Genomic DNA, 57,671 nt, shown 5'->3' on the forward strand with positions numbered 1-57,671 from the left:
CAGTGGATGTTAAAGGCATATAAATACAGAATATACCCTAATAATGAGCAGAAAATACAAATTGCAAAAACATTTGGCTGTTGCCGTTTTGTATATAATCAGACACTGGCATACCGGAAAGAAGTATATGAGAAAGAGAAAAAATCGGTTAGTAAAACTGACTGTAACAATTACTGCAACAGACAATTAAAGAAAGAATATGAATGGCTGAAAGAAGTGGATAAATTCGCTTTGACAAATGCGATTTACAACATGGATGCTGCATATCAGAAATTTTTTAAGGAACATGCAGGTTATCCGAAGTTTAGGAGTAAACACGATAATCATAAGTCATATACAACAAATTTTACGAATGGCAATATAGCAGTAGATTTCGAGGGCAATAGAGTAAAACTGCCTAAATTAAAAAATGTAAAAGCAAAACTGCATAGAAATTTTAGCGGGCAGATAAAATCGGCAACGATATCACAAGTCCCGAGTGGAAAGTATTATGTATCCATTTTAGTGGAAACAGAACACGTGGAACTGCCGCATACAAATCAAAATACAGGAATAGATTTGGGCGTTAAGGAGTTATGTATTACTTCTGATGGAAAGAAATACGAAAATCCAAAAATTATCAGAAAATACGAAAAGAAACTGAAAAAACTGCAAAGACAGTTAGCGCACAAAGAAAAAAGAAGCCAAAACTACTACAAAGTAAAGAAAAAGATAGCATTATGTCATGAAAAAATAACAAATACCAGAAAAGATTATCTGCACAAGATGTCCCATGAGATTATCAGCGAAAACCAAGTGATAGTTTCGGAAAATTTGCAGATAAAAAACATGGTAAAAAATCATCATTTGGCAAAGTCCATAAGTGATGTATCATGGTATGAGCTGACAAGACAGTTAGAATATAAGGCAAAGTGGAATGGCAGAAAATATATCAAGATAAATACATTTTATGCCAGCAGTCAGTTGTGTTCAGCCTGTGGATACCAAAATACAGAGACGAAAAATCTATCCGTAAGGGAATGGATATGTCCTGTCTGTGGAACAAATCATGACAGAGATATCAATGCGGCAAAGAATATACTGGAAGAAGGATTAAGAGAAATAGCATAAAAATAATAATATAGGGCAGGGACTGCCCGAATTAACGCCTGTGGAGATAGTAGGGAGCAAAACATCCAGTGGATGTTTGTTCTGCTCCGACCGGAGTGGAACGTAGAAACGAGGTCTGCGAAGCAGGAAGCCCATTGGCTTTAGACAAGTGGGTAGTTCACCCGGAAGAGCTTGCACAGATTACCGCACCGACCCTCGTAATCTGCGGGACAAAAGACATGATCCGGGAAGACCACACGAGAAAAATTGCGGAAAATATCCCGAATGCCCGTTTGGCGATCATCAAGGGGGATCATTTTGTTGCAAATAAGCGCTCAGAGGAATTTAACCGGGAAGTGGACAGGTTTCTGGAAAGCCTTTAAAACCATAGGAGAAAGAATGATTCGAAAAGCGGAAAAGAAAGATCTTTCAAGAATTGCAGAAATCCTCGTATTTGATAAGCGAATGAATTATCGATCGATTTTTAAAAACGACGACTATTCTTTTCATGTGCTTCAAGTACTGGATGTTGCAAAAGAGTATGCGCAGCCGGAAATCCTGGATCATATTTTTGTGTATGACGATGGAATTGTGAAAGGACTGATTCATCTGGAACAGACGGAAATCGCAGAGTTTTATGTGGATCATTTTTTTCAGAATCAAGGAATCGGCGCGGCGCTGATGGAGTACGCCAAGCAGGAGCATCGGGCAGACCATCTGTGGGTGCTTGAGAAAAATGAACGCGCGATCCGGTTTTATGAAGCCCACGGCTTTTCTCTTTCCGGGCAAAGGCGTCTGGAAGCGGGGACGACGGAATACGTCATAAAGATGCTCGCAATAGAATGACAATTTGAGGAGGAAAACAGGATGAACAAACGAAAAGGCGCACTTTTTCTGACGCTGTGTCTGTTATTGGCAGGCTGCGGTCAGGGTGCAGGGGCAGAAACGAACGTAGAAACTGAAATAGCAGAAAGTATTGGGATACAAAACGAAAGCGCCATGCCGGACACAGAGGATGCAGATGCAAAAGACTCTGTGTCAGAAACGGGCGAGACGCAAAATACGAAAACGACTGCTCAGGAGCCGGAAACCGAAGCAACTGTGGAAAACACGACAGAACCGAAATATCTAACCCTGGACATATCCACAATGGGCGAAATACTTGCGGACGGCGATGCGGTGGATCCGATCGGGTTGACCATTCTATCGGAAGAGGAAAACGGAGTCAGCTGGGCAAACGACTGGTATGACAGCGAAAATTTGTCACTTCCGATGATCGGCACGGACTGGAACAGCTTTTATGACGATCATTACCAGTACCAGTGGGTGGACGACGAGCTCTATATTTACGAAACCGGTACGGGAAATTGCATCTATGTACTGGATTATCCGACGGATCAGTGGTATATTAACGGCAACAATGCATATCTGGAGGATGGGATTTTTTACGGAGCCAGCGTGAGAAACGGATACGCGCAATCCAATACCTGTTTTATGTTTGCCTATGATCTGGAAAACGATAAGCTGCTGTGGAGAAGCGCAGACCAGACCTATAATTCCATGAATTTTGTAGTCAAAGGTGATGTTATTCTGTGCGGCTATGGCTTTACGGCGGAACCGGATTATCTGTATCAGATCAATCGCAACACAGGAGAAGTGATCGATCGGCTGTCCTTAAAAAAGGCACCGGATCTGATCGTAGAACAGGATGGGAAGCTTTATGTCCATACCTACAGTTACAATTATGTGATCGGGATGGATGTACCGAACGAATTTTGAGTGGGAGGTACGGATTGGGAAATTCTGACAATAGAAAACGGGGTGTGAATTCCAGGCAAAACGAGAAAAACAGGGAAGCTCTGATTGCTGTGCTTACGGTCTGCCTGATTGGCGTACTGGTAACGGTGGTCATTATCGCAGCTGTCGATCTTTACCGGAAACACACCTATACGGCTGAAATCGATCCATCTGAGTACAAAATTATTAAAATAGAAAAAAGTACGACAACGTCCTATTCTGCGGCAACGGAAACCGTGGATACGGATTCGATTTATGTTGTAACTGTCGAATATCAGGTGGATGGCGTTACCTATACGGACACGCTGGACATGCTGACGGGGACGGAGCTTGCCAAAACCCTGTATGGACGTTATCAGACGGATTCGAACCCGGAAGAGGTGCTGGGGAAGCTTTATTATTCACCGAAGAAGCCATCCCATATCGGCAGATATGGAGATGACAGCATTTTTGTGAAGTGATTTTTTCACAGGGAAAGGAAGGCGCTATGGGCTTTTGGATTTTTATGCTGGTGATGGATCTGCTGATTCCGGTTACGATGGTTTTTATTGGAAAAAGATTTCAGAAAAAGCCTCCGAAGGAGATCAATGCGATGTATGGATACCGGACGGCGATGTCCATGAAAAATAAAGAAACCTGGAAATACGCGCATCGCTGCTGCGGAAAGCTCTGGTATGTCAGCGGGCTTGTAATGCTTCCGGTTACGGTAATTGTTTTGACGTGTGTTTTCGGAAAAGGGAACAACTGCGTAGGGAACGTAGGGGGAATTGTGTGTACACTGCAGTGTGTCGTTATCATTGGAACGATCGTTGTGACAGAGCGGGAACTGAAAAGGAGATTTGACCGGAATGGGGAATGGAAGAGGAGCTGAGATTATTAAAATCATCCACCAGCTCCGGAAAAAACATTCCGGGGCCGGTGGATGATCAGCGATCGGAAAAGGACAGACCTCCGCAGAGCGGCGGCTGTAACTTCCTTTCAAAAAAGAGCCTGAGCAAAAACCAAAGAACGGCTTTTGCTCAGGCTCTTTTTTGCAGGAACATCCCTGCTTCGCAGGTCTGTCCTTTTCCTCGTCGCCATGACAAAAAAGCTACTCTTTACCAGAGTAGCTTTTCAATGTTTCTGATTCAATTAAGCTCTTTCAACCCTGCCGGACTTCAAGCAGCTTGTGCAAACGTGCATTCTCCGTGCACCACCGTTGACTTTACATTTAACGCTTCTGACGTTGGAATTCCAGATACGGTTGGATCTTCTATGGGAATGGCTTACGTTGTTACCGAAATGAGCGCCTTTGCCACAAATATCGCATTTTGCCATGATTGCACCTCCTCAAACTATATTCGTCGTTTGACTGACAACATCAGTATGATAACAGAATTAAATACATTTGGCAAGTAAAAAATCATCAAATTTTTAAAAAATTAAAATGGTTATTCCCTTTTTGCAGGAAAGCGGTTATAATAGCCTTAGATTTTCATGGAAAAAGGAGGTTATCACATGAAGGGTTCTTCTATGACGACCCATATGGGCAATATTACGATTGATAATGAAGTGATTGGTCAATATGCGGGAACAGTGGCGATGGAGTGTTTCGGCATCGTTGGCATGGGCGCTACAGTGAAGGGCGGTCTTGTCAAGCTGTTGAAGAGCGACAGCATTACCAAGGGCATTGCAGTTACACTGAATAATAATAAACTGACACTGGACTTCCACGTTATCGTGGCATACGGGGTGAGCATTCTTGCGGTATCGGACAATCTGATCAGCAATGTAAAATATAAGGTAGAGGAATTTACCGGAATTGAGATAGAGAAAATCAACATCTTTGTAGAAGGTGTGCGAGTGATTGATTAAGGAGGACTTAACTGTGGCTGTAAATACGATCGACGCTAAGATGCTTGCAAAGATGTTCTTAGCAGGTGCTAAGAATCTGGAGAGTAAGAAAGAGTGGATCAATGAATTAAACGTGTTCCCTGTTCCGGATGGTGATACAGGTACGAACATGACACTGACCATTATGTCTGCGGCAAAAGACGTTGCAGCGATGAATGCAAACAATGACCTGGATATGAAATCCCTGGCAAAGGCGATTTCATCCGGTTCCTTAAGAGGCGCCAGAGGCAACTCAGGCGTCATTTTATCGCAGCTGTTCAGAGGCTTCACTAAAGCGATCCGCGATTATGATACGATCGATATTCCGCTGCTTGCAGAAGCTTGTGAGAAAGCGGTAGAGACTGCATACAAAGCAGTTATGAAACCGAAGGAAGGCACGATCCTGACCGTTGCCAAGAGTGCTTCTTTAAAGGCGCGTGAGCTGGCAGATGCAGGGGAAACCGACCTGGAAAAATATATCGGCGATATCATTGAGCGCGCAGATTATGTGCTGAGCCAGACTCCGGAGATGCTGCCTGTTTTAAAACAGGCTGGCGTTGTGGATTCCGGCGGACAGGGTCTGATGCAGGTATTAAAGGGCGCTTATGAAGCGTTTTTAGGCAAAGAGATCGACTGGACGGTAACAGAGACCGCAGCTCCTGCAGGCGCTCCGTTTGCAGGCAGCCAGGAAACCGTTCTGGAAGAGAGCGATATCAAATTCGGTTATTGTACAGAGTTTATCATCATGCTTTCCAAGACCTTTAACATCAAGCAGGAGATGGACTTTAAGGCATATCTGGAATCCATCGGTGATTCGATCGTAGTTGTGGCAGATGACGATGTGGTTAAGGTACACGTGCATACCAATGACCCGGGTCTTGCGATCCAGAAGGCATTGAAGTATGGTGCACTTTCCAATATGAAGATCGACAACATGCGCCTGGAGCACCATGAAAAGGTTGTGAAGATGGCACAGAAGGAGCAGCAGGAGGCTGCAGCTGCAGCACCAGCTGAGAAAAAGGCAGCGGCATTTATCGCGGTTTCTGTAGGCGAAGGGATCAATGCGATCTTAAAAGACCTTGGCGTAGACTATATCATCGAGGGTGGTCAGACGATGAACCCGAGCACTGAGGATGTGCTGAATGCCATTGAAAAAGTAAACGCAGAAACCGTTTACGTTCTCCCTAATAATAAAAATATCATTCTGGCTGCAAACCAGGCAAAATATATGACGGAGGACAAGAAGATCGTTGTCATTCCTACCAAGACAATCGCACAGGGCATTACCGCAGTAATCAACTATGTACCGGATCTGAGTCCGGAAGAAAATGAAGCGGCGATGACAGAAGCGATCGAAACCGTTCGCACCGGTGAAGTAACCTATGCAGTCAGAGATACGGTGATCGACGATCATGAAATCCATCAGGGCGATTACATGGGGATCGGAGATGCAGGGATCCTTGCAGTCGGACAGGCGATCGAAACAGTTACGAAAGACATGATCGATAGCATGATGGATGAGGATATGGAGCTGATCAGCATCTATTATGGTCAGGAGACCAAAGAGGAAGACGCTGCAGCGCTCCGCGACAAGGTGGCGGAGAAATATCCGGCGTGTGATGTAGAGCTGCAGTATGGCGGACAGCCGATTTACTACTATATTGTTTCTGCAGAGTGAGGCATAATGGAAGCCAGTCATTTGATTACAGAGATAAAAGGCGTAGGGGTGAAGACCACTGCGCTTTTTTCGAAACTTCATATTGAAACGATAAAGGATCTGATTTCTTATTTTCCGAGAGGCTATGATCATTATGAGGAGGCGCTTCCGGTTGGAGAGCTGTGCACCGGCAAAGTACAGTCGGTAAGAGCCTGTATCGTCGGTACGCCGTCGATGGTGCGGGCAAAAGGAATGGTCATCACACATGCGCAGGCAGGAGATGCTTCCGGGCGAATGAAGCTGACCTGGTTTCGGATGCCGTATCTGAAAAAAGCGCTTCCGGGCGGCAGCTGGCATGTGTTTCGCGGCATGGTACAGGCAGGCACAGGCGGGATGCTTTTCATGGAACAGCCGCGTGTGTTTTCGCAGGGCGATTATGAAACCCTTGCCGGGACATGGCAGCCCAAATATGCGCTGACGAGCGGACTGACCAACCATATGATCTCCAAATGTGTGCGGCAGGCGCTGGAGGAGCTGGAGTTGCCGGATTATCTTCCGGAAGAAATACGGAGCAGATACCGTCTGATCGGATTCCGCGAAGCAATGGAAAAAATCCATTTTCCAGGAAGTCAGGAGGATGTTGTGATGGCCAGAAGACGTCTGGTCTTCGATGAATTTTTAGCCTTTCTGATTCAGATCAAGCGTCAGAAAAAAGAGAATGCAGGGCTGTTAATCGATCGGCCGCTGCAGCCGACAGAGGATACGGACCGCCTGATTGCAGCGCTTCCGTATCGGCTGACCGGAGCTCAGCAGAGGGTTTGGAAGCAGATCGAAGCAGACCTGACAGGACATATGGCGATGAACCGATTGGTTCAGGGGGACGTGGGAAGCGGTAAAACGATCCTTGCTTTTCTGGCGCTTTTGGTGTGCAGTGCAAACAGCAGGCAGGGGTGCCTGATGGCACCGACAGAAGTGCTGGCGGTACAGCACTTTGAAGCACTGACAGAGATGACGGAGAAGTACGGACTGTGTACAAAACCGATCCTGCTGACCGGTTCCATGACGTCGAAACAGAAAAAAGAGGCGTATGCAAGGATCAAATCCGGGGATGCGGACGTGATTATCGGGACACATGCGTTGATTCAGGACAAAGTGGAGTATCGCGATCTTGCACTGGTAGTGACAGATGAACAGCACCGGTTTGGCGTAAGGCAGAGAGAATGCCTGGCAAATAAGGGGGAGGGCGTACATGTGCTCGTCATGAGCGCGACACCGATTCCGCGGACGCTGGCGATCGTATTATATGGCGATCTGGAAGTGTCTGTGCTGGACGAGATGCCAAAAAACCGTCTGCCGATTAAAAACTGCGTCGTAGATCCGTCCTTCCGCAAAAAAGCCTATGCCTTTCTCGAAGCGCAGGTGGAGGCAGGGCATCAGGTCTATGTAATCTGTCCGATGGTAGAAGCCGGAGAGGATTCCGCAGACGGACTGGAAAATGTCACGGATTATACGGAAAAATTAAAAGCTGCCCTGAATAGCTCGATTCGGGTGGCTGCTTTGCATGGAAAAATGAAGGCAGCACAGAAGCAGGAAATTATGGACGCATTCGGAGCCGGGCAGATCGATGTCCTTGTATCGACGACGGTTATCGAGGTTGGGATTAATGTTCCCAATGCAACAGTAATGCTTGTGGAAAATGCAGAGCGCTTCGGACTCGCACAGCTGCATCAGCTGCGGGGACGTGTCGGAAGAGGTCATGCGCAGAGCTTCTGCATTTTTATGACCGAGGATGGAAGCGGTGCAAAAAATAAACGTCTCGATGTATTAAATCACTCCAACGACGGATTTTTTATTGCTAATGAGGATTTAAAGCTGCGGGGGCCGGGGGATCTTTTCGGCATCCGCCAAAGCGGTGACCTGGATTTTGGATTAGGCGATATTTATCAGGATTCTGATGTGCTGATGCTTGCAGGAGAGCTGGCAGATCAGGTGCTTTCCGGGGACGTGGTGCTTCCGGAAAAGGAATTCGGATTATTTGAAAAATCGATCGACTATCGGACGATCTGACCGTACGGCGTGCAAAGTCGGCGCAGGCTTTGCAGCTGTGCGGTTTCATATCTGAGAAAAGGGAGAATGAAATGCAGGAAATCAAAAGCCGGGGGCTGACCCGCGACGCGATCAAGATGATCGCGATGCTGACGATGTTTTTCAATCATTTCAGCCATGTTTTTCTGACAGCGGGGACATATCCGGCGGAATTTTTGAAAGGAATCGGCTATTTTACTGCGCCGGTGATGTGTTATTTTCTGGTGGAGGGGTTTTATAAAACCTCGTCCAGACGTGCGTATGCAAAACGGCTGTTTGTATTTGCGCTGGTGTCCCAGGTGCCCTATTTTCTGGCATTTAACAGAGAGGCGGCAGGCTTGAATATGATGTTTTCCCTGTTGTTTAGCTTTCTGATCCTGTGCGTGTTCCATGGAGAAGCGTTCCGGCGGGGAAAAGGGCAGCTGCAGATCGCAGGGCTGTTTTTTTTATCGGTATTTTCAGACTGGTCTGCGCTCGCCCCGGCGTTTACGCTGTTGTTTGACCGGGCGGGGCAGGAACGGAAAAAACTGCAGAAAGCCTTTCTGTTCGTGACGGCGGTTGTCGGAATCAACGAAGCAGCGTCTGTGGCGCAGACGGAGGGCGTTTTGGGTTTTCCGGAAGGCGCAGTGCGCGTTTTGTTCTCAATGACAGGTCCGGCGCTGGCGGGACTGTGCATTTTATATGGATACAATGGGGAGCGGGCGAAAAAAGGACGGCAGGTTTTGAAATGGTTCTTCTACGGATTTTATCCGTTGCATCTGCTTTTGTTGTGGCTGGCGGTCCGGGCAATGAGAACGATGTAGCAGCTGTTTGGAAACGCGCAGCGCTTATTCATGACAATAGAATGCTCGCAGAGCGTGCATTCTATTGTTTCAACGCTGCATCAGAACGCACGGTGTGAACCGGACGGATGCGGAAACGTGGCGCAAAAATCGCAGCGGGACTTCCCAAAATCGAACATATGTGTTATACTCTCGAAAGTAATTCGACTTTTACAGTTCGCGGGCGATCCGTGAACTGAGTTTTTCATCGTATAGGAAACTTCGTTTCCATACGATAAAAACGCTCCGCGAGGATGCGCACTCGGCGCAAGGGTAGATGGTTGCCGAAGCAACCGCGCCTCGGCGCGGGAATGTGCCAAGGCACATTCTTTTTATGACGGAAAATTGGGCAGTTTGGAATCGGAAAGAAAGGATCAGATAGATGGCACAAAATACAACCTATGACGCTTCCAGCATTACGGTGCTGGAGGGACTGGAGGCAGTGCGGAAACGACCGGGCATGTATATCGGCAGCGTTTCCACGAAGGGCTTGAACCACCTGATTTATGAAATCGTGGATAACGCTGTGGACGAGCATCTGGCTGGCTACTGCAGCAAAATCACCGTAATTCTGGAAAAAGACGGTTCAGCGACCGTTTCGGACAACGGTCGCGGTATCCCGGTCGGGATGCATGAAAAAGGAATCAGTGCGGAGCGTCTGGTTTTCACGACCCTGCATGCAGGCGGTAAGTTTGACAATAACGCTTATAAGACCAGCGGCGGTCTGCACGGCGTCGGCTCCTCCGTCGTCAATGCGCTTTCGAAGCATCTGACAGTGCGTGTAAAGGACGGAAAAAATGTCTATGAGGACACTTATGAGTACGGCAATCCAACGACCGAACTGGTCAATGGACTGCTGCCGGTCGTTGGACGTACAAGAGAGACTGGAACGACGATTTCGTTCCTGCCGGACGATACGATTTTTGATAAAACCAGATTTAAAGAGGACGATATCAAAAGCCGCCTGCACGAGACGGCGTACTTAAACCCTGCGTTGACAATTCACTTCGAGGATTGCAGAGGGACAGAGCCGGAGATTTTGGACTATCACGAGCCGGAGGGTATTGTCGGATTTATTAAGGATATGAACAAGTCCTGCGAGGCGGTGACGGACGTCATCTCATTTCAGGGCGAAAGCGACGGAATCTCTGTCGAGGGTGCATTTCAGTATATCAACGAGTTCCATGAAAATGTGCTGGGATTCTGCAATAACATCTACAATGCGGAGGGCGGCACGCATCTGACCGGCTTCAAGACGCAGTTTACGACGATTATCAACAGCTACGCGCGGGAACTCAATATTTTAAAGGAAAAAGACCAGAACTTCACCGGTCCGGACGTGCGAAACGGCATGACGGCGGTCATTTCGATCAAGCATCCCGATCCGCGGTTTGAAGGACAAACAAAGACTAAGCTGGACAATCAGGATGCGGCGAAGGTTGTGGCAAAGGTCGTGGGCGAAGAGCTGACCAGATTTTTTGACAGAAACTTAGAGACGTTAAAAGCTGTCATCGGCTGCGCGGAAAAGGCGGCCAAAATCCGCAAAACAGAGGAGCGCGCCAAGACGAATATGCTGACGAAGCAGAAGTTTTCGTTTGATTCCAACGGAAAGCTGGCAAACTGCGAGTCGAAGGACGCATCGAAATGTGAAATTTTTATCGTAGAGGGAGATTCTGCGGGCGGCTCCGCCAAGATGGCGAGAAACCGGATGTATCAGGCGATTCTGCCGATCCGTGGTAAGATTCTGAATGTAGAAAAGGCAAGCATCGACAAGGTGCTGGCAAACGCTGAGATCAAGACGATGATCAATGCGTTCGGATGCGGTTTTTCGGAAGGCTACGGCAACGATTTCGATATCACGAAGCTGCGTTATGACAAGATCATCATCATGGCGGATGCCGATGTGGACGGCGCGCACATTTCCACGCTGCTTCTGACGCTGTTTTACCGGTTCATGCCGGAGCTGATTTTCGAAGGACACGTTTATATCGCAATGCCGCCGCTGTATAAGGCGATGCCGTCCAGGGGTGCAGAGGAATATCTTTACGATGACAAGGCACTGGAGCGCTACCGCAAACGTCACAAGGGACCGTTCCATCTGCAGCGCTACAAAGGTCTGGGCGAAATGGATGCCCAGCAGCTGTGGGAGACGACGCTGGATCCGGAGACGAGAATGTTGAAACTTGTGGAGATCGAGGACGCCAGAATGGCGTCTGAAGTGACGGAAATGCTGATGGGAACCGAGGTTCCGCCGCGCCGCGCGTTTATTTACCGCAATGCGACAGATGCAGAACTGGATATCTGACCGGGCAGATAGCTGATATAAGGAAGAAAGATTGAAAAATGAATTTTTTCAATCGCGAGATTTGTGTCTGCGCGCACTTGACACAAACTCAACATGCGCAAAAGGCGTGCGCAGAAATGAGCAGAAAAAATGGAAGATAACAACAGAATTATAAAAACGGAATATTCCGAGCTGATGCAGAAATCTTATATCGATTATGCGATGAGCGTTATCGTGGCGCGTGCCCTGCCGGACGTGCGGGACGGCTTAAAGCCGGTACAGCGCCGCGTGCTTTACGATATGTACGAGCTTGGAATCCGCTATGACAGACCGTACCGAAAGAGCGCGCGTATCGTCGGTGATACGATGGGTAAATATCATCCGCACGGCGACAGCTCGATTTACGAAGCACTGGTCGTTATGGCGCAGGAATTTAAAAAGGGACAGCCGTTAATTGATGGACACGGCAATTTCGGCAATATCGAGGGTGACGGTGCGGCTGCGATGCGATATACGGAGGCGCGCCTGGAAAAGCTGACGCAGGACGCCTTTTTGGAAGATCTGGATAAGGATGTCGTGGACTTTATCCCGAACTTCGATGAGACGGAAAAGGAGCCGTCCGTTCTGCCCTGCCGCATCCCGAACCTTTTGGTCAACGGCTCTGAGGGTATCGCCGTTGGCATGGCGACGAGCATTCCGCCGCACAACCTCAGCGAGGTCATCGATGCGGTAAAGGCATATATGCTGGATGAAAACATCACGACCGCAGAGCTGATGCGCTACATGCAGGGACCGGACTTCCCGACCGGCGGTATCGTGACGAACAAAGACGAGCTGCTTTCCATCTATGAAACCGGCGCAGGCAAAATCAAGCTGCGCGGCAAGGTGGAGACGGAAAAAGGCAAAAACGGCAGGACAAACGTTGTCATCACGGAGATTCCCTATACGATGATCGGTGCGAACATCGGTAAGTTCCTGTCGGATGTCGCAGCGCTTGCGGAGAGCAAAAAGACGACGGATATCGTGGATATTTCAAACCAGTCGTCCAAAGAGGGCATCCGGATTGTGATCGAACTCAAAAAAGATGCGGACGTCGATCATTTTATCAGTATGCTGTATAAAAAGACACGTCTGGAAGACACCTTTGGCGTGAACATGCTCGCGATTTCCGACGGACGTCCCGAAACGCTCGGTTTAAAACAGATCATCAAGGCAAATACCGATTTCCAGTTTGAAATCAACCGCCGCAAATATGAGAGACTGCTGGCAAAAGAGCAGGAAAAACGCGAGATTCAGGAAGGCCTGATCAAAGCCTGCAACGTGATCGATTTAATTATCGAGATTTTGCGCGGTTCACGCGACCGGACGATGGCAAAGGCGTGCCTGGTGGACGGCGTGACGGAGGGAATCAAATTTAAAACAAAACAGGCTTCCGTGATGGCGGCGCAGCTTTGCTTTACGGAAAATCAGGCGAATGCGATTCTGGATATGCGTCTGTATAAGCTGATCGGTCTGGAAATTGAGGCTTTGATCAAAGAGCACGAAGAGACAATTGCAAATATTTACCGGTATGAGGATATTTTGGAACGGAAAAGCGCAATGGCGCAGGTCATCATCAATGAGCTGGATGCGCTCAAGAAAGAATATTCGCAGAAGCGCCGCACGGTGATCGATAACTGTGAGGAAGTTGTTTTTGAAGAGAAAAAAATCGAGGAAGCGCCGGCTTACTGCCTGATTGACCGGTTCGGTTATACCAGATGCGTAGACGTTGCGACGTTCGAACGCAATCAGGAAGCGGCGTTTGCGGAAAACCGTTTTGTATTTCTGGTAAAGAATACCGGCAGGATCTGTCTGTTTACCAATACCGGACAGCTTTATACGGTCAAGGTGTCCGATCTGCCCTTTGGCAAGTTCCGCGATAAGGCAATTCCGCTCGACAACGTGAGCAATTTCGATTCGACCAGGGAACAGCTCCTGTTGGCGGTCGGTCAGAGTGACTTGAATCTCTACCGTCTGCTGTTTGTGACAAAACAGGGTATGACAAAGATGGTAGACGGCGGCGAGTTCGACGTGATGAAGCGTACCGTGGCGGCGACAAAGCTGCAGGAGGGCGACGAGGTAGCGAATGTCTGTGTTTATCAGGATCAGAAATACATTATTTTGCAGTCAAAGGACGGATTTTTCCTGCGCTTCGAGGTGGAAGAAATCCCGGAGAAAAAGAAAAACGCGGTTGGCGTGCGTGGGATGAAGCTGTCGGATGGCGATGAGATTGAAGCGGTATTTTATACGAGGCCGGGCGATGAGACGAGTGTGGAATATAAAAGCAGAACGCTTGTTCTGAATCAGCTGAAGCTTGCGCACAGGGATTCCAAAGGAACGAAGGTCAGAGCTTGACGAAACGGATAGAATGCAGTATGCTGAAATCCAGATATTTTTTTGTTACAGTTCACTTGTACCCTTCTGAGTTCAGATTCCGTGCTTGCACGAAAATCTGAACTCAAAGGGTACGAAGGGAGCGCCATTTTATGAGTAAAAAGAGCTGCGAAGCAGCGGAAAGCATCGAAGATGCGTTTTTGCGAATGGCGCGTGTGAACAGTAACAATTTTTGACCTGATTTTGGAGGAATTGGAAATTTATGAGAGTAATTGCGGGAGAAGCCAGAAGTCTTCCTTTGAAAACCCCTCAGGGTTTAGATACGCGGCCGACGACGGATCGGATCAAGGAAACTCTGTTTAATATGCTCCAGCCTTATCTGCCCTGCAGCGTATTTATCGATCTGTGCAGCGGCAGCGGCGGCATCGGAATCGAAGCGATCAGCAGGGGTGCAAGGCATGCCTATTTTGTGGAAAACGGCAGGGAGCCTGCCAAATGTATCGCGGAAAATCTTCATTTTACAAAGTTCGAAGACCGTGCGACCCTGTTAAAACAGGACGTTGTCAGTGCACTGTCCTCGATTCACGAAAAGGAAGCGGACGTGATTTTCATGGATCCGCCGTATCAATCCGGGTTAGAAGAGCCCTTGCTGGCGGCACTTTCCAGAATGCCGTATGTGACGGATGAGACATTGATCGTGATCGAAGCGACACTTGACCGCGACTTTTCGTTCGCCGAAGAATACGGATTTTCAATCAAAAAAGAAAAATGCTATAAGACAAATAAGCATGTATTTCTGGCAAAGGAAGAAAAAAAATGAAAGCAGCAATTTATCCGGGCAGCTTTGACCCCGTAACCTATGGACATTTAGATATTATCCGCCGCGCCGCGTCCGTTTTTGACGAATTGACGGTCAGCGTGCTGAATAATAAAGTAAAGACTCCATTGTTTTCTGTTGAGGAACGTGTTAAAATATTAAAAGAAGCGACAAAAGATCTGCCGAACGTCAAGGTGGAATCTTTCAGCGGTCTGCTGGTTGACTATGCCGCCAGTAAGGACGTGACGGTTGTTGTGCGCGGTCTGCGCGCGATTACGGATTTCGAGTATGAATTGCAGAATGCTCAGACCAACCGGAAGCTTTCAGGAGACAAGCTGGATACGATGTTTCTTACGACCAGTCTGGAATACGCTTATCTCAGCTCTTCCAGCGTCAAGGAAATTGCCAGCTTCAACGGAGATATTTCACAGTGCGTGCCGCCTTTTGTCGCACGGCTTGTCTATGAGAAGTTCGGACATGCCAGAGAAAACTGAGCATATGCGGAAATGAGGAAAAGATGAGCAGCAGAATCGAACAGCTGATTGATGAAATTGAAGAGTATATTGATAATTGTAAGTACCAGCCGCTTTCCAATTCGAAGATCATCGTAAACAAGGACGAGATCGACGATCTTTTACGCGAGCTGCGCCAGAAGACGCCGGAAGAGATTAAGCGGTATCAGAAAATTATCAGCAATAAGGAAGCGATCTTAAACGATGCGCGCGAAAAGGCGCAGGCGCTGATCAACGAGGCGACCGAGCATACGACCGAGCTGATCAATGAGCATGAGATCATGCAGCAGGCTTATGCGCAGGCAAATGAGGTTGTACAGCTTGCAACTCGCCAGGCACAGGAGATCGTGGACAATGCAACGCTGGAAGCCAATGCGATCAAGGATTCTATCATGCAGTATACCGACCAGAAGCTCGCCGAGGTGGAGGATATCATTGCGCATGCGGTAGAAGTCTCCCAGACCCATTACAGCAACCTGGTCAGCGACTTAAACCGGATCAATGACGTGGTACAGACAAACCGTGCAGAGTTCCATGCGCAGAATGAAGAGCTCGGCACAGAAGAGATGGATGCAGCAGGAAACGTGGGCGATGACCTGAATGTCATGTAATCCAATCCCATCAAATATCATATGGAAACAACAGAATGCGCGCTGCGTAAAAATTCTGTTATCAAGAGAACTGGAAAAAAGACTTCGGCGTGCGCCGGAGTCTTTTCTTATTATTGTATAGGAAACTTCGTTTCCATACGATAATAAACGCTCCGCGCGGATCCGTGAGTCCTGTGCTGTATCGGCTGGCGTGCCTCATTCATCGGAGCAGTCTGTGACACACCTGTCACGTGCACCGTCTACACTGGAAGCACCAGATACCACGCTGCTGTCAATAACGTCAGGATCAGTTTATGAAAGATGTACGGTTTCAGCGACAGCCCGGTTTTGTGAATGCAGCTTGCAGTCTGCGCGATGCAGCACAGCCCGCCAAACGGCAGCACGATATACGCCCAGAGCCGCTCCGATGGCAGAAGCATAGACAGCCCGTTGGTGATCTCGAGCAGTGGGGACAGCGTGCGTATAAATGCCGGATAAGCTGCCAAAAAGACTGTCGGGAACAGATTTAAGAGGTTGAAAAAGACCATATATCCGCCAAGTTGGGCGATGCCGTTCATTGCGGACAGAATTGATTCATGCAGGGCGGACAGCAGGCGGGCGGATGAAAGGAACGTACCTGTAGGGCTAGCTGGAGTGTTTGCCTGGCAGCGGACAGAAGCCGGGACAAAGACGCGACTGACACTTTGCGTCGGCAGATCGCGGTAGAGCGTGTACCGCAGCACCATTCCGTACAGAAACGGCAGCAGATACATACCAAGCCAGACCGTCAGCGGAGTACGCACCGGAAACAGCGTCAGGACATAGCCGGAAAAATAGACCGGTCCGATATTGTTTATAAAGGCGAGCAGCCAGGAAGCTTCCCGGAGGGAAATTTTCTTTTGCTGAAGGCTTTGTGCACAGACTCGCGCACCCATCGGAAATCCGCAGAAAAATCCGGTCAAGATGCAGAACAGGCAAGCGTCAGTTGTCTGGAAAACGGGCTGCAAAACGGGCGCTGCCAGGCGTGCGAGCAGGTTGGAAAAGCCGGTGGAAAGAAAGAGACCGGACAGAATCATGAACGGAAACAGAGCAGGAATCATTTTGGAGAACCAGAGTGTCAGACCGTTGGCGGCGAGCGCTCCGGCCTGCGCAGGAAAGCGCAGCAGAAACAGACACAGGATAGAAAGGGTTCCGAAAAAGAAAAAGAGAAACAGCTTTCTGCGCATTGATTCTACCAAAGACTTTCAGAGTATAGTATACTTAACAGTATGTGGACAACAGAAAAATTAGACCGGGAGGAACATTTTGATCAGACTGGACAAATATTTATGTGAAATGGAAGCCGGAACCCGAAGCGAGGTGAAGGCATTTATCAAAAAAGGACGGGTAACCGTAAACGGGGAAACCGCAAAATCACCGGAACAGAAGGTGGACGAAACAAAGGATACGGTTACGCTGGATGGACACAGCTTTTCCTATCAGAAATATTTTTATTATATGCTGCATAAGCCGGCAGGCGTTGTGACCGCGGTGCGGGATCATCACGATCAGACGGTGCTTGACCTGCTTGTGGACGCTCCGGGAAAAGATCTTTCCCCGGTTGGACGGCTGGACAAGGACACCGAGGGGCTTTTGCTGATTACAAACGACGGGGCGCTTGCGCATAGGCTGCTTTCCCCTGTAAAGCATGTGCCAAAGACCTATCTCGTGCATACGAAGAAGCCGGTGACGAGCCAGATGTGCGAAAAGCTGGAAGCAGGCGTTGAGATCGGGGACGAAACGCCGACTGCGCCCGCAAAGACAAAACTGCTTTCGGATACCGACTGTGGACTGCTTTTGACGATCACAGAAGGACGGTTCCATCAGGTCAAGCGGATGCTGCAGGCAGTTGGCAACGAAGTCGTGTATTTAAAACGTCTGTCGATGGGTGCCCTCGTCCTGGATGAGACGCTTTCAAAAGGAAGCTGGCGCGCGCTGACGGAAGAAGAAAAAGCGCAGCTGGGCGTGTAAACAGACGGAAAAGAGACAAATTCGATATGTGCAAAAAAACGTGCGCAGAAATGAGGGAAACTATGAATATTGTGGTGATTACAGGTGCTTCCAGCGGAATGGGACGGGAATTTGCCATGCAGCTGGATCGGGGACTGCATTCCGTGGACGAGTTCTGGCTGATCGCAAGACGCGGAAGCCGGTTAAAGGAAATCGCTTCCGGCATGCAGCATACCGTAAAGATTTTGCCGCTTGATTTGACAAACGAAGCGGATATGACAGTGCTGACAGAGAGCCTTGCGGAAGAAAAGCCGGTTGTGCGCATGCTCATCAACTGCGCCGGATACGGCATGATGGGAGATTTTACGGCGGTTCCGATCAAAGAACAGACCGGCGAAGTAGATTTAAACTGTCGGGCGCTTCTGGAAGTAACCTATGGGTGTCTGCCCTATATGCGGGCCAAGAGCCGGATCATTCAGCTGGCGAGCAGTGCGGCATTTTTGCCCCAGCCGGGATTTTCCGTCTACGCGGCGACAAAATCGTTCGTTTTGAGCTTTTCCAAGGCGCTTCGGGCAGAGCTGAAGGAACGTCAGATTTATGTGACGGCGGTTTGCCCTGGACCGGTTAAAACAGAATTTTTCGAAGTGGCGGAGCACTATGCATCCACGCTTGCGATGAAACAGTATACGATGGTAGAGGCAGATCGGGTGGTCAAGGATGCGCTGCGCGCCAGCAGCAAAAACCGTCCGATGTCCGTCTGCAGTCTGCCGATTCAGGCGTTCTGGGCGATGACACGGCTGCTGCCGCAGGATCCGGTCATCTGTCTGGTACAGAAAATGAGAGAGAAAGGAACCGAAGTCATTGAAGAAGAAAAAGAATCAGAATAAAGGGCAGAAGGGATACCTTGCCTGGAACAAAAAAATGTCCATCTGCAAAACGCTTGTGCTGTTTGCCATTTCTTTTGCAGTATACGCAATGGGCATCTGGTCGACCGGTTCCAACCAGAACCTTTTGACGATCGTTGCGGTGCTTGGCTGTCTTCCGGCGTGCCGGAGCGCGGCAAACCTGATCGCCCTGCTTCGCTGTCATGAAATTTCCGAATCGGATTACCGCAAAATCTCTGCAAAAATCAGGACAGCGGAAAGCCTTACCGATCTGGAATTTACCAGCTACGAACGTACTTATCAGGTACAGCATATGGCATTATCCGGGGTGGAGCTGATCGGCTATATGGCGGATCCGTTCGCAGACATAAAGGGCTGTGAGAAGCATCTGGAGGGTATGTTTATGCGTAATCAGCTTTCGGAGGTACATATCCGGATTTTTAAAGAGCTGCCGAAGTATTTAAACCGGCTGGACGAGCTGGAAAAGGCAGCCGCTGCGGGCGATAACACGGAAGAAGAAACGGAGCGGACAGCGCGGATCAAGGCACTTTTATTTGCGATCAGTCTATAAGGAGAAAAGCGGATGCGTGCAGTAACGATCGGGCAAAATGAAGCCGGACAACGGCTGGACAAATTTTTAAATAAATATATGAAGGAAGCCGGAGTCAGCTTTTTTTACAAGATGATGCGCAAAAAAAATATTGTTCTGAACGGGAAAAAATGTACCGGAAAGGAAATTCTTTTAATCGGTGATGAGGTAAAGCTGTTTCTGGCAGAGGAAACGCTGGAAAAGTTCGGGGCACCTCCTGCAGACTACAGCGCGCAAAAAAAGGCGGCAGGGGCGGAAACAAAAGAATATCTTCTGGCATTTGAGAAACTGAAAAATATTCGCATTTTATATGAGGACGAAGATATTCTGGCGTTGGATAAACCGGCTGGCGTGCTTTCCCAGAAGGCGTCTGTGACGGATTTTTCTGCAAACGAATGGTTGATCGGATATTTGTTGTCTCAAAAAAAATTGACCGCCGAAGCGTTGGCGACCTTCCATCCGTCGGTGTGCAACCGTCTGGATCGAAACACGAGCGGACTGCTGTTATGCGGCAAAAGCCTTTTGGGAACGCAGAAACTCACAGGGCTGATCCGGAACCGGCAGATTCATAAGTATTATCGCCTCTTTTTGCTCGGAGAAGTAAAGGAAAAACAGATTTTGACCGGTTATCTTTTGAAGGATACGAAAAAAAATCAGGTTAAAATTTTAACAAAGCCTGCGGAGGGTGCGGACGAAATCAAAACAGGGATCGAACCCCTCGCTTGCCTGGAGCTTCCCGGCATCGGGACGGTTACTTATGCCCAGGCAGAGTTGTTTACCGGCAAGACGCACCAGATCCGCGCGCATTTTGCATGGACAGGGCATCCTTTGCTGGGCGACCCGAAATACGGAAACGAAGCAGTCAATCGAACCCTGAAGCAAACCTACGGAATCGGCAGACAGCTGTTGCATGCATGGCAGATCCGCCAGAAGGACGCTGCCTCTGGCATTTTACCGACAGGCGGCATCACTTGTCCGCTGCCGGAGGATTTTCAGAAGCTGCTTTTGGCGGCAGGAATACAGCCCTAAACCACATAAAAAAGAATGTGCCTTGGCACATTCTCGCGCCGAGGCGCGGTTGCTTCGGCAACCATCTACCCCTGCGCCGAGTGCGCATCCTCGCGGAGCATTTTTATCGTATGGAAACGAAGTTTCCTATACGAGAACAAAAAGCCTGGCGGCAGCCGTAGACTGTACGCAGCCGTATTGCAGGCTTTTTATACTATAACGAAAGATGGAACAATCACATGGCAACCTGGAACTCAAGAGGACTGCGGGGATCAACACTGGAGGATCTGATCAACCGCACGAATGAAAAATATCTGGAAAGTAATCTGGCATTGATCCAGAAGATCCCGACCCCGATTACGCCGATCAAAATCGACAAGGAGCACAGGCATATCACGCTGGCATATTTTGACCAGAAAAGTACGGTAGACTATATCGGAGTTGTACAGGGCATTCCGGTCTGCTTCGATGCAAAGGAATGTGCCCAGGATACCTTTGCCCTGCAAAACATTCACAGGCATCAGGTAGCCTTTATGGATCGGTTTGAAAAGCAGAAGGGCATTGCTTTTTTTCTGATCTACTATTCGCATCGGGAACAGTTTTATTATCTCCCCTACGCACATTTGCGCTATTTCTGGGATCGGGCGCAGGAGGGCGGGCGCAAAAGCTTCCGGTTGGACGAGTTAAACCCGGAGTATTTCCTGCCGAAAAAAAACGGTGTTCTTGTTCCGTATCTTGATCTTTTACAAAAGGACTTGGAGGATCGGCCGGAGAGCTGGGAGGAATGATATGAACAGAGAAGAAAGAAATTCCCTGATCGGGACAATGACGACGCTGTGTTATCTGGAAAAAGACGACAGCTATCTGATGCTGCATCGTGTCAAAAAAAAGAATGACGTCAATCAGGACAAATGGATCGGTGTCGGTGGACATGCACTCGCCTATGAAAGTCCGGAGGACTGCCTGCTTCGGGAAGTAAAGGAAGAAACCGGTCTGACACTGACCTCCTATCGGTTTCGAGGAATCGTAACGTTTGCGTTAAAGGATGTGGAAACACAGTACATGTGCCTGTATACAGCAGATGGCTGGGAGGGAACCCTGGATTATAACTGCTCGGAGGGTGATTTGGAATGGGTTTTGATAAAAGAGCTGGAAAGCTTAAATCTGTGGGAAGGTGACCGCGTATTTTTTCAGCTTTTGCAGGAAAACCGTCCGTTTTTTTCCCTGAAACTGGAATATGACAGCGACGAGCTGATAAAATGTGTGCTGGACGGCAAAGAACTTGAGTTGACAGCATTTTGAAAATCTGATATTCTATACAGGATTTCATATGCTAATACGGTAGCACGATAAAGTGCAAAGGAGATCCAACGATGAATAAATCCTTGCTTCATACACCGGAGGGTGTAAGGGATGTTTACGGAGAAGAATATGCGCGTAAGCTTTTTGTGGAGAAAAAGCTGCATGATACGATCCATTTGTACGGGTATCAGGATATTCAGACCCCGACGTTTGAATTTTTTGATGTTTACAGTAAGGAGATCGGCACGACGCCGTCTTCCCAGCTGTATAAATTTTTCGATAAGGAAGGCAATACCCTGGCGCTTCGTCCGGACTTTACGCCGTCCTGTGCCAGATGCGCCGCAAAATATTTTATGGATGAGACCGCACCGCTTCGTTTTACCTACAGCGGAAGCACGTTTACGAATACGTCGAACCTGCAGGGCAAATTAAAAGAAGTAACCCAGATGGGCGCGGAGCTGATGCTGGAACCATCTGTGGAGGCAGATGCCGAGATGATCAGCCTTGTCGTCGAAGCATTGAAAAACTGCGGTCTGACCGACCTGCAGATCACAGTGGGCGAGGTGGAATATTTTAAGGGGATCTGCGCACAGGCAGGCTTAAACGAAGAAGTGGAATTAAAGCTGCGCGACTTTATTTCCGCCAAGAACTATTTCGGTGCCCAGGAGCTTTTAGAGGAACAAAGAGTGCGCAAGGATTATGCACAGGTGCTTTTGGGGCTTGCGGATCTTGTCAAAGGGACGCAGGATCTGGAAAGTGCGAAAATGCAGGTGGATAATGAACGTTCCCTGCAGGCGATTGAACGCCTGGAGGCACTTTATGAGGTGCTCAAAAAATACGGAACAGAAAAATATGTCTCCTTTGATCTCGGGCTGTTAAATCAGTACAATTATTATACCGGTGTGATCTTTAAGGGATATACCTATGGTGTCGGAGATGCCATCGTGACAGGCGGACGCTATGATAAGCTGCTTTCCTATTTTGGGAAAAATGCACCTGCGATCGGATTTGTCGTCGTTGTGGATGATGTTCTGGAAGCCCTTTCGAGACAAAATAAGAAGCCGCATACCGGTCTGGATGGCTGTCTTTTGTTTTATACGCCGGACAGCTATGATGCAGCACTGAAAAAGGCAAATCAGCTGCGGCTTTCAGGTGTTTCTGCAGAGCTGATCCCTGTTTCCTGTAAGCAGGACTGCAGGCGGGCAGATTTGAGAGGAAGACTTCGCAGAGAGGCGATGCTCATTCATGCAGACGGAAGCTGCGAGCAGTTGAAATCATAGAGTGCACGATGTTAGAACACCAAATAGGGGACATGAAAATGGCAGAAGATAGATACCTGACCTTCGCCCTGACAAAAGGGCGTCTGGCAGACAAAACGCTGTCTCTTTTGGAGCAGGTTGGAATTACCTGTGAAGAGATGAAGGATAAAAACAGCAGGAAGCTTGTTTTTGTCAATGAAGAATTAAAACTGAAATTTTTCCTGGCAAAGGGACCGGATGTGCCAACCTATGTGGAATACGGAGCCGCAGATATCGGTGTGACCGGTAAGGATATTTTGCTGGAAGAGGGAAGACGGGTTTATGAAGTGCTGGATCTTGGCTTTGGCAAATGCCGGATGTGCGTTTGCGGTCCGGAATCGGCGCGGGAGCTTTTGCAGCATCATGAGAGAATCCGTGTAGCAAGCAAATATCCGGTGATCGCAAAGGACTATTTTTACAATAAAAAGCATCAGACGGTTGACATCATCAAATTAAACGGTTCTGTTGAATTGGGTCCCATTGTGGGATTGTCCGATGTCATTGTCGATATCGTGGAAACCGGTTCGACCCTGCGGGAAAACGGATTGGGCGTGCTGGAGGAAATCTGCGAGCTGTCTGCGCGCGTAATCGTCAATCAGGTAAGCATGCAAATGGAATCGGAACGGATCCGGGAGATTATTTTAAGGCTGCGTAAACAGCTGGAGGAAGCATAAGCCAAGGCGGCGGAAATGAGGAAAACCGATGAGAATTGTCAAATTGACGGCAGAAAGCAAGAAAGGACTTTTGGAGGATCTGCTTCAGAGAAGCCCGAACCACTACGGACAGTACGAAAGTGCTGTGGCGGAAATTATTGAAACGGTGAAAAAAGGCGGCGACGAGGCGCTCTTTTCCTATACAGAGAAGTTTGACCACTGCAAAATGGATGCAGCCCACATCCGCGTAACCAGGGAAGAAATCGACGAGGCATATCAGAAGGTGGATGCAGACTTTGTGGAGGTTATGAAAAAAAGTGCGGCAAATATCCGTACATTCCACGAAAAGCAGCTGAGAAACAGCTGGTTTGACCCAAAACCGGACGGGACGATCCTCGGCATGAAGATTCTGCCCATCGCGATTGCCGGCGTTTATGTGCCCGGTGGAAAGGCTGCGTATCCCTCCAGCGTACTGATGAACGTGCTTCCGGCAAAGGTTGCGGGCGTGGAGCGTATCATCATGACAACCCCTCCCGGAGCAGACGGAAAGGTCAATCCTGGTACATTGGTTGCTGCACATATCGCCGGTGTGGATGAGATCTATAAGGTCGGCGGCGCACAGGCCATCGCAGCCATGGCATTTGGCACACAGAGCATCCCGAAGGTAGATAAAATCACCGGCCCCGGAAATATTTTTGTCGCCCTGGCAAAGAAAGCATGCTTCGGCTATGTGAGCATCGATTCCATCGCAGGACCCAGTGAAATTCTGGTGATCGCAGATGAAACGGCAAATCCCCGTTATGTGGCGGCAGACCTGTTGTCCCAGGCAGAGCATGACGAGCTGGCCAGTGCCATTTTAATCACCACCAGTAAGACTTTAGCGGATCAGGTTTCTGTTGAAGTGGACAGGTTCGTTGCAAACCTGTCAAGACGCGAGATCATCGAAAAATCCCTCGACAATTATGGCTATATTCTGCTGGTAGATTCTCTGGATGAGGCAGCGGACACTGCCAATGAGATTGCTTCGGAGCATCTGGAAATCCTGACGAAGGATCCCTTTGCCATGATGACAAAAATCCGTAATGCCGGAGCGATCTTCCTTGGGGAGTATTCCTCCGAGCCTTTGGGGGACTATTTTGCAGGTCCAAACCATGTGCTTCCGACAAATGGTACGGCACGATTTTTCTCCCCGTTAAATGTAGATGATTTTTTGAAAAAGACGAGCATCATTTCATATTCCAGACCGGCGCTGGAAAAGATCCATCAGGATATTGAGTGCTTTGCAGAAAATGAGGGACTGACGGCGCATGCCAATTCCATCCGTGTCCGTTTTGAAAAGGAGGACTGATGATGGAAAGAACGGCGAGTATAAAACGCGATACAAAAGAAACCAGAATTGCACTGACACTTTCCTTAGACGGCACCGGCAGCGCTGATATTGATACCGGCATCGGATTTTTCGACCATATGCTGGACGGCTTTGCACGGCATGGATTTTTTGATTTGTCTGTAAAAGTGGACGGAGATCTGTTTGTGGACGGACATCATACCGTAGAGGATACGGGAATCGTATTCGGGCAGGCGATCGCTGAGGCAGTCGGAGACAAAAAAGGAATCAAACGTTACGGATATTTTCTGCTGCCGATGGATGACGCGCTGGTTGCGTGCGCAGTGGATCTGTGCGGACGTCCCTATTTCAATTTTGATTACGAATTTAATGTTCCGATGATCGGCGGGCTGGATACTCAGCTGATCCGGGAGTTTTTCTATGCCGTTTCCTACAGTGCAGGTATGAACCTGCATATCAAGGTATTGGACGGCATCAACGGACATCATGTTGCAGAGGCGATGTTTAAGGCGTTTTCCAAGGCACTTGATATGGCAGTATCCAACGAACCGAGGTTAGACGGCGTGCTTTCCACAAAGGGAAGCCTGTAACATACAGAATACATATCGGGCAGTCGTCTGGCTGAACCAGACCGGATGCAGAACAGCTGTCTGGAAATGAGGATCAGAATGAATACAAAAAAATTTATGGCATGCATGTACCTCAAAAATGAGGTCGCGTATCAGGACAGAGAGGGCACATGCAGAATCGAGGAAACGCCGGTCGCGCTGGCGGAGAGCTACAGCGAAAACGAATGCGATGCAATTTATGTCGGTCTGCTTTCGGAGAATGATGCAGAGCATGAAAAGGATCTGGACGTTCTGCGGGAAATCTGTCAGAATACAGCGGTTCCGGTAATTGGAAGCGGACACATTTTCCGAATGGAGGATGTGAAAAAACTGTTATATGCAGGCTGCCAGCAGGTGATGCTGGATTATGCCGATCCGGTGCAGCTGGAGCTGACAAAAGAGGTCTCCCTGAAATTTGGCAAAGAAAAAATCGCAGCAGGCGTTGCAGATATTTCGCTTCTGGAACAGGAAAAGGAGCTGCTAAAGGAATATACCTCCAACGTATTTTTGTTCTGTCCCGGTGCAACGGCGGAGGCTGCGCTGATGTCTCCGGTTCCGGTGGTAACCTTTTTGCCGGAGGTTTCCCTGGAAAAGCTCATCGAGGTGCTTTCCTATGCCAATATCAGCGGTATTTCCGGTAAGTTGGTCAATGAAAACATAACAGAGATTTCCGCGATCAAAGCCCTTTGCCGGGAAAATAAAATTCCGGTAGAGGACAGAGGGGCGGCCTATGCCTTTTCCGATCTGAAAAAGGGACCAGACGGTTTGGTTCCGGTGGTTGTACAGGATGTGAAAACCGATGCCGTGCTGATGGTTGCCTATATGAACGAAGAAGCCTACAATCAGACGCTGCGCACCGGACGTATGACTTATTACAGCAGAAGCCGCAGAGAGCTCTGGTTAAAGGGAGAAACCAGCGGACACTATCAGTATGTGCATTCTTTGACCGCGGACTGCGACCTGGATACAATCCTTGCAAAAGTAACACAGGTCGGCGCGGCATGCCACACCGGTTCCTACAGCTGTTTCTTTAACGAAATCCAGAACCGCAGCAGCAAGCAGGAAGCGCACAATCCGATGAAGGTCTTTGAAGAGGTATTTTCGGTGATCGAGGACCGTAAGGAGCATCCCAAGGAAGGCTCCTATACCAACTATCTGTTTGATAAAGGCATTGACAAGATCTTAAAGAAAGTCGGGGAAGAGGCGACAGAAATCGTCATCGCAGCAAAAAACCCCAATCCGAACGAAATCAAATATGAAATCGCTGATTTCCTGTACCATATGATGGTGCTGATGGCAGAAAAAGGCGTGACCTGGGAAGAGGTCACGACAGAGCTGGCAAACCGATAAAAATGTATAGGGAAGCAGCGTAGCGCGGCAGGTGCGTCTGCGCATTCAATTTAGATAAAAAAAGAGAAAAGACCGGGCGTCAAATCCTTTGAAAGCAAAAGGGTTGGCGCTCGTTTTTGTTTTAGGACAATAGAATACTTCCAGTACATGTATTTTCAGGTTTTGCAGATTATTTTTTCAGATACGCCATCATACAGATGAATAGGAAACTACACTATAGTAGTTTACATAAAAATATTATGTAAACTACAAAATGGAAAGGATGGACAAGATGGAAGATGCGGAAAGAAAGCTGGAGCTGACCAGATACCTTCGGCAGGAACAGAATTTAAACCGGATGAAGGTAAAAAATCGGGAAGACATTTTGTACGGAACGGGTAAAAACAGTGAAATGCTGTATGGAGACGATGGTTTGGAACTGGCAGAATATGACAGAATCCGGGAGCAGGGGCATAAGGGGCCTATGTTTGGGCTGCGGCTGGCAGTCAGCCTGATGCTGTTTGCGGGCGTTATCTATCTGGATAAAAATCAGATTGACTGGAAGGGGCAGAGTGCAGTTGCCGTGATAAGCAGGCAGCTGGAAACTTCTGTAATGGGAAATTCTACGGTGGAGGCACTGCATTAGCCTTGCAACGAAGCCGGAAATACCCTATAATCATACCATAATGTCCATTTTCAAAATGGGAAAAGTCTGCGCTATCGGGGCTCTATGTTCTGGCTGCGGGAAGCAACCCGTACCGAATATTTTAAAGCCACACCGGCAGCAGATAAAAAATGGTAAGGAAACAGGGAAAAATGAAAAGATTAACATCAAATATTGAAGGGCTTTCGGCACGGCAGCTGGCACAGCGCTGTATCGGTGCAGAAGAACTTTCAAATGGCAGAGAGCGAAAGCTTGCTCTCGGGGATGACATCCTGATGAGTGTTTCTTCTCCTGCGCGTTATGTCGGTGGGGAGGTCAATTCCGTCATGAAAACACTTACACCGGGAATGGTCCGGTTTGCCATGTGTTTTCCGGACGTCTACGAGATCGGCATGTCTCACCTCGGCATCCAGATTCTCTACGATATGTTCAACCGTTATGACGATGTGTGGTGTGAGCGGGTTTATTCGCCGTGGCTGGATCTGGATAAAATCATGCGCGAGAAAAAAATTCCGCTGTTTGCCCTGGAATCTCAGGAGCCGGTGAAAAATTTTGACTTTTTAGGCATCACGCTGCAGTACGAAATGTGTTATACAAACGTCCTGCAGGTGCTGGATCTGTCCGGGATTCCGCTGCTTGCAAAAGACCGTACCGAAGAAGATCCGATCGTGATTGGCGGCGGACCCTGCAGCTACAATCCGGAACCGATCGCGGAATTTTTTGATCTCTTCTACATCGGAGAGGGAGAAACTGCGTACCGGAAGCTGCTGGACGTCTATAAAGAAGTAAAAGAAAAAGGCGGCAGCCGTCAGGAATTTCTTCTGCGCGCGGCGAGGGAAGTGCCCGGCATGTACGTGCCGTCCCTGTATGAAGTATCCTATAAAGAGGACGGGACGATCGCATCTTTTGTCCCGACCAAGGAGGGTGTTCCGGCAAAGATTACAAAGGAAATCGTGATGGATCTCGACAATGCGCCGTATCCGGAGAAACCGGTGGTTCCGTTTATCCGTGCGACACAGGATCGTGTCGTTTTGGAAATTCAGCGCGGCTGTATCCGCGGCTGTCGTTTCTGTCAGGCAGGGCAGCTGTATCGTCCGGTACGCGAAAAGAGCCTCGAGACCCTCAAGCATTACGCGACGACGATGCTGGACAGCACCGGTCAGGAAGAAATTTCCTTGAGCTCCTTGAGTTCCAGCGACTATTCCCATCTGGAAGAGCTGGTAGACTTCCTGATGACGACCTGTCAGGAGAAAAAAGTGAATATTTCCCTGCCTTCTCTGCGAATTGATGCGTTTTCTTTAGACGTTATGGGAAAGGTACAGGACGTCAAAAAGAGCAGCCTGACCTTTGCACCGGAAGCAGGAAGTCAGCGTCTGAGAAACGTCATCAACAAGGGACTGACCGAAGAAGTGATTTTAAAGGGCGCAGGACTTGCATTTGAGGGCGGATGGAGCCGCGTGAAGCTGTATTTCATGCTCGGGCTGCCCTTTGAAACAGAAGAAGATATCCGTGGGATCGCAGAGCTGTCCAATAAGATTGCAGCCCTTTATTATGAGGTTGTTCCAAAAGAAAAGAGAAACGGGCCGGTACAGATCGTTTCCAGTACATCCTTCTTTATCCCGAAGCCGTTCACTCCCTTTCAGTGGGCACCGATGTGTACAAAGGAACAGTTTTTGGATAAGGCAGCGCTGACCAAGCAGGCGGTGCGTGAACAGCTTAACCAGAAGCGGATCAAATACAATTGGCATGAGGCGGACGTCAGCGTTTTAGAGGGCGTGTTTGCCCGCGGCGACAGAAAGGTTGCCGACGTGATTTTAAAGGCGTATGAAAAAGGCTGTATTTACGATGCCTGGGGCGAATATTTCAAGTATCAGACCTGGGTGGACTGCTTTCAGGAGTGCAATGTCGATATGGACTTTTATACGACAAGAACGCGCAGCGATGAGGAAGTTTTCCCATGGGATTTCCTGGACTGCGGCGTAAACAGAGCCTTCCTTTTGCGGGAATGGAAACGTGCGGCGGAGGCTGTCGTAACGCCCAACTGTAAGATGCAGTGTCAGGGCTGCGGCGCTGCGCGCTTCGGCGGCGGAATCTGTTTCGAACAAAGAGGAGGGGATGCGGTATGATGGTACGTGTAAAATTTGCAAAATATGGTCCGCTGCGCTTTACCGGACATCTGGATGTGCTGCGTTTTTTCCAGAAGGCGATCCGCAGAGCCGGACTGGATGTTGTGTATACACATGGATTTAATCCGCATCAGGTCATGAGCTTTGCTGCGCCACTGGGTGTCGGACTGTGCAGCGTGGGCGAATATATGGACGTGGAAATCGCTTCGTCTGATGGCGCAGAGGATTTTAAGGAGCGCCTGCAGGAGGCATGTCCTTACGGAATCGATATCCTGAGTGTAAAGATGCTGCCGGAAAAGGCGGGAAACGCGATGGCGAGCGTCGCTGCGGCAACCTATGCAGTAGCATTTAAAGATCCCGAAAAGAGCTTTGCAGGCTGTCAGGGCGCGGTGGACGGGCTGCTTTCCAAAAAGGAACTCTGGATTACAAAGGAAACCAAGCGCAGCACGGCAGAGGTCGATATTCGGTCCGGTATTTATGACTGTCACATCGACGACGGCGCGTTGGTATTTATGGTAGATGCAAGCAGCGGCGGAAATATCCGTCCGGAGTTCGTAACGGATGCAGTCCTTTCCCTCGCAGGTCTGGAGGCGTCAAAGATTGAGCTGCAGACCGTGCGCATGGAAACCTGGATGAATACGGGAACGAAAGAAGAGCCTTCCTTTGTTCCGCTGGATGCGATAGGAGAAGCATTTTGAGCAGTGTATGCGTGATCACAAGAGCGGTTTTAAAGGAACATACAGAACCGGTTTTAACTTCCTTTTATTTGGAAAAGGACAAACTGACAGAGGTTCATCCCCATCTGGAGGGACGGTCGCTTCTGGGAAATATTTACGTCGGAAAAGTCAAGCATGTGGTAAAAAATATTGACGCTGCATTTGTGGAGATCGCCGGTGGACAGACCTGTTACCTGCCTTTCAAAGAAGCACAGGCTCCGGTGCTGACGAATCGCCGCTGGGATGGCAGACTGCTGGCAGGCGATGAGATTTTGGTGCAGGTGATGCGCGATGCATTAAAGACAAAAGAGCCTGCCCTGACAGCGAAGATCAGCCTGGAGGGGCGGCTGGCAGCAGTCGTTCTGGACGGCGGACACGGCGTGCGGTATTCCAAGCAGCTCCCAAAAGAGACGGCAGATCATTTCCGGGAAGTGCTGCAAAGTGTAACCGTTCCGGATGGAATGACACTGGTGGTGCGGACTGCGGCGGGGGATGCTGTGGATACAGCCCTTTTACGCGAGGCAAACGCTCTTCTCGAAAAGGCGCAGAAGCTTTTAAGCGTCGGCAGAAGCCGGACGGTCTTTTCCATGATTTCGGAGGAACGCCCCGGCTGGCTGATAGAGCTCCTTTCACATAAGCAGCTGCCGGATAAGATCGTGACAGATGAAACGCTCGTCTATACCGCGCTGGAGGACTTGTACGGCAGCGGTGCATCCGGTATAGAGAAAAAATTGCCTGCCGCTGCAGCGGATTCCGTAGAGCGGTTCGGCAAAAGAACTCAGGAGCTGCCGGGAGGCACGAAATGTCCGGAAATTTCGTTCTACAGAGACAGCCGACCGAACCTGTTTGCACTCTATGGGCTTGCCGGGAAGCTGGAAGAAGCGCTTTTGAAGCGCGTCTGGCTAAAATCCGGCGGATATCTGGTCATCGAACCAACAGAAGCGCTTACGGTGATCGATGTCAATACAGGAAAATATGACGGTTCCAAAAATGTGGAAGAAACCTTTGCCCTGATCAATCGAGAAGCGGCGCAGGAAACAGCGCGGCAGATCCGGCTGCGCAATCTTTCCGGTATTATTTTGATAGACTTTATCAATCAGAAGGACCGGCAGGCGGCAAAAGAATTGTTGGAGGAGCTGCGCAGCCTTTGTAAAGAGGATCCGGTCCCGGTTCGCGTCGTGGACATCACTGCTCTTGGACTGGTGGAGCTGACACGCAAAAAGATCAAAGGCACACTGGCAGAGCAGTTAAAGGGGCTGAAACCCACAGGGGTACAGCGATAACTGAAATCGATCAGACAGGCAGGGAAAAGGCATGAAATTTCTTGGCATGAAAAAGGTGCGGGACGGCAAATATCTGAAAAATTATGAGCTGTCCTATGAAAATAAAGCAGGCAAATTAAAAACCTACGAAATCGTCAGCCGAAAAGAGCTGGAAGATGTGCAGGATCTTGGCAGACGGGCAAGCGGTGTCTCTATTGTAGCATTCCAGGATGGGAAAATGCTTCTTTTAAGGGAGTTTCGCATGAGTATCAATAAAGCGATTTTCAACCTATGCGCCGGAATGCAGGAAAAAGGGGAAACGATCGAGGAATGTATTCGCAGGGAGCTGTATGAGGAAACAGGACTTTCGGTGAAAAAAATGCTGAAGATCCTGCCGCCCTCCTATTCTGCAGTCGGTTTTTCCGATACGAAAACCTATATCGCCTTTGTAGAGGCAGACGGAGTTTTTTCAGACCATACGTCTGACAACGAAGAAATTTCCGCACGTTTTTACAGCCGGGAGGAAGTAAAAGCGCTTTTGGAAACGCAGGAATTTTCTTCCCGTTCCCAGATGGCGGCATTTTTCTTTACAGAGGGAGCAGAGCTTTGGAATAAAAACGATCCGAAACAGGAGGATGAGGACAAATGAAGAAAAAATGGTGGCATGAAAAGATTGGATATCAGATTTACCCGAAGAGCTTTTTAGACACAAATGGGGATGGTGTCGGAGATCTCACCGGTGTGATCGAGAAGCTTCCTTATCTGGAACAGCTCGGCGTTGATATTTTATGGCTTTCTCCGGTCTATCCGTCCCCGATGGTGGATAATGGATATGATATTTCCGATTATGAGAATATCGACCCGCGGTTTGGTACGCTGGAGGATATGGATCGTCTGATCGCAGAAGCCAAAAAGAAAAACATCTCGATCATCATGGATCTTGTGGTCAATCATTGCTCCGATCAGCATGCCTGGTTCCGGAAAGCGATTGCAGATCCTAAAGGTCCTTATGGCGATTATTTTTACCTGAAAGAGGGAAAAGACGGAAAAGAGCCCAACAACTGGCGCAGCTATTTTGGCGGCAGTGTTTGGGAAAAGCTGCCCGGACAGGAGAATTTATATTATTACCATGCCTATGCCAAAGAGCAGCCGGATTTAAACTGGGAAAATCCTGCCCTGCGAGAGGAAATCTACAAGATGGTCAACTGGTGGCTTGACCGCGGCATCGCAGGCTTCCGGATTGACGCGATCATCAACATAAAAAAAGACCTGACCTGGGAAGATCTTCCGGTGGACGGGCCGGACGGCAGAGGCTTTTTAACCAACAGCATCACCCGGATGCAGAAGCGCGACGGCGGGACGAAAAATGGCATTGGCGTCTTTTTAAGAGAATTAAAGGAACGCTGCTTTGCGCCCCACGATGCGTTTACGGTCGGAGAGGTGTTCGAGGTCGACAGGGAGCAGCTGGAAGAATTTATCGGAGAGGACGGATATTTTTCCACGATGTTTGCCTTTGATCCGATCCAAAGCTACAAAAAAGGAACCTGTCAGTGTGAGTTTGACCGGAACATGAATCCGGACGAATGGAAGAGGGATGTGTTTGTCAACCAGAAGCTGCTTGGAGATATTGCATTTGAGGCAAATATTATCGAAAATCATGATATGGCGCGTGGTGCGACGATCTATATCCCGGACGAGGATTACGGCTTTGCCAGCATATCGGCGCTTGCCGGTCTGCAGGTACTGCAGCGCGGTATGCCGTTTTTATATCAGGGACAGGAAATCGGCATGACAAACTGTCCCTTCGAATTGGAAGACATTGATGATATCATGACGCTGGACAACTATCGTTATGCAGTTGCCTGTGGATTCCCGGAAGAAAAGGCGTTTGCTGGCTGTGCACGGGAAAGTCGTGATAACGCCAGAACACCGATGCAATGGAGTGACGCGGAAAATGCTGGTTTTACAACCGGAAAGCCCTGGCTGAAGGTCAATCCGAATTATCCTGAGATCAATGTGGCGCGGCAGGAAAAGGAATACGGTTCTGTATTGAATTTTTACAGGCGCTTGCTGTGCTTCCGTAAGTCGGAGGAATACCGTGATTTGCTGACTTATGGTACGTTCGAACCGATGTACGAGGATCAGGAAAGGATTTTTGCATTTAAGAGAACGCTCGGTAAGCAGTGTCTGACTGTAATCTGCAATGAAAGCTCTGCAGAGCGTTTCCTGACCTTAAAAGAGGATTATGAGGAAGTGGTTTTTGTCAATCTGCCGCAGGTGACGAGAATTGGTGACAACCTGATTCTGCATCCCTATCAGTTGATTGTGGTGGAAACGACGAAAAAATAGTTGAATTCTTCGTGGGAATTGTATATAATAACAGTATCAACAACGAAGAGAGGGTGATGCTATGAATACAGTGATTACGATTGGACGTCAGTTTGGTTCCGGTGGCCGTGAGATCGGGGAAAAGCTTGCGGAGCATTTCGGCATCAAATGTTATGACAAGGAGCTGTTATCCAGAGCCGCCAAGGACAGCGGATTTTGCGAAGAGATGATTAAGACACATGATGAACGTCCGACCAACTCTTTCCTTTACAATCTGGTCATGGATACTTATTCTTTCGGCTACAATACATCCACCTTTATGGATATGCCGATTAGCCATAAAGTTTTTCTGGCACAGTTTGATGCGATCAAGAGCATCGCAAAAGAGGGTCCGTGCGTATTGGTTGGCCGCTGCGCAGATTATGCGCTGCACGACATGAAAAACTGCCTGCATTTCTTCATCTATGCGGACGAAGAGACGAAGATCAAACGTCTGGTGAAGAAATATCCTGATTTAAACGAGTCCAAGGCAAGAGACATGATGGTCAAGAAGGATAAACAGCGTCAGAGTTACTACAACTATTATTCCTCCAAAAAGTGGGGACGCGCAGACAGCTACGACTTCTGTTTAAACAGCTCGATCCTTGGTATTGATGGAACCGTGAAGCTGATTACGCAGATCATTGAAGATTTTGAACAAAAAGAGCAGTAGGTCTGCGCATTTACTGCGCTGACCGTAAGAGAACTTAAACTGGAAGGCAAAAATCCTATCGGCACAGCCGATTTGGAATGGATTTTTGCACGTAACTGTGAGGGTACGGAACAGTTACATTTTGAACAAAAAGAGCAGTAAAACAAAAGTGAAACAATAGAACCTATGCTTTGTGAGCAGTCTATTGTCAGGAAAAACAGCGGTTTGAAATTTGTGATGTAGTTTCAAACCGCTGTTTTTGGATGGAATGAGCTGCTGGCGTATCATGGCATGGATGGAGAAACATCCGAGCGGGAGACCATTATGAAATATTTCAGAAAATACGTTTTGTCAATTTTATTATGTTTTATCCTGACCGGCTGCGGGCAGCAGGCAGGTTTTTCGGAATCTGTATCTGCGGTACCGGAAAGTAATTTTACGGAATCCCAGACAGGCGTTCCGGAAACCGTGATGCAGCAGCAGACTGACGCGGATGCAGAAACAGCGGAAATAAAGTCGGCTTCCGACAACGTAAGACCCTCCAAAGAAGAAGTCCTTGCCATGCGGGAAAAAACGCTGGATGGGATGCCGGAGACGGAAATTTCCAGACTGAGGGAAAATATCAAAGTTGCAAATCTTCAAATGGAATCCGCATATCTGAACGACAACCTCTTTAAAAAGCTGTCAGATAAAGAAAGCCCATACTGGCAGTATTTTGACTGCAAAGGCGACATTCAGCTGGGCTGGTGGTATCATCAGGCGATCTATCCGAAGGATGTCATCATGAAAGCGGAAAATATCACAGAAGAGGAATTTGCGGAAACCTATACGGAGCCTGGAATTGTGACGAATAGCTTTGACGCGGCAGATTTTATCGATTTGATTTCCGAAATGAAGTCCTTTGTAAAAAATGAAGCCCTGGCAGCAGATTTACAGCAGCTGATGGATCTGACGCGAATGGCGTGGGCAACGCATGAGATGCAGTATGCGAATGAACTCTATAAGGTGCTCCATGATCTGGACTATTTTCTTTTAAGATACGGAATTGAGGACGTTGGGCAATATACTGCCGATGCGGGAACCGTAGGCACTTATTATGGCGTTCTTGCAGTTTATGGGGCAGAGCCTTTTTCGGCAGAGGAACAGACAAAAGCGTTTGGCAAAATCCTGTGGGATGCATATTGTTTCGGAAAAATCGAGGGAACAGATCATGGAGTGCCGGATACCTATGGACAGGAAAGCACGTATTTTGCTTTGTACGATGTAGATGGCGATGGACAAGAAGAGCTGTTGCTCAACTGGACAGGTGCTTCGATGGCGGATACGGTAGAATATATCTGGGGATACGGAGATAACGGCACGCATGTAGAGCTGTGTGAGTTTCCGGCGCTGACCTGTTATGACAATGGAGTGATTGAAGCACAATGGTCGCATAATCAGGGACTTGCCGGAGAATTCTGGCCATATTTTCTATACCGCTATAATGCCGAAACTGATCAGTATGAAATCTGTGGCGGAGCAGATGCATGGGATAAAAGCGTGGCAAAGACGAAGGAACAGGGAGAAATTTTTCCGGACGATATCGATGCAGATCAAGACGGTGTCGTTTATTATCTGCTGCCTGCCGACTGGGATGGAAACTATGATATGGAGCCTGTAGATGGAGCTAAGTACCGGACATGGCGGGAATCCTTTTTGGAGGGAGCGTCGGAAATGGACGATATCTGGTTTTGGGATTTGAAGGAAGAAAATATTGCAATTTTAGGTGCAGAAAAGCCAGACTAAAACAGAGGATAAAGATTGAAAAATAAAAATTATTCAATCGAGAGATTTGTGTCTGCGCGCACTTGACACAAACTCGATATGCGTAAAAAGCGTGCGCAGAAATGAAAGGAAAAAAATGGGAAACGAAAGCGGGACTTGGATTATGTATGGGGTAAGTCGGGAGGACCCGGAATGTATCCATACAGTCGATGAAGCAGTGGAATATATCAATAAGGAGGGATTTTTGCCGCTCTTTAAAAATGAGATTCCGGGGTTTTCACTGGAAGAGCGCACTGCTCCGGAATATTGGTGGAGCGGCGATCCCAAAAGCGATCCCTGGGAATGGCGTGAGATCATTGCCCGAAGCGGTAAAGTCGCCTATGGAAAATTTTTTGATAAGAAAGCGGGTTTTATTTCAAAGCAGTGGTTTCCGTATTTTGCAAACTTTAGGCGGGACGGATATGATTTTGATGCGCTTTGGGATGATGAAAAGGCGTCCATCCGGCAAAAGAAAATCATGGATTTCTATTTGGAAGAAAATGCCGAAGCAGAATATTTTTCCAGTGAGTTAAAGAAAAAAGCCGGTTTTGGAAAGGGCGGCGAAAAAGGCTTTGATGGCGTGATTACGGCGCTTCAGATGCAGACTTATCTTTGTGTCAGAGATTTTCGCCAGCGAAAAAACAAAAAGGGAGAAGCCTACGGCTGGCCTGTCGCTGTTTACTGTACGCCGGAGCATCTCTGGGGACGGGATCATGTGACAAGCGCTTATACAGAGTCAGCGGCTTCCTCCGGAGAAAAAATCGCAGCGCACATGCGGGAAATCTACCCGATTGCAACCAGGCAGCAGGTACATCGGTTGGTGGGGAATATTGTTGCGCTGTAATTGATAAAATAGCTAAAATAGAATATAATAATATTAGCTAATATTGAAAGACTTGTTACGGGAGGTGCTGATATGATGATTGAGACTGCAACTGCGACGGAAATGCAGAATAATTTTGGAAGATATCTTAGTATGGTGATGTCTGGACAGGAAATCATTGTGACAAAAAATGGTAAAGAAGTTGGGCGATTTATTCCAAAAGATGCGACGGTATCCTATTTGACAGATTCCCTCACCGGAATTTTGAAGGAAGATTACGATTTGGATGAAGCTAAGGAAGAAAGCCTGAGGGAAAAATATGGTTTTGTTGGTTGATACAAATATCATTTTAGATGTGCTTCTAAGCAGACCGGAATTTGTAAAAGATTCTTCTATGATATGGAAATTATGTGAAACAGAACAGGCAAAGGGATATCTTTCGACTTTAACGTATGCGAATATGATGTATGTTATGCGAAAACAGTTGACACCAGATCAAATTGAAGATGTATTTCGAAAATTAAACCTGATTTTTGAATTTGCTGATTTCAGTCCTGCCGTTTTGGAGAGGGCTGTTGCAATGAAGTGGAAGGATTTTGAGGATGCTGTTCAAAGTGCAACTGCGGAGTCTGTCCATGCGGACTATATTGTTACAAGAAATCTTAAGGATTTTATGAAGAGCAAAGTTATAGCATTTACACCGGCGGAACTCTTGGCAAGAATCTAAAAAGCCGCAAAGAAATGAATTGGATGTTTATAAAAATATATACAGTGGATCGGTTCGGGCAGCAGAAGCGGAAATTAGAGGCAGTTTAATTCGGAGAGAGATGTTTTGATTGAGACATTCAACTATTCGCAAAAGCCAAGTTTAACGAATAGTTAGCACCGCTTTCCGTGATTTCGCAGAAAAATACGTTTTGCTTCGGTGCTAACTAATTCGTTAAACTTGCGGGTGTTTGATAAAAAATAGTTAGAACTTCTTTCTGGGATTTCGCAGAAAAATACGTTTTTGCTTCGGTGCTAACTAATTCGTTAAACTTGTGGGGGGTTGATAAAAAATAGTTAGCACCTATTTCCGTGATTTCGCAGAAAAATACGTTTTGCTTCGGTGCTAACTAATTCGTTAAACTTGCGGGGTGCTTGATAAAAATGAGTTCAGGAGGCATATATCTGCTGACGCAGATGATTGCCTCCTGGGTTTTTCGCTTTTTTTCGTAGATTCTGTAATTTCCAATTATAATTAAAATCTGCAATTTAAATATTTAAATGTCTGCAATTTATGTCTTATTATTTACCATCTTATATGTCACATATCTGGAATCTGTTTTATAATGTTTATATGCCTACGCCAGGTCTTTTGAATCCAGAATGATTGTAAATGGTCCGTCATTGATCAGCGCGACCTCCATTTCCGCACCGAATACGCCGGTTTTCACGACGGGAACTTCCTTTTTGCAGGCGTCGATGATGTATTCGTAAAGCTCGTTTGCATGCTGTGGTGATCCGGCTTTGACAAAGGATGGCCGGTTGCCTTTTTTGCAGTCCGCGTACAGAGTAAATTGGGAAACCAAAAGAAGCTGTCCGTCGACATCTTTTAACGCGAGGTTCGTTTTCCCGTTTTCATCCGAAAAAATCCGCATTCCGATCAGCTTGCGAACCATTTTGTCTGCTGTTTCTTTTGTGTCCTCGTCACAGATTCCGATCAGGACGAGGAAGCCTTTTCCAATTTCAGAATATAGCTTCTGGTCGATTGTAACGCTTGCCTGTGTAGTACATTGAATAACAAATTTCATAGGTAATCATCCTTCTGAGGTTTATTTTAAATTTTTAACAAACATTGTGAATAAAATAACAATAAAACAAGCCGGATTATTTTTTGCTTTGTTCCGAACTCGAATCTTCTGTTTTTCGATTGGATTCTACGGCTGGCGCAGCGTTATCCGAAGTTGTTTGCGCTTTTTCGTCCGGATGTTCTGCAGGGCGCGGAATAAACGTCTTCAAATCTTCTTTAAAATTCCGGAACGAAAACTGTTTCTTACGGTGCCTTGCGGGCTTATCTTCCGGTTTGGAAATAAAGCTGCCGGTCTGGACATCGACATAATCCAGTGTCTGGTACTCTTCTGTTTTATCGGACATGCCCTTTTTTTGCAAACTGCGGTTGACGTAGCGCTTGATCAGCGCATAAAAAACAGCAAAGATCGGAACACCGAGAATCATGCCTGGTACACCCATGAGACCACTGAAGATGGTGATGGAAAAAATAATCCAGAACCCGGAAAGACCGGTGGAATCGCCAAGAATCTTAGGCCCAAGGAAGTTGCCGTCAAACTGCTGCAAAATCCAGATGAAGATGATAAAATACAGGCATTGCATCGGATTGACCATTAAAATAAGCAATGCACAGGGTACGGCTCCGATAAACGGACCAAAGAACGGAATAATGTTGGTAACGCCGACTATGACGCTGATCAGCATTGGATATGGCATTTTCATGATGCTGACAACAACAAAGCAGAGAACACCGATGATGGCTGAATCCAAAATTTTCCCACTGATAAATCCGCCAAAGGTGGAATCGATCAGACGGAAGTCTTCCATAATTACATTAGCCTGTCTGGTATCCCAGAAAGCGTATAAAAGCTTCTTTCCCTGGCTGACAAAGCGTTCCTTACTGGCAAGCAGATAGATGGAAATGATCAGTCCGATAACGAGGTTCCAGACTGCCTTCGCAAAGCTTAACATGCTTAGGGAGACTGTTTTTACGATGGCATTGATCTGAGGCATCATGGTTTTATTGAGGAAGTTTTCAAGATCTGTCGAATAATGATCGATCAGATCGGATACAGTCGTTTCGATGTCTGGATTATCAGCAAGCAGTTTTTCTGCCCAGTCACTGACGTTTTTTACATAGCTGGGGAACTGACCGACAATACTCTGGATACTTCCAATGATCTGCGGAATTACAACTCTGAAAAATCCGTACACCAAAAACAGGACAAAGCACAGCGTCAGGACGATCGAAATGCCGCGGCAATAGCTGGTCAGCTGTTTCTTTTTTTTCTGTAAGGACGGTTTTTGGGAAATCAGCCAGTCTCTGGCGGGATACAATGCAAAATGCTCGATGGCGTTTACCAGCGGACACATCAGCCATGCCAGAATAAAGCCGTCCAGAATCGGCATGCAGATGTGCAGCAGATTCTGCAGATGATCTTTAAAGTTGCCGCCGTGAAAGATCAGATAATAGGCGAGCAGCCCGCCGATTACAACCAGAAGCGCCGTTACGCCCCAGTATAGATATTTTTTTTCCCAGCGAAATTTCATGTCAAGTACTCTCCTTTCCGTCATGCGAAGAAAGCTCGTCGAATTTCGCTTTCATCGTCGGGTTGTTTTTCGTAAGGCGCTTGATGCTCAGATCTTCCGCCTTGTTGTTTGCGAGCCGCAGGTTGTTTTCAGAAGAAAGCAGGGCCTCCTTTGTCTTCTGAAGATGGTCGATCGTTTTGTCGATTTCATCGATCGCGCGGTGGAACCGTTCACTCGCCAGACGGAAATTCCGATTGAATTTCTCTTTAAAATCATTCATATCTTCCTCAAAATGGGAAATGTCAATATTCTGATTTTTGATGACAGCAAGCTCCTGCTTATACCGCAGCGCATTCAGGGAAGCATTGCGCAGCAGCGTGATCATCGGGATAAAAAACTGCGGACGGATCACATACATCTTCGGATATCGATAGGAAACGTCCACGATGCCGGTGTTATACAGCTCGCTGTCTGGCTCCAGCATGGACACTAAAACGGCGTATTCGCAGTCTTTCTCGCGCCGGTCCTTATCCAGCTCCTTGAAAAAATCTTCATTTTTCTTTTTCGTTGCGGTTTCATCCATCTCGTTTTTCATTTCAAACATGATGGAAATAAATTCGATTCCGTCCGGATCCGTTTCTTTATAAATATAATCGCCCTTGCTGCCGGTTCTGGCATCGTTGTCCTTTTCAAAGTATGCATTCTGGAAACCGGTTGCGCGCAGCTTGTTGAATTCTGTCTCACAGTGCTGCTCTAAGCTTTCTCCGATCATTTTGGTGGACTGGCGCGCCTTGAAATCCTTATAATAGGCGATTTCCTCGTCCTTCATGCGGAGGCGCTCTTCGTACTGCTCCTTGATATTTTGCTCCCGGAGCCGGGTTTCCTGCTTTGCATGTTCTATTTTGCCGGTCAGGTCATAAATCTGCCGATCCATTTCGTTGATCTGCTTTTCTTTCTGGGCAGCTGCTTTGGAAACCGCCAGGGCGATATCCTTGTCCGCAGTTTCCTGTACAGATGTGATTTTGGCATTTAAAAGGCTGATCTGAGCGTCCTTTTGGGACAGAGCCTTTTCCTGTTCAGACAAAAGCTTTTCCTGCCGGGAACGGGCGTCTGCCTCTGCCAGCTGCCGTGCGCTCTCTGCTGCCGCAAGCTTTGCCTGCAGCCGGGAAATTTCCTCCGCCAGCTCCTGTCTCGTCTGGGTCTGCGCCAGAAGGACAGCGTTTTCTTTTTCAGAAAGATATTGCGCTTTACGCTCGGAAAGCTCTTTCTCAAATTCTTTATCACGGACCTGTCTGACGATCGCCGCATAGCCGGATTCGTCTACCTGAAAGACTTCGCCGCATTTGGGACATTTGATTTCCTGCATGCACCTGCTCCTTTATCATGATTGGATATTCTATTAGTTTACTCTGTCGAGCACTTTTTTTCAAGGCGAATCCCGATAGAAACCTAGGATCGATCCAAATCCGGTATGAATCACTGCGGTCTCTTTGCAAAAAGAAAGAAAAAATAGTATACTGTCAAAAGGAAAATCAGGATGAGAAAACCATTCCGGCGTGCAGACGCCGGTAACTATGAAACGAGGAAACAGCATGACGTTACAACAGGTATTGAGCCAGGTGCGGCGAGCCGCCGACGATTATGAAATGATTCAGGACGGAGACAAAATCGCAGTCGGGATTTCCGGTGGAAAGGATTCCCTGACGCTTCTTTATGCGCTGAGTACGCTCAGACGCTTTTATCCGCATCCCTTTGAACTGCATGCGGTAACTGTCGACCTTGGCTTTGAAAACTTAAATTTGGGCAAAATAGAGGCACTCTGTAAAGAGCTGGATGTCCCATATACAATTGTGCCGACGCAGATCGCTTCGATCGTATTTGACCAACGGAAAGAAAAAAATCCCTGCGCACTGTGCGCAAAAATGCGGAAAGGCGCATTAAATGAAGCGATCCGTGGGGCAGGCTGCAACAAAATTGCTTATGCACACCACAAGGACGATGTCGTGGAGACGCTGATGCTGTCTTTGATTTATGAAGGGCGCTTCCATACGTTTTCCCCTGTCACTTTTCTGGATCGGATGAATCTGACGGTGATCCGTCCGCTCGTTTATATGAAGGAAGCGGATGTGATCGGATTTGTCCATAAGCACGATGTTCCGGTTGTCAAAAGTCCCTGCCCTGCAGACGGACATACTCGCAGAGAATATGTCAAGCAGCTGCTGCGTCAGCTGAACCTGGAAAATCCGGGGGTGAAGGATCGGATGTTCACTGCGGTTCAGAGTGGTCTTGCGGAATGGAGGGTACATGAAAAACAGTAACAATTACCATGATGAAACTGCAAAGGAAAATATCCTCCAGCTGCGAAAGCTGCAGGAAGAGCTGCCGCGCTTCTGTCGCCAGTATTTTCGTGGAATCGAACAGACGACCGCGCCCCGCACGCGGCTTGCCTATGCGTATGACCTCGGTGTCTTTTTTGAGTTTCTGCACAAAAATAACAGCGTGCTTTCGAAGACGGATATCACGGAGTTTCCGCTGTCAGTTCTGGATCAGATCACAAAAGCGGATATCGAGGAATATCTGGAATATCTTTCGTATTATGTCAAAGACGACGGCACGGAATATACCAACGATGAACGCGGGAAGCGCCGTAAGCTCGCTTCCCTGCGCTCGTTTTATAATTATTTTTTCCGGGATGAACAGATTAAAAGCAATCCTGCGTCCTTAGTGCCAATGCCGAAGCTCCATGACAAGGAAATCGTGCGTCTGGACCCCAACGAGGTCGCAATTCTGCTTGACCAGGTGGAGGACGGCACCAAAATGACCAAAAGTCAGATGAAGTTCCACGATAAGACGAAGGTGCGCGATCTTGCGCTTCTGACGCTCTTGCTGGGAACCGGTATTCGTGTGTCGGAGTGTGTCGGTCTGGATATCAGCGACGTAGATTTTGATAATCTCGCAATCAAGGTGCGACGCAAGGGTGGATACGAGGACGTCGTCTATTTTGGGGAAGAGGTAGAGGAAGCGCTTCTCTCCTACCTGGATCAACGCAAACATATGATTCCGATGAGTGGCCACGAGGATGCATTATTTTTATCCCTGCAGAACCGGCGCATGGCGGTGCGCAGCGTGGAAAATCTGGTCAAAAAATACGCTTCTCTCGTCACAACGACAAAAAAGATCACGCCTCATAAGCTCCGTTCCACCTACGGCACGACGTTGTATCAGGAAACCGGGGATATTTACCTCGTTGCAGACGTTCTGGGACATAAGGATGTCAATACCACACGGAAGCATTACGCTGCGATGAAGGACGATCATAAACGGAAAGCTGCCAAAACAGTAAAATTACGGGAGTTATGATTTTTCGTTGACTTGTAACGCGTGCAATCTATTGTGTGGAATCGAAAACGGTCACTCTTCCAGTGTTGGACTGAGTGACCGTTTTTTCGTTCTCTTGTTACTTTTTCTGCCCGTGCTTGCGAAGGTTTTTATCGCTTCTCCATCGGCTTGGGCGATAAATCGGAGGTGGTTCGATACCCTCTGCAGGATTGTCTGCAGCGCCGGGGCAATTTAAATTGCCAGATAAATTGGCGTTTGCAGAATGTGCGGTATCCAGGTGTTCCGATCGGTTATCGTTCGGTTCAGCGCCCGGCTTGCGGAAGGTCAGAATCGCCTTGAACAGATCGCCATCGAGAAGAATCTGCATTGTGCCGTGCTGCAGCTCAGTAAAGCTTCTTGCGATGGCGAGACCAAGTCCGCTTCCCTCTGTGTTGCGGGAGCCGTCTCCGCGGACGAAACGTTCGGTCAGCTCTTCTCCGGAGACGGTCAGCTCCATCTGGGAAATGTTTCGGATCGCAATCTGCGTTTCGGATGCGCTGTCGGTCACGGTAACATAGACGCGCGTGGATGGCATGGCATATTTGCTGATGTTGGTATAAAGGTTATCAAAAATACGAAACGTCTTTTGCGGGTCAAGCCGCAAAATTACTTTTTCTTCCGGCAGCTGAAATTTGAACGTCAGATTCTTTTCCTGCATGCGGTCTTCATATTCCAGATAGCACTGCCGAAGCAGGTTGCAGATATCGACATTGTCGTAATGCAGGGTAACGTTATTGGTAGTTGCCTTGCTGATTTCGAACAGATCTTCGATCAGTACCTTTAAGCGGAGAGCCTTTTTGTCCAGCGTATCGAGATATTCCTGCTGCTGTTTTTGGGTAAGCCCCGGCTCCTTTAACAGGTTGATATAGGTAATGATTGCAGTCAGCGGCGTCTTTAGATCATGAGATACGTTGGTGATCAGCTCGGACTTCATCCGTTGGCTCTTGACCTCTTCTTCTACCGCTTTCTTGAAATCAGTCTGAATCTGTAAAAGTTCTTTTTTATAGCTTTCGAAAACGCCGAAGTCTTCTGAAAAAGCGGTATCGAAATCCCCTCTTGCGATCGAGCTGGTCGCACGCAGGAGGTTCTGATATTTGGTTTGTATGTCATGGACGTATTTTTTGAGCAGGAAATAGATAATCAGGGAGTAAATCAACAGTGGAACAAAGCCCCATACCCAGAAAAACGTAATGACAAACAGGATAATAAAATTGACGATGACTAATTTGGAAATCATTTTCTTGGCGTCTGTGCCGATATCGAAGCTGACAAGCTCCTGATAGAACCGGTTCCAGGCGTTCATAATTCTGCGCCAGTAGCGGATTAACAGGCTGTGCTCGCGAAACTCCTGCTTGCTGCGCAGACAGCCTGCTGCAATCGTACCGAGAAGAAAGGCGACGAAAAAGCAAAGGAAAAAAACAATCGCCAAAAACAGATACAGCGTCCCGGACAAATGCAGCGGTGAAAGAACATGCTTTGTCAGGTTTGGGAACAGCTGTCCATGCTGAACGCCGCAGATCAGGCGAGTCAGGAAATAGGGCATCTGAAAAAACAGACAGAGAAGCACTGCTGCTATCTCGATCGGAAGCTGGCAGATGGAAAAGCTGCGGATACAGTAACCTCTTTTTTCGAACAAGAGAATCATAAAACCACCGAACAGGAATGCTGCAGCAAAAAAACCGATCAGCACGTGGGGAACCCCGGCGGCACAATAGCTCTGATACTGGAGGCTATCGTAATTGGTATCGCTCATGAACAGATCCCGGGAAGAAAGAATCTTCTGATACTGCTGTTGGGTGATGGCATAAATGATCCGCATATTCGAAGGACCGGAAAGCGAAACACGGTAACGGTAAGTCTGGCCAGAGTCTGAATCGAAATCTAACAAAAGGCTGTCGGAGTCATCAGAAAACTGCTGAAAATACTGTTCTCTTCCGGCAGTTTCCAGCTTTTTTAAAAAGCTGTCGGATTCGTCGCCAAAATAAGCGCGGCAGCTGCTGACATGTCCGGCGGCGTCATATTCGATAACCGCATAATAAATATAGGACGGATGTTCTGTCGAGGTTTGCCCATTTAAAAGCGCAGTCAGTTCAGAAACACTACTGTTTCCGATTTGCGTACCGGAAGCAGTATCCTGCGCACAGTAATCGACATATTGCGTCAGTTTCTCTGCACCCGCCTTCATTTCATCAATCTGTGACAGAAATACATTATACAGGGCTTCTTCCAGATCACCGTCAGAAACGGGGGTGTCAGACGAAGCGTCGGAAGAGATTCTGTCAGCGATCTGATAAGTGGCTGAAGAGGCAGAAAATTCAGGATCACCTGATTCACGGCTCCCCAGATAGTCAATCGTCAGATACAGATCGGAATAAGACCAGTTTTTCTGATCGGTCTTTTCTTTCAGGTATTTATATTGAATATAGTTGCTCTGATAAAGCTGTTCGATAAAGGACATTTCCGTCAGCGGAGTGGAAAATTCGCTGGCCGCACGCGTTTGAAAGAACGGCAGAAACGCCATCAGACAGAGCGTCAAAGACAGGAGGATGACAAGCATCACTGTAACGCTTTTTGCCTTTGGACTACTGTTTTTCCATTTTGTAACCAACACCCCACACCACCTTTAAATATTTCGGATTCTTCGGATCGATTTCTATTTTTTCTCGGATTTTACGGACATGAACCATAATCGTGTCAGTATTGACCGCTTTTTCATTCCAGATGCGTTCGTAAATTTCGTCTGCGGAAAAAACACGTCCGGGATTACGCATCAAAAGCAACAGAATTTTAAACTCAATGGGCGTCAGGCGCACCGGTGCACCATCAACAAAGACTTCTACAGTCTCTTCGTTCAATTCGATTCCGCCCAGCACATGATAAGTATCCTTGACCGGTTCAGCCGATGCGATCGCTTCCCGGTAACGGTTATAGCGCCGCAGTTGGGAATTGACACGTGCCAAAAGCTCCAAGGGCGTAAACGGCTTTGTGATGTAGTCGTCAGCACCCATATTTAAGCCCATGATCTTATCGACCTCTTCTGATTTGGCGGAAAGCATAATCACCGGGAAATCATAGCCCTTTTCCCGCACCTTCATCATCATTGTAATGCCGTCCATGCGCGGCATCATGATATCTACGATTGCAAGATCAATTTCTTCTTTTTCAATGACCGCCAGACCCTCGATTCCATCGCCTGCCTGAGATACGTCATATCCCTGGTTTTTTAAATAAATCTCGATTCCGGAACGGATATCGGCGTCATCTTCTACGATCAGAATATGATTCTTATCCATTGCAGCTTTAAACTCCCCTCTTTTGTATGGCGCCTGATAGTAAAAATAGTGTTCAGATCGCCTGCCTGACATATGTCCTATCAGTATAGCATCCGCGTCCCGGGAAAGCAAACCTTCGGACAAACTTTACGATACGCAAAAGAGCTTAGAAAAAAGCGGCATAAAAACGAAAGAAAATCTAAAGTTTTGAAAATATGTGCCCTAATAGCAGGTATCAGCAGAATGATTTCCGAAAAATGTGACGGAACCGTTCAGTGAAAATCCGTGCTGTAGTATGGAATGATCAGATAATCTCCGGCGTGGATATCGTCTGCATCCTGTAAGTGATTCATTTCGCAGACTTCGTCGATATAATCCTGGACAGATGTATAGTGATCATCTATATAGCGGCTGGAAATAGCGGAAAGCGTATCTCCCGAATATACCATAATGCTGCGGAAATACTTATAATGGACAGGTTCGGAGGATGCCTGCGCTCTGGATAAAAATCCGGTTGTCAAAATACCGATAAAGACCGCGATAAGGGTCGCTGCAAGACTGAAAAAGATCCGTTTGGTCAGTTGTCTGGTCCTGCGCAGGTGGTTGCGATAGGAACGCTCCTGATATGCTGCTACTGCTCTGGCGGTCTGAAAATAGGTGCTGTATGTTGTGTTCATAGAAATCCCCTCCTGAGTACAATCGAACATACGGTTTCGAACATATGTTTCTATACATGGATTATATCGAACGTACTTTCGAATGTCAACAGGAAACGGTAAAAATCGAACACTTCTTCGGAATGTATGTTTGCTTTTTTATCAGGGGTATGTTATACTGAATTTACATTAAAATGCAGAAAGGAATTTTTCTATGGCACAGAGAAAGATCACTGCAAAACAGCAGGAAATTCTTGATTATATAAAAGAAGAAATTTTAAAAAAGGGATATCCGCCGGCAGTTCGTGAGATCTGCGAGGCAGTTCATTTAAAATCCACGTCTTCCGTTCATTCTCATTTGGAGACGCTGGAGAAGAACGGATATATCCGCAGGGACCCGACTAAGCCGCGCGCGATTGAGATCACAGACGACAGCTTTCAGGCTGTTCGCACAGAGATGACGAGCCTTCCGGTTGTCGGCAATGTTGCAGCCGGACAGCCAATCCTTGCCGAAGAAAATATCGAAAGCTATCTTCCGATTCCGGCAGAATCCGTGCCGACCGGTGAGCCGTGCTTTGTGTTGAATGTCCGCGGCGATTCTATGATAAATGCCGGGATTCTGGATGGCGACCAGATTTTTGTACAGTGTTGTCAGGAAGCCTATAACGGACAGATCGTGGTTGCGCTGATCGATGACTCTGCTACAGTAAAACGTTTCTATAAAGAAAAGGATCACATCCGTCTGCAGCCGGAAAACGATACGATGGACCCGATCATCGTAGACGACTGCCAGGTGATCGGACGTGTGTTCGGAATGATGCGGATCTTCCATTGAACAGATTCGGTGAAGGGCACAAAAATTGCAGAACATATAACTAAAGCTTAGTACATAAGCTTTAGGGATACACCTTTTCACATTGGGAAGCTGGCAGTTTAATTGACGCCAGCTTCCTATTTTTTCATCACTTCAAGAGAAAAAATAAACGCGGTGGGGTTTCTTGATACCCGACCGCGTTTATCTTTGTCCGCTGATATACGGGCAAATCGTTTTTTATTGTAGGTTACTTTCTTGCACCATCCGAGCCGATGGTATATCCGTCAATGGTGGTATTCACCGCCATCGTCCCGTCTGTGTAGAAGTAGTACCACTTTCCGTCAATCTGCTTCCAGCCGCCGGCAAACATTATTCCGGTAGCCTTGTCCAGCCAGTACCACTTCTGGTCGTCGGAGAGCCGGCCCTTCACTGGCTTCCCATTTCTGTAATAGCTCCACTGGCCGCTGTCATTCTGCTGCCAGCCGTTTGCGGTCTGCGGGTCAATGACGATCTCCACAAACCGCCGCAGTACGGTGGCAACCTCGGCGCGGGTAGCGGTTCCCTTGGGGTCAAACTTATTTCCATTCTTCCCGGACAGGATGCCCGCCTGCTGCATGATCCTGACCGCATTCTTCGCCCAGCTGCTGATCTGTGCGTTGTCCGCAAAAGTCACAGCCTGGAGGGTTTTCGGAAGGTCGTAGCCCAGCTTTTTGGCGTAATTTGCCATGATGACCGCCATCTGTTCCCGGTTGATGTTGCTATCCGGCGCAAAGGTGGTGGCAGTAACGCCCTCCACAATGCCGTTCTGCGCCGCCCAGTTCACATAGGGGGCATAGTAGGCGTCAGTTTTCACATCAGTAAATTTCCCGGTCTTGTAACTGTCCGGGTTGATGCCCGCCAACCGCCCCAGAGCTGTCACAAACATTCCTCTGGACATGCCGGTGTTGGGGCTGAAGGTGGTGTCGCTGGTGCCGGAGAGCAGTCCCCGGCTGGCTGCAAAGAGGATATTGTCCGCAGCCCAATGGTTATGAATGTCGGTAAAGGCAGGGGCAGGGTTCTTGTAGCCCACGCCGTAAACGCTGAAATGACCGGTTTCAAAAACCACCGCTTTCAGGCTGGCATCGTAGCTGGATTTGGTGATCCATTCCACCTTGCCCGCATCGTCTACATAGACTGCATAGAGATTACCGGTCTGCTCACCCTTTGCCGGTGTGTAGGACAAACGCACCGAGATGGTATGTCCATTCAGGCTGGTAATCGGCGTCTCTTTGCCGCCGGAGAGATACACCAGCGACAGGTCATAGACCGGTCTTGTTTCTATGGCGGCTTTGGCCTCGATAGAACGCAGCGCATCCACCTTATTTGCCCGGAGAATGATGTCCCCTCCAGCGGAGACGGCATCCAGCTGCTTTAGAGTATCCAGCCCGATATTAACCGAAACCAGATGGTCTATTGCTACGGTAAACTGCCGGACGTTTTCTTTAACCAGCAGATCCAATGTCTGCGCCTTGATGGTCACGTTAAAAGAGGTCTGGCCTGCCGCCGAGGTGATGGGAACGGTAACGGCAATCCCGTTCTCTGTGGTGCCGTTCTTTTTCGCATCCTGTTTGGCCTTGCCGATGGCGGACTGGACAGAGCTATTATCCACTGCCGCATTGCCGTTTTTATCCGGCTGTATGGGTTTGGTTTCACCGGTGACAGGGGCTTGAGGCTTTTCCTTCGGCTGGTTGGTGTTATCATTGTTGCCGGAACCGTTAGAACCGCCGGAGGATGAGCCTCCACCGCCGCCCGAACCACCAGAGGAGGAACCGCCGTCGCTGGAAGATTGCCTGGAAACGGTCAACGTTCCAGAAACATAGGTGATCTCATAGTTGTCATTTGACAGCGTACCAGTGATGTTGATTGCGATTTCTCCGGCTTTGCTCATATCCGGTGTCTGCTCGTAAGTCAATGTTACAGTGCCGCTCAGGGTGTCTGCACCAACCAGACCTTCCACCTTGTAATTCTTATCTGCTTCCGGGCTGCTCAGATCGGGCGCGGTGCTGCCGGTGTAGGCGCTCTTATCAAGCGCCGTAACGGTAACTGACTTTTTCGCTACGGTCACAGTCACGTTCTGTTCTGCCACATCTGCGTACTCTGCGTTTCCCTGAACCTTATACCAAACAGTGTATTCCCCAGCGTTTTTCGCTGTGGGGATCTGTTCGCTCCACTCAGAACCGTCAAGCCGGTAGAGCATCGTGCCGCCAGTGGTCTTGCCCGCCGCAACCAGAGCCTGTTCTGCACCGTTGTAGGTCAGTGTGTTGACCGTAGGTGCAGTCACGGTGGGGATGCGCTTATTCTTTGCGCTGATGTTGACGGTCAGCGTGATGTCCTCATAGTTTGTGCTCTTGATTACTACGGTCGCAGTACCCACAGAGCCGGTGGTTGCCACATCATTTTTCTGAATGGGCAGGGTCAGCTTGCCGTTTTCCACCTTCGCGCCGCTGGTGTAGTAGCCGTCATTTAGTTTGATTTCGCCGATCTCATAGGTGAGTGCACCGTACTCTTTGGGCGTTTCCAGCGTGGGCAGGGCGGGGAGCGTCACAGTGTAGGTCTTTTCGCAGTCATTTACAATGGTAAGCGCAGTTTCCTTGGTGAAGTCAGGCGCAGCGGCCTTGATGATGCTGCCGGTAGTAGGGAAGCTGCTCTGCTCCAGGGCGTAATTCTTCGCGGTCTGCTCCATCAAGGTCACCGTGGCAGTGATGTTCTTGCCGTTGCCCGCACCGGCATCGTCAAAGCTGGCGGTGACGGTGTAGTCTGTGCCTCGGTTCAAGTTCACGCCGTCGAAGGTTACGCTGGTAATGCCCGCGTTTGTTGTGCCATCATAGGGCTTGGACGCAGCCGTTACCCCGGTGATCGTCAGCGGCTTCTTCCCAATGCGGACCGCCACGCTGGCGGGTGCGGTATCGTTGTGGTTTGCATCGCCAATCACCCGATACCACACGGTATATGCTCCGGCATCGGTGCCGGTGGGGATGTCCTGGCTGTATGTACCGTTCTCGGTCAGGCTGTATTGCATAGTGCCATAGTCCGTCACGCTGCCCGCAGTAATGAGCGCCTGCTCCTGGCCGGTATAGGTCAGGTTTTCCTGCGCTGTGGGAGGCGTGATGAGGCTTGCGCTGATGTTGGCCGTTTGTACCGTTACAACAATATCCTTGCTCATCTTCTCGTAACCGTTGCAAGTGGCGGAAAATCGGAAGGTGTGCTGGCCTGCGGGCAGCTTTAGTGCAGAAAGATCAAATTGATTCTTTGTTGTCGCACCGCCAACTGCTTTCTCTTTGCCGTCCTCCACCTTGTACCACTGGAAGTTCACAGCGCCTGTGCCGGTTTCCTTCGCTACCTTGACAAGAAGCGTCCCCGCACCGCCATAAGTCATGCTCATCTCGGTCGGATAGTTCATGCTCTTGATGGGGATCTTGGCCATAGAAACATTGGTCAGCTCCGTACTGCTAAGGTCGCTTATCCAGGTACTGCCGCTCTTAAAAGCGTAGCCCTCCGGCAGCAGGGATGCCAGCGTGACATCTCCGGTGACGGTCAGCTTTGCCGCCGTCTTACCGTTCAGATCCAGCTTGAGCGGGCTGCCGATGGTGATCGCGCCTGCATTTGCCAGCAACTTCACCGTACCGCCGCCGGCTGCCGCGATGGCCGCGTCTACCGTCAGATGGTAGGAAGTGCTGCCGTCCGTCTTTGTTACCTCAGCGGCATAGCCGCAGTATGGGCAAACATTCCCGCCGGAAGGGTCATCCGGGTGGCTGCACTCCACAACGGTGACGGCAGTATTCGCATTCATCTCTGACAGCTTGACCAATGCGCCGTCTTGCTTCTGATAGGCATAGCCTGCTGCCAGCAGGGACTGGTAATCTGCGCCATTCTCGATTTTGATGCTGTCAAAGGAGCCGCCGGACAGGATCACACGAATACCGCTATTATATCCCAATTTCAGCAGATCCGCGCTACCGCCGGACATGGTCAGCGTTCCCTCCGTGTAGATGCCACCGGTGAACGTGCCGCTCGTTACCACGGCTTCGTTCCCGGTAAGGATGAAAAGCCCAAATCCACGGACGCCAGTTCCGCCGCCTACGCTTCCCTCCAGGGTGACATTGTCCAGCGTCAGCTTTGCGCCTGTGTGGTCAAATTTTCCAACTTCCACCGCATTAGCGGACTTGGAGACACAGGTGCTTTGCACCTTGCCGTTTGTTATGGCTACATTGGAGCCGAGGATGCAAAGAAGCGCCTCCTCACGGGATTTGCTCAGGGTGAATCCATTTAAGTTCAGTATAATGTTTTTGCTGATCTCGATAGGCTCTACGTTCTCGATGGTCAAAGGCCCCCGCAGCGTGATAGTGTCACCGTCCTGCGCGGCATTCAGCGCATTTTCCAGACTGGTGTATCGTGTGCCGCCGGTTTCAAATGCCTCCACCAGCGCTTTGCAGAAGGTGCAGTAACCGGCGCTGTCCACTTTGCCCGCATGGTCGCAGCTTCTGCCGCAGACACATTTACCGTTCTGATATTGGCAGGTATGCTCGACCACTTTGACGCTTCTACTCTGGATGCTTACTTCGGAAACATTCAAAATTTCACTGTCATCAGTGTCTGCAAAGGCATATCCCTCCGCCAGCAGAGCCAGAGCCGGCGCGCCGGTATCCACACTGATGCCCCCTTGGAAGGTGCCGCCCTGGAGCTGGGTTTCCCCGAGGAAATTCACCTGACTCTTAAACACGCAGTCGCCCTTTACCGTCAGGGTAAACTCGTCAGAAAAGACCTTTTGGTTTGTTGTAACGCTGTCTAATATCAATACTGCGGGGTCTTCGGTGTCAATGCCATCTATCGTGCCGTTTTTGATGGTAACGCTGTTGTACGGGAAATTTTGCAGATCCAGCGCCTTGACCCTGTGGCCCTGCAGGTCCAGCGTAACGTCCCTTTTGTCCGCCGTATCGCCGTTCCCCGCTTTCAAGGTTGCGTCAGTATCCCGCACAAAATAAGCGGTTCCGCCGGAGAACAGAATGAACCCAACCTCAGGGTTATCGCCTTCAAACGTATAGGGGATACCGTTGCGAATAAAGAGCACATCCTTGCTGCACGGTTCGCCGCACTGTTGGCATTTGCCGTCGTTGGCGTATTTTTCATGGGGGCAGGTGTTGACCGTCAGGGTGACGGTGTTGGTATTGACGCTGCAGCTGCCATAGGTCAGGGTGCAGTAGACCTTGGCGGAAGACAGCCAGCGCTTGTCGGCCACTGGGGACAGCTTGCCCGCATTATAAAGTTCCTTCAGAGAGAGGGGCGACCGGGTAAAGCCTTCCAGCTCGGTGCCGTCCTCCAGCTTCCACTGGTAGGAAATGTCCCCGGTCTGGCCGGTGGCCAGTGTGGCAGTCACCCGGATTCCCTTGTCGCCCTGCCAGGCATCCAAATCCCCACCCTTGCAGCTGGCGGAGACATCCTGGGGCTGGGTGCTGATGGTGATGGGGGAGCCGGAGACAGTGACCGTAACGGTCTTGGTGACTGTCTTTCCGTCCGTGCCGGTGACAGTAACGGTCAGGCTGTAAGTGCCCTGCTTCACGGTTGCATCCGTTGTCACCGTCAAAGTCTTGCCGTCGGTGGAGAGGCTCTCCGTCAGGCCGGTGTGGTCTCCCACCCACTGGGCTTTCAGGGTGCCCGTATTCACATTCTTGGCGGAAATGGCAAAGGTGGCCTTCTGGTCGGCAACGCCCTCATAGAGTGTACCCTTCTGGGTCTTCACCGAAAACAGGGGACCGGTGACTTCGCCGATGTAGTAAGTCTTCTTCTTGGCGTTATTCTTAATATCGCGGATATCTCCGGCATCCATTTCCGCCCTCGATGCACCCTTCTCGTCGGAAGCCAGAATGGCCAAATCGCCTTCATTGCCCACATACACGGTTCTCAGTTCGATGCCATACTTATCGCCGGTGGCGTAGAGGGAACCGCTATATGTATACAGATAGGAGCAGACAATACCGGCATTCGACCCGCCGTAGGCCTCCAGCTTGCCGCCCTTCAAATACACCATACAAACAGATATGGCGTTATACTCGCCCCCGCTGGCCTTAATGGTGCCACCCTCAAGGGACAGGGTTCCTGTGCCGTAACTGGTGCCCTTGTAGCCACTGTCAAAGATGGCACCGTTGAGCGTCGAGCCTTTACTCCCGCCACTGCCAATGACCTCCAGAGTTCCGGTGCCCTTGACGGTCAGTTTGCAGTTGTTCAGATCCAAAGGCGCGTCGCATTCGATCTTGTTATCGCCCTCCAAGGTCAGGGTGGTATCCCCGGTGAGCTTGACGGGGGTGGTAAAGGTCTGGTTGTTCCAGGTCACCTCGCCGGAGATGGTTTTTTCAGTGCTTGCCGCAGCTGCCATCAGGGACATTACCTGCTCTGTTCCCTTGCAGGCAGAGAGATCCGCATCTTCCGCAGCGCAGACCGGACAGTCGGGATTGACCGCCTCCTGCTCACAGCGGGTTTCGCAGATGCACTCTGCTGGAGCATTCCCGGACACGCCGGGAACAAGCCCGCTGTCCTGGGAATTGCACTGCTCACAGGTATACCCACAGGGCGTCCCCTCTGTGGCCGGAATGTAGCCGCAGCTATCGTCATGCTCGCCGCGTTCATGAGGACAGCTTAATTCTTTTGTGATACAGCCGCTTTCCTCACTGCATTCGTGGGTACACACGGTCGGCTGGGCCTCCTCTGCTTCAGATGGGGTCGCCGTATTTTCTGGTACGCTGCCTTCCAAAACAGGGTAACAGCTTTCGTCATGCTCATGGACACACTTCTTCACAAGGGTGTAGCAATTCTCAGTATGTTCATGTTCACAGGCTGCCCCTTCGGTTCCTTCCGTATATCCGCAGTCCTCTGTATGTTCCGGGTGATGCTCACACAAACCAGTATGGACAGCGGACGCACCCGCTTCCACCGCAAATGCCGGAACGCCCGGCATCGTAAAAATCATTGCCGCCGCCAGTAAAAATGCGGCCGGCCGTTTCCATTTCCATTTCATTTTATTCATCCTCCTCACGTTGTTCGTTCCTTCTCGTTGTTTTCTGAAGCAGCCGGGATACTGCCTCCCGCAGCTGATATTCCGTCACAGGCTTCACCAAAAAGGTGTCCACCTGCAGCCTGCGGCTTTGGGGTTCAAACTCTGCCTGGTCGCTAATCCACAGGAGAGGGACATCCCTGCTGTACCCTCGTATGCTCATGCAGAAATTCATCCCCCTGGCTCCGTCCTCCATGACCACCACAGCATCATAAGGCCCATCCCGCTGCATGGCATAGGTACAAAACACGCCGTTATCAAAGCGGTCTACTTTGCCCAGCTTCATCAGCAAAGCGGTTTCTTTTTCTTTCTGGCTATAACTGCATAGCGCAATTCGCATGTTCGCACCTCCATTTCATGATGGGTTTTATCGCCTCATATAGCTCCTGATCGGAGCAGTCTGCCGGAAGAAACACAGGGATACGCAGGTGATACGCGATCAGGGCGAAGTTTTTATCATCGCTCCACCAGACAAGCGGTGTTTCCGGTGCCAGCTGCTTTGCCTGAATGGCAGCCTCCAATCCCCTTGCCCCGGTCATGGCGATGACAACCGCATGGTAGCGGCTCCGCCGCAGTGCCTGAGATAGCTGCTTCTCATTCCATAGCTCGTCGATGACAAGCTGTCCGTCCCCAGCAAAAAGGGAGCGCAGCCTACTCTCAAACCATTCTGCATTCCTTAATTCCGTACAAAGTGCGATTTTCATGCTGAGCCTCCTTTCCTGAAAAGAAAAATAAAAAAACCAGACCTTCTCATCGGAAAGTCTGGTAGTATAATTAGGATAGCATCTTGTCAAGGGAAATGCAACCGACTTTGTTTAAGACGCAGGTTTCCTGTTTAAGACGCAAGTTTTTCCTGCGGTTTTATGTTATACTAATATTGGATTATTGTGCAAAGGAGATGGCACGATGCAGATTGCGATTGTGGATGACAGAGCAGAGGACAGAGAAGAACTGTCTGTCTGCCTGGAAAATTATATGAAACGGCATCAGCTGGACTATACGCTGACAGAATTTGAGGACGGAGAGAATTTTCTGAAAGCTGCCGCCCAGGTCAATTTTCAGCTTGTCTTTATGGACATCTATATGGAGAACATGGATGGAATAGAAGCCGCCAGAAGGCTGCGCCAGAAAAACAGGCTCTGTAAGACAATGTCATTAAGTTAAGAATTTTGACATAATTATAAAACACATCATATTTGCAATTGTTTGATAAATATGATGTGTTTTTTCTTTTGTCTATTTTGCAGCACAACAAAAAGACAGATTGTTTATCTGTCAAAAAAAACTTATAATTATCTATGATTAAGCCACTCTATATAGAAAGCTTACAGATGCCTGGGGTTTGACTTTGCGATGGTCTTTTCGACCAGGTCTTACTGGTAATACATGCTTTTCTATTAGGTTAATCACATCAGGTGGACTAAGATTGCGTTTATTACGGAGATATTCTCTACAAATATAAATGGCGATTGTAAAGTTCACCTGTTTTGTTTTATCATTGTTTTTCATTTGTCTTATTACATGTGTTGTTATTAATTCACAATAGTTATACAAAAGTAATCGCGCATATATTTCTTGTTTAATAAAATCTGGTTTTCGTGCATGGAAACTTGTTAATCCTATGGCATATTTTAATTCTCTGAATGAAGTTTCTATTCCCCATCTCAAATGATAGATTTCCTTTATTTTTTTTACATCAAAAATATTTCTATCAAGATTTGTAATTATTATTTCATAAGAATTAGACCCTATAGGAAATCTAATAATACGAAATGATAATTCGTATGTTTTATCACTTTTTCGTGGAAGATAATCAAACACTTGATTTACAGGCATCCACTTATAGCCT

At 48.4% G+C, this 57,671-nt stretch carries 53 protein-coding genes (1 of these 53 only partly in view); 41 read left to right on the forward strand and 12 right to left on the reverse strand.

The annotated features are described in order from the left end of the window. Positions 1 to 6: 6 nt before the first annotated feature. The 6 genes from tnpB to ACLTOQ_RS08390 all read left to right on the forward strand — a co-directional run bounded on the left by tnpB (position 7) and on the right by ACLTOQ_RS08390 (position 3,757). A complete protein-coding gene (tnpB, locus tag ACLTOQ_RS08365) occupies positions 7 to 1,110 on the forward strand; it encodes an IS200/IS605 family element RNA-guided endonuclease TnpB (RefSeq protein WP_412319292.1) in 1,104 nt (367 codons plus the stop codon). Between the two features lie 68 nt (positions 1,111 to 1,178). After that, positions 1,179 to 1,472 carry an alpha/beta fold hydrolase gene (locus tag ACLTOQ_RS08370; RefSeq protein ID WP_412319241.1) on the forward strand — a complete coding sequence of 98 codons (294 nt, stop codon included), beginning with the start codon at positions 1,179 to 1,181 and terminating at the stop codon, positions 1,470 to 1,472. A 16-nt stretch (positions 1,473 to 1,488) separates the two neighbouring features. After that, the gene (locus ACLTOQ_RS08375) at positions 1,489 to 1,935 is read left to right on the forward strand and encodes a GNAT family N-acetyltransferase (RefSeq protein WP_117959797.1); all 447 of its coding nucleotides are present in this window, start codon (positions 1,489 to 1,491) and stop codon (positions 1,933 to 1,935) included. Between the two features lie 21 nt (positions 1,936 to 1,956). Continuing rightward, complete coding sequence (locus ACLTOQ_RS08380) at positions 1,957 to 2,868, forward strand: hypothetical protein (RefSeq protein ID WP_412319242.1); 912 nt, start codon at positions 1,957 to 1,959, stop codon at positions 2,866 to 2,868. Positions 2,869 to 2,882: 14 nt separating this feature from the next. Beyond that, positions 2,883 to 3,347, forward strand: a complete 465-nt coding sequence (locus tag ACLTOQ_RS08385; RefSeq protein ID WP_117959795.1) for a hypothetical protein — start codon at positions 2,883 to 2,885, stop codon at positions 3,345 to 3,347. 26 nt (positions 3,348 to 3,373) lie between these two features. Next, a complete protein-coding gene (locus ACLTOQ_RS08390; protein ID WP_412319243.1) occupies positions 3,374 to 3,757 on the forward strand; it encodes an SdpI family protein in 384 nt (127 codons plus the stop codon). Between the two features lie 260 nt (positions 3,758 to 4,017). Here the strand turns inward: ACLTOQ_RS08390 and rpmB are convergent, their stop codons facing one another. Further along, positions 4,018 to 4,203 (reverse strand): 50S ribosomal protein L28, encoded by a 186-nt coding sequence (gene rpmB / locus ACLTOQ_RS08395; RefSeq protein ID WP_117959793.1) that lies wholly within the window; start codon positions 4,201 to 4,203, stop codon positions 4,018 to 4,020. 180 nt (positions 4,204 to 4,383) lie between these two features. Here rpmB and ACLTOQ_RS08400 point away from each other — a divergent pair, with 180 nt between their 5' ends. The 9 genes from ACLTOQ_RS08400 (at position 4,384) to ACLTOQ_RS08440 (ending at position 15,918) form a co-directional block, all read left to right on the forward strand. Beyond that, positions 4,384 to 4,740, forward strand: coding sequence for an Asp23/Gls24 family envelope stress response protein (locus ACLTOQ_RS08400; protein ID WP_021915647.1), 357 nt, complete (start codon positions 4,384 to 4,386; stop codon positions 4,738 to 4,740). Between the two features lie 13 nt (positions 4,741 to 4,753). After that, entirely contained in the window at positions 4,754 to 6,436 is a 1,683-nt protein-coding gene (locus ACLTOQ_RS08405) for a DAK2 domain-containing protein (protein ID WP_262584668.1), read from the forward strand. Between the two features lie 6 nt (positions 6,437 to 6,442). Further along, positions 6,443 to 8,482, forward strand: coding sequence for an ATP-dependent DNA helicase RecG (gene recG / locus ACLTOQ_RS08410; protein ID WP_412319244.1), 2,040 nt, complete (start codon positions 6,443 to 6,445; stop codon positions 8,480 to 8,482). A 71-nt stretch (positions 8,483 to 8,553) separates the two neighbouring features. Continuing rightward, a complete protein-coding gene (locus ACLTOQ_RS08415; protein WP_412319245.1) occupies positions 8,554 to 9,303 on the forward strand; it encodes a TraX family protein in 750 nt (249 codons plus the stop codon). A gap of 400 nt (positions 9,304 to 9,703) precedes the next feature. Beyond that, positions 9,704 to 11,626, forward strand: coding sequence for a DNA gyrase/topoisomerase IV subunit B (locus tag ACLTOQ_RS08420; protein ID WP_118763103.1), 1,923 nt, complete (start codon positions 9,704 to 9,706; stop codon positions 11,624 to 11,626). Between the two features lie 129 nt (positions 11,627 to 11,755). Next, a complete protein-coding gene (locus ACLTOQ_RS08425; RefSeq protein ID WP_412319246.1) occupies positions 11,756 to 13,999 on the forward strand; it encodes a DNA topoisomerase (ATP-hydrolyzing) subunit A in 2,244 nt (747 codons plus the stop codon). Positions 14,000 to 14,240: 241 nt separating this feature from the next. Further along, on the forward strand, positions 14,241 to 14,798 hold the full coding sequence (gene rsmD / locus ACLTOQ_RS08430) for an RsmD family RNA methyltransferase (RefSeq protein ID WP_412319247.1): 558 nt from the start codon (positions 14,241 to 14,243) through the stop codon (positions 14,796 to 14,798). After that, complete coding sequence (coaD, locus tag ACLTOQ_RS08435; protein WP_021915640.1) at positions 14,795 to 15,289, forward strand: pantetheine-phosphate adenylyltransferase; 495 nt, start codon at positions 14,795 to 14,797, stop codon at positions 15,287 to 15,289. Before rsmD ends, coaD begins: the two co-directional genes overlap by 4 nt. Before the next feature lie 23 nt (positions 15,290 to 15,312). Continuing rightward, complete coding sequence (locus ACLTOQ_RS08440; RefSeq protein WP_021915639.1) at positions 15,313 to 15,918, forward strand: hypothetical protein; 606 nt, start codon at positions 15,313 to 15,315, stop codon at positions 15,916 to 15,918. Between the two features lie 239 nt (positions 15,919 to 16,157). Here ACLTOQ_RS08440 and ACLTOQ_RS08445 read toward each other — a convergent pair whose 3' ends face one another. Further along, a complete protein-coding gene (locus ACLTOQ_RS08445) occupies positions 16,158 to 17,123 on the reverse strand; it encodes a hypothetical protein (RefSeq protein WP_412319248.1) in 966 nt (321 codons plus the stop codon). A 79-nt stretch (positions 17,124 to 17,202) separates the two neighbouring features. Between ACLTOQ_RS08445 and ACLTOQ_RS08450 the strand changes: the two genes are divergently transcribed. The 22 genes from ACLTOQ_RS08450 to ACLTOQ_RS08555 all read left to right on the forward strand — a co-directional run bounded on the left by ACLTOQ_RS08450 (position 17,203) and on the right by ACLTOQ_RS08555 (position 38,045). After that, positions 17,203 to 17,907, forward strand: a complete 705-nt coding sequence (locus tag ACLTOQ_RS08450; RefSeq protein ID WP_021914920.1) for a pseudouridine synthase — start codon at positions 17,203 to 17,205, stop codon at positions 17,905 to 17,907. A 62-nt stretch (positions 17,908 to 17,969) separates the two neighbouring features. After that, positions 17,970 to 18,773 (forward strand): SDR family NAD(P)-dependent oxidoreductase, encoded by an 804-nt coding sequence (locus tag ACLTOQ_RS08455; protein WP_021914919.1) that lies wholly within the window; start codon positions 17,970 to 17,972, stop codon positions 18,771 to 18,773. Next, the gene (locus ACLTOQ_RS08460; protein WP_412319249.1) at positions 18,748 to 19,341 is read left to right on the forward strand and encodes a hypothetical protein; all 594 of its coding nucleotides are present in this window, start codon (positions 18,748 to 18,750) and stop codon (positions 19,339 to 19,341) included. Before ACLTOQ_RS08455 ends, ACLTOQ_RS08460 begins: the two co-directional genes overlap by 26 nt. 12 nt (positions 19,342 to 19,353) lie before the next feature. Further along, entirely contained in the window at positions 19,354 to 20,388 is a 1,035-nt protein-coding gene (locus tag ACLTOQ_RS08465) for an RluA family pseudouridine synthase (RefSeq protein ID WP_412319250.1), read from the forward strand. Positions 20,389 to 20,606: 218 nt separating this feature from the next. After that, positions 20,607 to 21,155: a Holliday junction resolvase RecU gene (locus tag ACLTOQ_RS08470; RefSeq protein ID WP_337426073.1), complete on the forward strand. Its 549-nt coding sequence runs from the start codon at positions 20,607 to 20,609 to the stop codon at positions 21,153 to 21,155. A gap of 1 nt (position 21,156) precedes the next feature. Beyond that, positions 21,157 to 21,669 carry an NUDIX hydrolase gene (locus ACLTOQ_RS08475; protein WP_412319251.1) on the forward strand — a complete coding sequence of 171 codons (513 nt, stop codon included), beginning with the start codon at positions 21,157 to 21,159 and terminating at the stop codon, positions 21,667 to 21,669. Between the two features lie 71 nt (positions 21,670 to 21,740). Continuing rightward, positions 21,741 to 22,949, forward strand: a complete 1,209-nt coding sequence (hisZ, locus tag ACLTOQ_RS08480) for an ATP phosphoribosyltransferase regulatory subunit (protein ID WP_117959779.1) — start codon at positions 21,741 to 21,743, stop codon at positions 22,947 to 22,949. 38 nt (positions 22,950 to 22,987) lie between these two features. After that, positions 22,988 to 23,641 carry an ATP phosphoribosyltransferase gene (hisG, locus tag ACLTOQ_RS08485; RefSeq protein WP_117959778.1) on the forward strand — a complete coding sequence of 218 codons (654 nt, stop codon included), beginning with the start codon at positions 22,988 to 22,990 and terminating at the stop codon, positions 23,639 to 23,641. Positions 23,642 to 23,669: 28 nt separating this feature from the next. Continuing rightward, a complete protein-coding gene (hisD, locus tag ACLTOQ_RS08490) occupies positions 23,670 to 24,968 on the forward strand; it encodes a histidinol dehydrogenase (RefSeq protein WP_412319252.1) in 1,299 nt (432 codons plus the stop codon). Beyond that, positions 24,968 to 25,558 (forward strand): imidazoleglycerol-phosphate dehydratase HisB, encoded by a 591-nt coding sequence (gene hisB / locus ACLTOQ_RS08495; RefSeq protein WP_412279867.1) that lies wholly within the window; start codon positions 24,968 to 24,970, stop codon positions 25,556 to 25,558. The genes hisD and hisB overlap by 1 nt, the downstream gene beginning before the upstream one ends. Before the next feature lie 78 nt (positions 25,559 to 25,636). After that, on the forward strand, positions 25,637 to 26,926 hold the full coding sequence (gene hisIE / locus ACLTOQ_RS08500) for a bifunctional phosphoribosyl-AMP cyclohydrolase/phosphoribosyl-ATP diphosphatase HisIE (protein WP_412319253.1): 1,290 nt from the start codon (positions 25,637 to 25,639) through the stop codon (positions 26,924 to 26,926). Between the two features lie 271 nt (positions 26,927 to 27,197). Then, on the forward strand, positions 27,198 to 27,551 hold the full coding sequence (locus ACLTOQ_RS08505) for a hypothetical protein (RefSeq protein ID WP_412286929.1): 354 nt from the start codon (positions 27,198 to 27,200) through the stop codon (positions 27,549 to 27,551). 293 nt (positions 27,552 to 27,844) lie between these two features. Then, positions 27,845 to 29,695 carry a TIGR03960 family B12-binding radical SAM protein gene (locus ACLTOQ_RS08510; protein ID WP_262584869.1) on the forward strand — a complete coding sequence of 617 codons (1,851 nt, stop codon included), beginning with the start codon at positions 27,845 to 27,847 and terminating at the stop codon, positions 29,693 to 29,695. Next, positions 29,692 to 30,393, forward strand: coding sequence for a TIGR03936 family radical SAM-associated protein (locus tag ACLTOQ_RS08515; protein ID WP_117959773.1), 702 nt, complete (start codon positions 29,692 to 29,694; stop codon positions 30,391 to 30,393). Before ACLTOQ_RS08510 ends, ACLTOQ_RS08515 begins: the two co-directional genes overlap by 4 nt. Beyond that, positions 30,390 to 31,694, forward strand: a complete 1,305-nt coding sequence (locus ACLTOQ_RS08520) for a ribonuclease E/G (protein WP_412319254.1) — start codon at positions 30,390 to 30,392, stop codon at positions 31,692 to 31,694. The genes ACLTOQ_RS08515 and ACLTOQ_RS08520 overlap by 4 nt, the downstream gene beginning before the upstream one ends. A 31-nt stretch (positions 31,695 to 31,725) precedes the next feature. Further along, positions 31,726 to 32,322, forward strand: a complete 597-nt coding sequence (locus ACLTOQ_RS08525; RefSeq protein WP_021914904.1) for an NUDIX hydrolase — start codon at positions 31,726 to 31,728, stop codon at positions 32,320 to 32,322. After that, positions 32,319 to 34,022: a glycoside hydrolase family 13 protein gene (locus ACLTOQ_RS08530; protein ID WP_021914903.1), complete on the forward strand. Its 1,704-nt coding sequence runs from the start codon at positions 32,319 to 32,321 to the stop codon at positions 34,020 to 34,022. The genes ACLTOQ_RS08525 and ACLTOQ_RS08530 overlap by 4 nt, the downstream gene beginning before the upstream one ends. Positions 34,023 to 34,083: 61 nt before the next feature. Next, the gene (locus ACLTOQ_RS08535; protein WP_262584692.1) at positions 34,084 to 34,713 is read left to right on the forward strand and encodes an AAA family ATPase; all 630 of its coding nucleotides are present in this window, start codon (positions 34,084 to 34,086) and stop codon (positions 34,711 to 34,713) included. Between the two features lie 303 nt (positions 34,714 to 35,016). Then, positions 35,017 to 36,477 carry a lipoprotein gene (locus ACLTOQ_RS08540; protein ID WP_412319255.1) on the forward strand — a complete coding sequence of 487 codons (1,461 nt, stop codon included), beginning with the start codon at positions 35,017 to 35,019 and terminating at the stop codon, positions 36,475 to 36,477. A gap of 115 nt (positions 36,478 to 36,592) precedes the next feature. Next, positions 36,593 to 37,339: a hypothetical protein gene (locus ACLTOQ_RS08545; RefSeq protein WP_021914900.1), complete on the forward strand. Its 747-nt coding sequence runs from the start codon at positions 36,593 to 36,595 to the stop codon at positions 37,337 to 37,339. A 72-nt stretch (positions 37,340 to 37,411) separates the two neighbouring features. Then, positions 37,412 to 37,654, forward strand: coding sequence for a type II toxin-antitoxin system Phd/YefM family antitoxin (locus tag ACLTOQ_RS08550; RefSeq protein ID WP_412319256.1), 243 nt, complete (start codon positions 37,412 to 37,414; stop codon positions 37,652 to 37,654). Then, the gene (locus ACLTOQ_RS08555; protein WP_021914898.1) at positions 37,638 to 38,045 is read left to right on the forward strand and encodes a type II toxin-antitoxin system VapC family toxin; all 408 of its coding nucleotides are present in this window, start codon (positions 37,638 to 37,640) and stop codon (positions 38,043 to 38,045) included. Before ACLTOQ_RS08550 ends, ACLTOQ_RS08555 begins: the two co-directional genes overlap by 17 nt. A gap of 616 nt (positions 38,046 to 38,661) precedes the next feature. On the opposite strand, the gene dtd is transcribed toward ACLTOQ_RS08555, so the two are convergent. The 3 genes from dtd to ACLTOQ_RS08570 all read right to left on the reverse strand — a co-directional run bounded on the left by dtd (position 38,662) and on the right by ACLTOQ_RS08570 (position 41,984). Continuing rightward, complete coding sequence (gene dtd, locus ACLTOQ_RS08560) at positions 38,662 to 39,111, reverse strand: D-aminoacyl-tRNA deacylase (RefSeq protein ID WP_117959766.1); 450 nt, start codon at positions 39,109 to 39,111, stop codon at positions 38,662 to 38,664. A gap of 76 nt (positions 39,112 to 39,187) precedes the next feature. After that, positions 39,188 to 40,639, reverse strand: coding sequence for an AI-2E family transporter (locus tag ACLTOQ_RS08565; protein ID WP_412319257.1), 1,452 nt, complete (start codon positions 40,637 to 40,639; stop codon positions 39,188 to 39,190). 1 nt (position 40,640) lies between these two features. Continuing rightward, positions 40,641 to 41,984: a DUF2130 domain-containing protein gene (locus tag ACLTOQ_RS08570; protein ID WP_118762824.1), complete on the reverse strand. Its 1,344-nt coding sequence runs from the start codon at positions 41,982 to 41,984 to the stop codon at positions 40,641 to 40,643. Positions 41,985 to 42,210: 226 nt separating this feature from the next. Here ACLTOQ_RS08570 and ACLTOQ_RS08575 point away from each other — a divergent pair, with 226 nt between their 5' ends. Both ACLTOQ_RS08575 and ACLTOQ_RS08580 read left to right on the forward strand, forming a co-directional pair. Beyond that, positions 42,211 to 42,936, forward strand: a complete 726-nt coding sequence (locus ACLTOQ_RS08575; RefSeq protein WP_412319258.1) for a tRNA 2-thiocytidine biosynthesis TtcA family protein — start codon at positions 42,211 to 42,213, stop codon at positions 42,934 to 42,936. Beyond that, entirely contained in the window at positions 42,923 to 43,978 is a 1,056-nt protein-coding gene (locus ACLTOQ_RS08580) for a tyrosine-type recombinase/integrase (RefSeq protein ID WP_412319259.1), read from the forward strand. The genes ACLTOQ_RS08575 and ACLTOQ_RS08580 overlap by 14 nt, the downstream gene beginning before the upstream one ends. A gap of 97 nt (positions 43,979 to 44,075) precedes the next feature. On the opposite strand, the gene ACLTOQ_RS08585 is transcribed toward ACLTOQ_RS08580, so the two are convergent. The 3 genes from ACLTOQ_RS08585 to ACLTOQ_RS08595 form a co-directional block, all read right to left on the reverse strand. Further along, positions 44,076 to 46,607 (reverse strand): histidine kinase dimerization/phospho-acceptor domain-containing protein, encoded by a 2,532-nt coding sequence (locus ACLTOQ_RS08585; RefSeq protein ID WP_412319260.1) that lies wholly within the window; start codon positions 46,605 to 46,607, stop codon positions 44,076 to 44,078. Further along, positions 46,579 to 47,289 (reverse strand): response regulator transcription factor, encoded by a 711-nt coding sequence (locus ACLTOQ_RS08590; RefSeq protein WP_117959760.1) that lies wholly within the window; start codon positions 47,287 to 47,289, stop codon positions 46,579 to 46,581. The genes ACLTOQ_RS08585 and ACLTOQ_RS08590 overlap by 29 nt, the downstream gene beginning before the upstream one ends. A gap of 251 nt (positions 47,290 to 47,540) precedes the next feature. Then, positions 47,541 to 47,945 (reverse strand): LysM peptidoglycan-binding domain-containing protein, encoded by a 405-nt coding sequence (locus tag ACLTOQ_RS08595; RefSeq protein WP_337561979.1) that lies wholly within the window; start codon positions 47,943 to 47,945, stop codon positions 47,541 to 47,543. A 193-nt stretch (positions 47,946 to 48,138) separates the two neighbouring features. On the opposite strand from ACLTOQ_RS08595, the gene lexA reads away from it, so the two are divergent. After that, positions 48,139 to 48,759, forward strand: coding sequence for a transcriptional repressor LexA (gene lexA / locus ACLTOQ_RS08600; RefSeq protein ID WP_262584707.1), 621 nt, complete (start codon positions 48,139 to 48,141; stop codon positions 48,757 to 48,759). A gap of 226 nt (positions 48,760 to 48,985) precedes the next feature. On the opposite strand, the gene ACLTOQ_RS08605 is transcribed toward lexA, so the two are convergent. The 3 genes from ACLTOQ_RS08605 to ACLTOQ_RS08615 are packed head-to-tail and all read right to left on the reverse strand — an operon-like array spanning position 48,986 to position 56,526. Further along, positions 48,986 to 55,786, reverse strand: coding sequence for an S-layer homology domain-containing protein (locus ACLTOQ_RS08605; RefSeq protein ID WP_412319261.1), 6,801 nt, complete (start codon positions 55,784 to 55,786; stop codon positions 48,986 to 48,988). 1 nt (position 55,787) lies between these two features. After that, on the reverse strand, positions 55,788 to 56,162 hold the full coding sequence (locus tag ACLTOQ_RS08610; protein WP_118627164.1) for a hypothetical protein: 375 nt from the start codon (positions 56,160 to 56,162) through the stop codon (positions 55,788 to 55,790). Next, a complete protein-coding gene (locus ACLTOQ_RS08615; protein ID WP_412319262.1) occupies positions 56,137 to 56,526 on the reverse strand; it encodes a hypothetical protein in 390 nt (129 codons plus the stop codon). The genes ACLTOQ_RS08610 and ACLTOQ_RS08615 overlap by 26 nt, the downstream gene beginning before the upstream one ends. A gap of 202 nt (positions 56,527 to 56,728) precedes the next feature. Here ACLTOQ_RS08615 and ACLTOQ_RS08620 point away from each other — a divergent pair, with 202 nt between their 5' ends. Then, the gene (locus ACLTOQ_RS08620) at positions 56,729 to 56,986 is read left to right on the forward strand and encodes a response regulator (protein WP_412319263.1); all 258 of its coding nucleotides are present in this window, start codon (positions 56,729 to 56,731) and stop codon (positions 56,984 to 56,986) included. Positions 56,987 to 57,124: 138 nt separating this feature from the next. Here ACLTOQ_RS08620 and ACLTOQ_RS08625 read toward each other — a convergent pair whose 3' ends face one another. Then, positions 57,125 to 57,671: the 3' portion of an IS4 family transposase gene (locus ACLTOQ_RS08625; RefSeq protein WP_412319014.1), read on the reverse strand. Its footprint extends 761 nt past the window's final position; 547 of the gene's 1,308 nt are visible here — the last part of the coding sequence; its start codon lies off the right edge, out of view; it ends in the stop codon at positions 57,125 to 57,127.

Origin of the sequence: Gallintestinimicrobium sp. (assembly GCF_046968865.1) — a bacterium.
GTDB lineage: Bacteria > Bacillota > Clostridia > Lachnospirales > Lachnospiraceae > Gallintestinimicrobium > Gallintestinimicrobium propionicum.

Bases quoted from the DNA above. Each gene is read 5' to 3' on its own strand.
- lexA (WP_262584707.1), top strand. From the start codon at position 48,139: ATGGCACAGAGAAAGATCACTGCAAAACAGCAGGAAATTCTTGATTAT.
- ACLTOQ_RS08445 (WP_412319248.1), bottom strand. From the start codon at position 17,123: ATGCGCAGAAAGCTGTTTCTCTTTTTCTTTTTCGGAACCCTTTCTATC.
- hisIE (WP_412319253.1), top strand. From the start codon at position 25,637: ATGAATACAAAAAAATTTATGGCATGCATGTACCTCAAAAATGAGGTC.
- ACLTOQ_RS08565 (WP_412319257.1), bottom strand. From the start codon at position 40,639: ATGAAATTTCGCTGGGAAAAAAAATATCTATACTGGGGCGTAACGGCG.
- dtd (WP_117959766.1), bottom strand. From the start codon at position 39,111: ATGAAATTTGTTATTCAATGTACTACACAGGCAAGCGTTACAATCGAC.
- ACLTOQ_RS08575 (WP_412319258.1), top strand. From the start codon at position 42,211: ATGACGTTACAACAGGTATTGAGCCAGGTGCGGCGAGCCGCCGACGAT.
- ACLTOQ_RS08620 (WP_412319263.1), top strand. From the start codon at position 56,729: ATGCAGATTGCGATTGTGGATGACAGAGCAGAGGACAGAGAAGAACTG.
- ACLTOQ_RS08525 (WP_021914904.1), top strand. From the start codon at position 31,726: ATGAAATTTCTTGGCATGAAAAAGGTGCGGGACGGCAAATATCTGAAA.
- ACLTOQ_RS08465 (WP_412319250.1), top strand. From the start codon at position 19,354: ATGCGTGCAGTAACGATCGGGCAAAATGAAGCCGGACAACGGCTGGAC.
- ACLTOQ_RS08540 (WP_412319255.1), top strand. From the start codon at position 35,017: ATGAAATATTTCAGAAAATACGTTTTGTCAATTTTATTATGTTTTATC.
- ACLTOQ_RS08550 (WP_412319256.1), top strand. From the start codon at position 37,412: ATGATGATTGAGACTGCAACTGCGACGGAAATGCAGAATAATTTTGGA.
- ACLTOQ_RS08380 (WP_412319242.1), top strand. From the start codon at position 1,957: ATGAACAAACGAAAAGGCGCACTTTTTCTGACGCTGTGTCTGTTATTG.
- ACLTOQ_RS08420 (WP_118763103.1), top strand. From the start codon at position 9,704: ATGGCACAAAATACAACCTATGACGCTTCCAGCATTACGGTGCTGGAG.
- ACLTOQ_RS08570 (WP_118762824.1), bottom strand. From the start codon at position 41,984: ATGCAGGAAATCAAATGTCCCAAATGCGGCGAAGTCTTTCAGGTAGAC.
- ACLTOQ_RS08515 (WP_117959773.1), top strand. From the start codon at position 29,692: ATGATGGTACGTGTAAAATTTGCAAAATATGGTCCGCTGCGCTTTACC.
- ACLTOQ_RS08595 (WP_337561979.1), bottom strand. From the start codon at position 47,945: ATGAACACAACATACAGCACCTATTTTCAGACCGCCAGAGCAGTAGCA.
- ACLTOQ_RS08440 (WP_021915639.1), top strand. From the start codon at position 15,313: ATGAGCAGCAGAATCGAACAGCTGATTGATGAAATTGAAGAGTATATT.
- ACLTOQ_RS08400 (WP_021915647.1), top strand. From the start codon at position 4,384: ATGAAGGGTTCTTCTATGACGACCCATATGGGCAATATTACGATTGAT.
- ACLTOQ_RS08510 (WP_262584869.1), top strand. From the start codon at position 27,845: ATGAGTGTTTCTTCTCCTGCGCGTTATGTCGGTGGGGAGGTCAATTCC.
- ACLTOQ_RS08605 (WP_412319261.1), bottom strand. From the start codon at position 55,786: ATGAAATGGAAATGGAAACGGCCGGCCGCATTTTTACTGGCGGCGGCA.
- hisG (WP_117959778.1), top strand. From the start codon at position 22,988: ATGGCAGAAGATAGATACCTGACCTTCGCCCTGACAAAAGGGCGTCTG.
- ACLTOQ_RS08535 (WP_262584692.1), top strand. From the start codon at position 34,084: ATGAATACAGTGATTACGATTGGACGTCAGTTTGGTTCCGGTGGCCGT.
- ACLTOQ_RS08590 (WP_117959760.1), bottom strand. From the start codon at position 47,289: ATGGATAAGAATCATATTCTGATCGTAGAAGATGACGCCGATATCCGT.
- rpmB (WP_117959793.1), bottom strand. From the start codon at position 4,203: ATGGCAAAATGCGATATTTGTGGCAAAGGCGCTCATTTCGGTAACAAC.
- ACLTOQ_RS08580 (WP_412319259.1), top strand. From the start codon at position 42,923: ATGAAAAACAGTAACAATTACCATGATGAAACTGCAAAGGAAAATATC.
- ACLTOQ_RS08545 (WP_021914900.1), top strand. From the start codon at position 36,593: ATGGGAAACGAAAGCGGGACTTGGATTATGTATGGGGTAAGTCGGGAG.
- tnpB (WP_412319292.1), top strand. From the start codon at position 7: ATGTTAAAGGCATATAAATACAGAATATACCCTAATAATGAGCAGAAA.
- ACLTOQ_RS08505 (WP_412286929.1), top strand. From the start codon at position 27,198: ATGGAAGATGCGGAAAGAAAGCTGGAGCTGACCAGATACCTTCGGCAG.
- ACLTOQ_RS08425 (WP_412319246.1), top strand. From the start codon at position 11,756: ATGGAAGATAACAACAGAATTATAAAAACGGAATATTCCGAGCTGATG.
- ACLTOQ_RS08615 (WP_412319262.1), bottom strand. From the start codon at position 56,526: ATGAAAATCGCACTTTGTACGGAATTAAGGAATGCAGAATGGTTTGAG.
- recG (WP_412319244.1), top strand. From the start codon at position 6,443: ATGGAAGCCAGTCATTTGATTACAGAGATAAAAGGCGTAGGGGTGAAG.
- hisB (WP_412279867.1), top strand. From the start codon at position 24,968: ATGATGGAAAGAACGGCGAGTATAAAACGCGATACAAAAGAAACCAGA.
- coaD (WP_021915640.1), top strand. From the start codon at position 14,795: ATGAAAGCAGCAATTTATCCGGGCAGCTTTGACCCCGTAACCTATGGA.
- ACLTOQ_RS08415 (WP_412319245.1), top strand. From the start codon at position 8,554: ATGCAGGAAATCAAAAGCCGGGGGCTGACCCGCGACGCGATCAAGATG.
- ACLTOQ_RS08475 (WP_412319251.1), top strand. From the start codon at position 21,157: ATGAACAGAGAAGAAAGAAATTCCCTGATCGGGACAATGACGACGCTG.
- hisZ (WP_117959779.1), top strand. From the start codon at position 21,741: ATGAATAAATCCTTGCTTCATACACCGGAGGGTGTAAGGGATGTTTAC.
- ACLTOQ_RS08555 (WP_021914898.1), top strand. From the start codon at position 37,638: ATGGTTTTGTTGGTTGATACAAATATCATTTTAGATGTGCTTCTAAGC.
- ACLTOQ_RS08455 (WP_021914919.1), top strand. From the start codon at position 17,970: ATGAATATTGTGGTGATTACAGGTGCTTCCAGCGGAATGGGACGGGAA.
- ACLTOQ_RS08530 (WP_021914903.1), top strand. From the start codon at position 32,319: ATGAAGAAAAAATGGTGGCATGAAAAGATTGGATATCAGATTTACCCG.
- ACLTOQ_RS08610 (WP_118627164.1), bottom strand. From the start codon at position 56,162: ATGCGAATTGCGCTATGCAGTTATAGCCAGAAAGAAAAAGAAACCGCT.
- hisD (WP_412319252.1), top strand. From the start codon at position 23,670: ATGAGAATTGTCAAATTGACGGCAGAAAGCAAGAAAGGACTTTTGGAG.
- rsmD (WP_412319247.1), top strand. From the start codon at position 14,241: ATGAGAGTAATTGCGGGAGAAGCCAGAAGTCTTCCTTTGAAAACCCCT.
- ACLTOQ_RS08390 (WP_412319243.1), top strand. From the start codon at position 3,374: ATGGGCTTTTGGATTTTTATGCTGGTGATGGATCTGCTGATTCCGGTT.
- ACLTOQ_RS08470 (WP_337426073.1), top strand. From the start codon at position 20,607: ATGGCAACCTGGAACTCAAGAGGACTGCGGGGATCAACACTGGAGGAT.
- ACLTOQ_RS08375 (WP_117959797.1), top strand. From the start codon at position 1,489: ATGATTCGAAAAGCGGAAAAGAAAGATCTTTCAAGAATTGCAGAAATC.